Source organism: Rothia sp. (in: high G+C Gram-positive bacteria) (assembly GCF_015265375.1).
Taxonomy (GTDB): Bacteria; Actinomycetota; Actinomycetes; order Actinomycetales; family Micrococcaceae; genus Rothia.
The window spans coordinates 1-40,442 of the sequence record NZ_JABZXW010000013.1 but is presented as its reverse complement, the minus strand read 5'-3'; the positions used below and the strand labels follow the sequence as shown (position 1 = coordinate 40,442).

The 40,442-nt window shown below is 57.1% G+C and carries 26 protein-coding genes, 1 tRNA gene and 1 CRISPR repeat array; of the genes, 15 read left to right on the top strand and 12 right to left on the bottom strand.

From position 1 onward, the window contains the following. Positions 1 to 245 (bottom strand): hypothetical protein (locus HXO69_RS03250; protein ID WP_296545279.1); only part of this gene is annotated, 245 nt, incomplete at its 3' end. Between the two features lie 18 nt (positions 246 to 263). Between HXO69_RS03250 and HXO69_RS03245 the strand changes: the two genes are divergently transcribed. From HXO69_RS03245 to HXO69_RS03230, 4 genes are all read left to right on the top strand, one after another. Further along, positions 264 to 2,207, top strand: a complete 1,944-nt coding sequence (locus tag HXO69_RS03245; RefSeq protein ID WP_296545278.1) for an S-layer homology domain-containing protein — start codon at positions 264 to 266, stop codon at positions 2,205 to 2,207. A gap of 308 nt (positions 2,208 to 2,515) precedes the next feature. Beyond that, positions 2,516 to 4,054: an S-layer homology domain-containing protein gene (locus HXO69_RS03240; RefSeq protein ID WP_296545277.1), complete on the top strand. Its 1,539-nt coding sequence runs from the start codon at positions 2,516 to 2,518 to the stop codon at positions 4,052 to 4,054. Positions 4,055 to 4,422: 368 nt separating this feature from the next. Beyond that, positions 4,423 to 5,988 carry an S-layer homology domain-containing protein gene (locus tag HXO69_RS03235; protein ID WP_296545276.1) on the top strand — a complete coding sequence of 522 codons (1,566 nt, stop codon included), beginning with the start codon at positions 4,423 to 4,425 and terminating at the stop codon, positions 5,986 to 5,988. 275 nt (positions 5,989 to 6,263) lie between these two features. Continuing rightward, positions 6,264 to 7,835: a gluconolactonase gene (locus HXO69_RS03230; RefSeq protein WP_296545275.1), complete on the top strand. Its 1,572-nt coding sequence runs from the start codon at positions 6,264 to 6,266 to the stop codon at positions 7,833 to 7,835. A gap of 198 nt (positions 7,836 to 8,033) precedes the next feature. On the opposite strand, the gene HXO69_RS03225 is transcribed toward HXO69_RS03230, so the two are convergent. Beyond that, entirely contained in the window at positions 8,034 to 8,978 is a 945-nt protein-coding gene (locus HXO69_RS03225; RefSeq protein WP_296545274.1) for a Nif3-like dinuclear metal center hexameric protein, read from the bottom strand. Between the two features lie 98 nt (positions 8,979 to 9,076). On the opposite strand from HXO69_RS03225, the gene msrA reads away from it, so the two are divergent. The 10 genes from msrA (at position 9,077) to HXO69_RS03175 (ending at position 18,217) form a co-directional block, all read left to right on the top strand. Next, positions 9,077 to 9,598, top strand: coding sequence for a peptide-methionine (S)-S-oxide reductase MsrA (msrA, locus tag HXO69_RS03220; RefSeq protein WP_296545273.1), 522 nt, complete (start codon positions 9,077 to 9,079; stop codon positions 9,596 to 9,598). 212 nt (positions 9,599 to 9,810) lie between these two features. Continuing rightward, positions 9,811 to 10,581 (top strand): DUF6318 family protein, encoded by a 771-nt coding sequence (locus HXO69_RS03215; protein WP_296545272.1) that lies wholly within the window; start codon positions 9,811 to 9,813, stop codon positions 10,579 to 10,581. Between the two features lie 142 nt (positions 10,582 to 10,723). After that, positions 10,724 to 11,518 carry a DUF6318 family protein gene (locus HXO69_RS03210; RefSeq protein ID WP_296545270.1) on the top strand — a complete coding sequence of 265 codons (795 nt, stop codon included), beginning with the start codon at positions 10,724 to 10,726 and terminating at the stop codon, positions 11,516 to 11,518. Positions 11,519 to 11,738: 220 nt separating this feature from the next. Further along, a complete protein-coding gene (locus HXO69_RS03205) occupies positions 11,739 to 12,518 on the top strand; it encodes a DUF6318 family protein (RefSeq protein ID WP_296545269.1) in 780 nt (259 codons plus the stop codon). A 270-nt stretch (positions 12,519 to 12,788) separates the two neighbouring features. Then, the gene (locus HXO69_RS03200) at positions 12,789 to 13,553 is read left to right on the top strand and encodes a DUF6318 family protein (RefSeq protein WP_296545267.1); all 765 of its coding nucleotides are present in this window, start codon (positions 12,789 to 12,791) and stop codon (positions 13,551 to 13,553) included. A gap of 261 nt (positions 13,554 to 13,814) precedes the next feature. Beyond that, positions 13,815 to 14,546, top strand: coding sequence for a DUF6318 family protein (locus HXO69_RS03195; protein ID WP_296545266.1), 732 nt, complete (start codon positions 13,815 to 13,817; stop codon positions 14,544 to 14,546). 40 nt (positions 14,547 to 14,586) lie between these two features. Next, positions 14,587 to 15,354 carry a DUF6318 family protein gene (locus HXO69_RS03190; RefSeq protein ID WP_296545264.1) on the top strand — a complete coding sequence of 256 codons (768 nt, stop codon included), beginning with the start codon at positions 14,587 to 14,589 and terminating at the stop codon, positions 15,352 to 15,354. A 206-nt stretch (positions 15,355 to 15,560) separates the two neighbouring features. Continuing rightward, the gene (locus HXO69_RS03185) at positions 15,561 to 16,271 is read left to right on the top strand and encodes a DUF6318 family protein (protein ID WP_296545263.1); all 711 of its coding nucleotides are present in this window, start codon (positions 15,561 to 15,563) and stop codon (positions 16,269 to 16,271) included. A gap of 205 nt (positions 16,272 to 16,476) precedes the next feature. After that, positions 16,477 to 17,187: a DUF6318 family protein gene (locus HXO69_RS03180; RefSeq protein ID WP_296545262.1), complete on the top strand. Its 711-nt coding sequence runs from the start codon at positions 16,477 to 16,479 to the stop codon at positions 17,185 to 17,187. A gap of 163 nt (positions 17,188 to 17,350) precedes the next feature. After that, positions 17,351 to 18,217, top strand: a complete 867-nt coding sequence (locus tag HXO69_RS03175; protein ID WP_296545261.1) for a DUF6318 family protein — start codon at positions 17,351 to 17,353, stop codon at positions 18,215 to 18,217. Between the two features lie 409 nt (positions 18,218 to 18,626). Here the strand turns inward: HXO69_RS03175 and HXO69_RS03170 are convergent. The 4 genes from HXO69_RS03170 to HXO69_RS03155 form a co-directional block, all read right to left on the bottom strand. Next, positions 18,627 to 18,702, bottom strand: a tRNA-Glu gene (locus HXO69_RS03170). A 296-nt stretch (positions 18,703 to 18,998) separates the two neighbouring features. Beyond that, positions 18,999 to 21,191, bottom strand: a complete 2,193-nt coding sequence (locus tag HXO69_RS03165; protein WP_296545260.1) for an LPXTG cell wall anchor domain-containing protein — start codon at positions 21,189 to 21,191, stop codon at positions 18,999 to 19,001. 577 nt (positions 21,192 to 21,768) lie between these two features. Then, positions 21,769 to 24,849, bottom strand: a complete 3,081-nt coding sequence (locus HXO69_RS03160) for an LPXTG cell wall anchor domain-containing protein (RefSeq protein WP_296545259.1) — start codon at positions 24,847 to 24,849, stop codon at positions 21,769 to 21,771. A 345-nt stretch (positions 24,850 to 25,194) separates the two neighbouring features. Next, positions 25,195 to 26,277, bottom strand: coding sequence for an S-layer homology domain-containing protein (locus tag HXO69_RS03155; RefSeq protein WP_296545258.1), 1,083 nt, complete (start codon positions 26,275 to 26,277; stop codon positions 25,195 to 25,197). 491 nt (positions 26,278 to 26,768) lie between these two features. Here HXO69_RS03155 and HXO69_RS03150 point away from each other — a divergent pair, with 491 nt between their 5' ends. Further along, positions 26,769 to 27,521 (top strand): nicotinamide mononucleotide transporter, encoded by a 753-nt coding sequence (locus tag HXO69_RS03150; protein WP_296545257.1) that lies wholly within the window; start codon positions 26,769 to 26,771, stop codon positions 27,519 to 27,521. 167 nt (positions 27,522 to 27,688) lie between these two features. On the opposite strand, the gene HXO69_RS03145 is transcribed toward HXO69_RS03150, so the two are convergent. The 6 genes from HXO69_RS03145 to cas1 form a co-directional block, all read right to left on the bottom strand. Then, positions 27,689 to 28,753, bottom strand: a complete 1,065-nt coding sequence (locus HXO69_RS03145) for an aldehyde dehydrogenase (protein WP_296545256.1) — start codon at positions 28,751 to 28,753, stop codon at positions 27,689 to 27,691. Then, complete coding sequence (cas3u, locus tag HXO69_RS03140; RefSeq protein WP_296545255.1) at positions 28,753 to 31,599, bottom strand: type I-U CRISPR-associated helicase/endonuclease Cas3; 2,847 nt, start codon at positions 31,597 to 31,599, stop codon at positions 28,753 to 28,755. The genes HXO69_RS03145 and cas3u overlap by 1 nt, the downstream gene beginning before the upstream one ends. Next, entirely contained in the window at positions 31,592 to 33,181 is a 1,590-nt protein-coding gene (gene csb2 / locus HXO69_RS03135; RefSeq protein WP_296545254.1) for a type I-U CRISPR-associated protein Csb2, read from the bottom strand. Before csb2 ends, cas3u begins: the two co-directional genes overlap by 8 nt. Before the next feature lies 1 nt (position 33,182). After that, positions 33,183 to 34,403, bottom strand: coding sequence for a type I-U CRISPR-associated RAMP protein Csb1/Cas7u (gene cas7u, locus HXO69_RS03130; RefSeq protein ID WP_070543195.1), 1,221 nt, complete (start codon positions 34,401 to 34,403; stop codon positions 33,183 to 33,185). Between the two features lie 1,856 nt (positions 34,404 to 36,259). Beyond that, positions 36,260 to 36,585: direct repeats of the CRISPR family, unit length 36 nt; unit sequence GCCTCAATGAAAGTCCCCGCCCGAAGGCGGGGAAAT. A gap of 220 nt (positions 36,586 to 36,805) precedes the next feature. Continuing rightward, positions 36,806 to 37,105 carry a CRISPR-associated endonuclease Cas2 gene (gene cas2 / locus HXO69_RS03125; protein ID WP_044141701.1) on the bottom strand — a complete coding sequence of 100 codons (300 nt, stop codon included), beginning with the start codon at positions 37,103 to 37,105 and terminating at the stop codon, positions 36,806 to 36,808. Beyond that, entirely contained in the window at positions 37,105 to 38,715 is a 1,611-nt protein-coding gene (gene cas1 / locus HXO69_RS03120) for a CRISPR-associated endonuclease Cas1 (protein WP_296545249.1), read from the bottom strand. The genes cas2 and cas1 overlap by 1 nt, the downstream gene beginning before the upstream one ends. Positions 38,716 to 40,442: the final 1,727 nt, after the last annotated feature.

The following is a 40,442-nucleotide window of genomic DNA, read 5'->3' as shown; positions in this document are numbered from 1 at the left end:
GGACTGTCTGGGGTTGGAATTGCCGGGGGTTTGGGGCTTTCTGTGCGCGGCATCATGCACGCAGTGAAATATTTCGGCAGGTTCAAGTTTTTCTTGAGCAACGCACTGATTTCTACTTGAAGGTTTGTTAGGGTGAGAGTGTTTCCTGAACCGATGGGGACACTCAACCACTTCTCATTGGGTTGGCGCAGATTCGACGGAGATTTCTCATTCCTATTTAGAACCTGCATCGGCGCAATGGACATGACCGATAAGGAATATTTATGTCCGCTCTTCCGAACTCTAAGTCTTCACTCCTGTATGCAACCCGCAGTTGCAGTGCACTGGCACTAGCGGGTGCGATTATTCTGCCGCTGTCTCCTGCTATTGCTCAGAACGCTACTGCAGATACTCCTGTAGCGGCCGGTTCTCAGTCGGATGATCGTGTCCGTGAGAATCCTGTTGCTACTTCTGATGAGTTCTATCCTCATTTGGGCTACCACTCGTTGAAGAATACTGATGAGGATCAGGTTCTGGAATTCTCGGGATGGGGTTTCGGCGGCGAAATTAACTCCCCGAAGGGTATCCAGATTGTTGTGCGAGAGGTGGGTTTGAACTCCCCGGTTCTGGTGGTTAGCGACATCATTGAATATAACCACGAGAATCTGGCTTTCGCTTACCAGGATGGCTACATCCACGGTACGGTGAAGATTCCGGCAAACACCCTGGATAAGTCAAAGGATTATGTTGTCGAGGTGTGGGGTAACAACGGATACGAGGGCGACGAGTTTATTACCCCCGTCGTGGGTCAGGCACCCGAGAGTCGCGGTACCCTGCTGGCTACCCAGGAGCTGGACTTCGATGGTTCTGACGGCACGACAGCTGCGGATATTCCGGGTAAGACTCCTCAGAAGGCTACGTTCAAGTTTTCGTACGACAACAAGGAACAGCTGGTGTATACCTCCGAGGGCGGCACCATCCACGTGAAGGGTTGGGGCTACACCAAGGAGTGGCGTGAGAAGCACGGCAAGGTAGTGGTTTACATTGTTGCTTCTCAGGGTGTTCCTGACGGCGCTGATGTTCTGCCCGCCAATGATGTTCTGCTCCGTTTTGAAGAGGGTAAGGACTTCACCATTGCTGAAAACGGCACCCTGAATGCTCAGTTGACGGTCAAGCCCGGTGCGTTGCAGAGCTACTACAAGCCTCGCGCTCCTTTCCTCGGCATTCCGCGTTACGAGAAGCGTTACGAGGTGAGTTACGAGATTGGCATGTTTACCGAGAAGCAGGGTGAGCCCCAGCTGACGGTGGAGGACCTGTCGGCTGGTAAGAACGTGCTGTATCGTACCGTGCTGGACACTCAAGCGTTCCGCTCCAGCGCGTTTGCCCCCAAGGTGGAGTACAAGGCTCTGGGTGACACCGCCGCTGATCAGAGCATTTACTTTTTGGGTACCGGCTTCTACGGCAAATTTGCCTCTGCCGGGGGTGTTCAGTATGTGATTCGTGAGAAGGGTTCGAACACCCCGGTCCTGGCGACGAGTGACATCTTTTGGTATAACCGCTATCACCATTTTTCTGAGTTCGAGAACGGCGAGGTACGCGGCGTCGTGAAGGTGCCGGCGAATACTCTGGACCCGGCGAAGAAGTACGTCGTGGAGGTTTGGAGTAACGACGGCTATAAGAACGGCGAGTTTGCTGGCCCTGTGGTGGGCAAGGCGCCTGAGGGTCGCAGTATTCTGCTGGCTTCTCAGGACTTGAAGTTCAAGGGCTCTGACGCTGTTGAGGATAAGAAGCCTAGCTTGACCGATGAGCAGCGCAAGGAGCGCGCTACTCGCGGCGAGCTGACGGCAGCGCTGTACGCTCAGGCTGGTAGCCCCAAGGTGGACCTCCCCGAAACCTCCCCTTGGCCGGATGTGAAGACCACCGACCCGAATTATGCCGCCTACGTGTGGGCTCGTCAGAAGGGCATTACCTTCGGCTGGTCGGACGGTAAGTTCCACGCGGACGCAGGCATTTCGAACGCTACCGTCGCGGCGTTCACCTACCGCGCGGCTGGGTCCCCCACCGTGCAGTACTGGTCCCCGTACACCGATGTGACCCCGGATTCTGCGTTCTTCCGCGAGATTGCGTGGGCTGGGCAGAACAAGGTTGCGCTGAGCACGAGCGGCACGTTCAACCCCAAGCATATGGTGACTCGCGGCGAGCTGGAAGTTCTGATGATGGCTTTCTAGGCTCGCTAAGCATAGCCAGCTGAATAACCCCGTGTTCCCGGGCAGGTTCTCTGTTCGGGAACACGGGGTTCTGTTTGCGGGGTTCAGTTCTTAGTGTCTGGTCAACCTGTGAAAACCCTCAGAACGTTCAAGCTTCTCTTGAGTGTTTCCTGACATCTGTTTGACGCTTTGATAGGGTGAAAATGTCCCCGAAGCCGACGGGGGCATTCGACCACTTCTCATTGGGTTGGCGCAGATTCGACGAAGATTTCTCACACCCCTTTTAGAAACTGCATCGGCGCAATGGGTTCAACCGATAAGGAATGATTATGTCCGCTCTTCCGAATTTCAAGGATTCTTCCTTCTTCCGTGCAGCACGGGGTTGCGGTGCATTGGCGCTGGCTGGCGCGATGGTTTTGCCGATGGCTCCGGCGCTTGCCCAGGATGCGGCACCTGCCGCTAATGCACCGGCGGCAAATGCTGTAACCCCCAAGCCGGCAGCTCAGGACGCTGCCGCGCAGCCGACGTACTCCACCGACTATGACACCATTTTTTACACCGGTGAGGGCGGCACCGTGACTCTGAAGGGTACCGGTTTCACCAAGGAATGGCGTGAGCAGCACGGCACCGTTGTCTTCTACATTGCTGCCACGAAGGATCGCCCCGGTAACGCTGAGCCTTCCACCTCGATGCTCCGCTTTGAAGAGGGTAAGGACTTTACCATTGCCGATGACGGCACTTTTGAGGCAAAGTTGACCATCAAGGCTAACGCTCTGGAGAATTTCTACACTCCCATCGATTATTTCCCGGGTATCACCCTGGATGAGGTGCGTTACGAGACGGGTATCTTGACCGAGGCTAAGGGTCAGCCCCAGTCGAGCATTGAGGATATTTGGGCTCGCAAGAAGGTTATCGCCCACAACCCGATGTACACCCGCGCCTACCATCCGCAGGTCCTGGCACCTAAGTTGAAGTACGATGCTCTGAAGGACACCACGAAGGATCAGGAGCTGCTGATTAAGGGTGAGGGTTTCGTTGGGGAGGAGCTACCCGGCCGTGAGGGTGCCATGTACGTGATTCGCGAGAAGGGCACCGGCACCCCCGTCCTGGCGATGAGCGATATGAAGTCCTACTATGAAGATCCCGATGGCGTAACCCGCCTGGAGGGAGGCACTCTTTACCGCACCATCAAAATCCCCGCAAACACCCTGGATCCGTCTAAGCAGTACGTCATTGAGGCGTGGAGCGACTACGACTACGACCTCACCAAGAAGGACAGGCCCCTCATCACCCCGAGCGTGGGTTTGGCGCCGGAGCACCGCGGTGTTCTTATGGCTCATCAGGATCTGAAGTTTGAGGGTGTTCAGGACTTCACGGATGCTACCGTGCCCAAGGGAGAGTACAAGAGCCTGATTTCGAAGCTCACCTACCAGGAGCAGCAGCAGCGCGCTACTCGCGGCGAGCTGACTGCGGCGCTGTACGCTCAGGCGGGTAGCCCAAAGGTGGACCTCCCGGCAGTCTCCCCCTGGCCGGACGTGAAGACCACCGACCCGAACTACGCCGCCTACGTGTGGGCTCGTCAGAAGGGCATTACTTTCGGCTGGTCGGACGGCAAGTTCCACGCGAATGCCGGCATTTCGAATGCTACGGTTGCGGCATTCACCTACCGTGCGGCAGGTTCCCCGGCTGTTTCCGGTGTTTCTTCGTTCACGGATGTTAATCCGAGTTCCGCCTTCTACCGTGAGATTCTGTGGTCCACTCAGCAGTATGTCATCAATCCGGATTTCGGCGCTTTTAATGCGACGGACCTGGTGAATCGTGGTCAGCTGGAGCAGATGCTGTTCAACTTCCAGAATCGAGCTAAGTAGAACGGTGCCAAGTAGAACCAAGCCAAGTAAGGCGGACTAGCTCTGAGCTGAATACCCCGTGTTCCAGAATGGTTTTTCTATTCGGGAACACGGGGTTTTCTATGCCCGTTTTCTCTGCTTTTTTCTGCATCTATTTTTGGGTGCTCGCGGAATCATTGCGGCACAAAAATTCAAAACTTTCAACTATTCCTTGAGATTTCTCGCGACTTCTCATTAAGGGTTTGATATGCTGAGGCTACCCCCAAAACCGATGGGGATAATCAACGATTTTCTTATTGGATTAGCGCAACTTCGACGGTGAAGATTCGGCCGGAAATCATCCTGCAGGAATTGCAAACATCCAATGGGACGTACCATAAGGATGCTTTATGTCCTCACTTCCGAGTTCTAAGTCTTCATTCCGCCGTGCAACGCAGGGTTGTTGCGCTCTCATGTTGGCTGGCGCTATGGTTCTGCCGATGACTCCGGCGCTGGCTCAGGATACAGCACCGGTCACTAACATTTCTGTCCCTAACGCACCGGTTGCCGATACCGCCTCCCCGGTTTCTCAGGACGTCACGGATGGCCCGTCTTTCACCATTGATTATGGGGAGGGTGCGGCTTTGTACACCGATAAGTACAACGAAATTACGGTGAGGGGCACCGGCCTCACCAAGGAATGGCGTGAGCAGCACGGCAAGGCAGTCCTTTACATTGCCGCTACAGAGTATCATCCCGATAACGTTGAGCCTTCAAGGTCGGTGCGTTTCTTTGAAGAAGGTTGGCGTTTCCCTATTGCCGATGACGGCACTTTTGAGGCAGAGCTGACGATCAGATATGGCGACCTGGAGAGTTTCTACACCCCCGCTTACGGGGTCCCGTATTTCCGCGGGGAGGATGTGCACTATGAGATTGGCATCCTCACCGTGGGCGAGGATCAGCCGTGGCCGACCATTGAGGATATTTGGGCTCGTAAGAACGTGGCTATTCACAAGCCAATATATACCCGTCGCCATCCTGAAATTATCGGGGCCCACTGGAGGTACGATCCACTGAAGGACACCACGAAAGATCAAGAGCTGATGATTAAGGGTGAGGGTTTCAGCGCGTATGAGCTCCCCGGTCGTGAGGGTGTCATGTACACGATTCGAGAGAAGGGCACCGGCACCCCCGTCCTGCTCATGAGCGAGATGGAGCGCTACTACGAACGTAGCGATGGCGTAATGGCGCTGTGGGGAAACGCTGTTTACCGCACCATCAAAATTCCCGCGAACACTCTGGATCCGTCTAAGCAGTATGTCCTTGAAGCATGGAGCGACTATGGCTATGTCAACCAGACGGATAAGACTCTCATCACCCCGATTGTGGGTTTGGCGCCGGAGCACCGCGGTGTCCTTATGGGCCGTCAGGACTTGAAGTTTGAAGGTCTTGAGGAATTCACGAATGTATCTCTACCCAAGCCCAAGTATAAGCATCTCTTCTCAAAGCTTAGCGATGAGGAACAGCAGCAGCGTGCTACTCGCGGTGAGCTAGCTGCGGCATTGTACCTTCAAGCTGGCGCCCCCAAGGTGAACCTCCCGGCGGTCTCCCCGTGGCCGGATGTAAAGACAGACGACCCGAACTACGCTGCGTACATTTGGGTTCGTGAGAAGGGCATCAGCTTCGGCTGGTCTGATGGTAAGTTTCATGCGGATGCAGGTATTTCACGCGCTACTGTTGCGGCGTTCACCTACCGTGCAGCAGGTTCCCCAGCTGTTTCCGGTGTTTCTTCGTTCACGGATGTGAATCCGAGTTCCGCCTTCTACCGTGAGATTTTGTGGTCTGCTCAGCATGGTGTCATTAACCCGCAGAGGGGTATTTTTGAGGCGACCACGATGGTAAATCGTGGTGAGCTGGAGCAGATGATGTTCATTTTTCAGAACCGCACTGACTATGGTGGGTTGCTTCTAGTCTGAGTCATAACCCCGTGCACCCTGAGAGTCTTCTTCTCACCGGGTGCGCGGGGTTCGGTTTTTATCGGCTGATCAACCTGTGAAATACCTCAGAACCTTCAAGTCTCTCTTGAGTGTTCCCTGACATCATTTCGAAGGTTTGATAGGGTGAAAATGTCCCCGAAACCGACGGGGCTTCCACCCACTTTTCTCATAGGGCGCAGCAGATTCAACGGCGAATTCCCTACCCGCCGGTGAACTCGCAGGGCCCTGCGAGAAACAACTTTTAAGGATGTGTTATGTCCTCGCTTCCGAACTCTAAGTCTTCATTCCTCCGCGCAGCTCAGGGTTGCGGCGCGCTGGCGTTGGCTGGTGCCATGGTTCTGCCGATGGCCCCGGCGCTGGCTCAGAATGCGGCTCCTGCCGCTGATGCACCCGTTGCCGCCGCTACCCCGCAGGCTGCTCACCAGGTCGCTGCTGCTACTCCGACCCTGGATGTATCCATCCCTGACGGTTACAAGTACGACGGTGTGAACCCCTTCCTCATCACGACCGAGGGCGGTACCGTCCATGTGAAGGGCGCAGGCTACACCAAGGAGTGGCGCGCTCAGCACGGTACCGTGGCGCTGTACATTGCTCCCGCGAACTACGCACCGTCTGGCTACGAGATTCCGACTTCGAAGATGCTACGCTTCGTGGAGGGTCAGGACTTCACCATTGCCGATGACGGCACTTTTGAGGCTGACCTGAAGGTTGAGGCGTACGATCTTGCCGCCTACTACTTCGTTGATGATGACAACTTCCACGATCCAACCGGCGGCACCAAGTACGATGTCCGCTACGAGATTCACGTGGTTGCTGAGCAGAAGGGTCAGAAGCCGCTGACCGCTCAGGAGCTGTGGACCGGCAAGAACGTGGTGAGCACCCAGGTGCTGAGCACTCTAGGTGAGAAGCCGGCGCCGTTCGCACCGCGCCTGGGCTACAACAGCGTGGCTGACCCCGCCAAATCGCAGAATCTGAACGTTGGCGGTCAGGGGTTCAACGGCGATATCCACTCCGTTAAGGGTGTCCAGTTCGTGGTTCGTGAGAAGGGCTCGAACACCCCGGTTCTGGCAACCAGCGACATTATCGAGTTTGACCACCCCACCCAGGCTTCGGCCTACCGTGACGGCAACCTGAACGGTACCGTGAATCTTCCGGCAAACACCCTGGATACTTCGAAGAAGTACGTGATTGAGGTGTGGGCTAATGATGGTTACAGCGAGACGGGCGAGCTGCTCGCACCGGTCGTGGGCAAGTCCACCGAGGGTCGTGGCACCTTGCTCGCATGGCAGGACCTGGACCTGAACGGCACGAACGGTTACCGGGAGGCGAACCTGCCCAACGCTCAGGACCCCAAGAAGGACGATGATCAGAAGCCTGCTCCTTCCGATGAGAAGCTGAAGACCCCCGCAACTCGCGGTGAGCTCGCAGCTGCCCTGTACATCCAGGCGGGCACCCCCGAGGTGAAGCTCCCCGAGACTTCTCCCTGGCCGGATGTGAAGACTGACGACCCGAACTTCCCCGCCTACGTGTGGGCTCGTCAGAAGGGCATTACTTTTGGCTGGTCGGACGGCAAGTTCCATGCTGATGCCGGAATTTCGAACGCTACCGTTGCGGCATTCGCCTACCGCGCAGCTGGTTCGCCCGCAGTGACGGGCAACTCTCCCTACAGTGATGTGGCTCCGGGTTCGGCGTTCTACCGCGAGATTCTGTGGGCTCAGCAGAACAAGGTGGTGCTGAACGCTAGCGGTGCTTTTGACGCTCAGCATATGGTGACTCATGGTGAGCTGGAGACTCTGATTGAGGCGTTCCAGGCTCGCGCTAAGTAAGGTCATTTAGCCCCCCCCCTGCGCTTGGTACCCCAAGCCCTGCAGAGTATTGCTCCCGCAGAAGTAATGCCCGGTCTGCACGTTCCTGTCAGGATCCTTGATGAGAGGTTCCTGTCGGGCTCGTACAGACCGGGCTTTACTGTGCCTAAATTTTTGAAGACTGCTTCTTGGTAGCTATTCAGTAGCTATTTTCAGCGCTTACTTTTCAGTCAGGCTGGTCCACGCGGGGGCTGCGGCGGTGCTTGCCGAGTGCGCATCCTGACCGGTTGCCACGCCGGTGGAGACGGTGAAGTCCCACGGGTCGGTATTCAGTACGGACAGCTTCGTTTCAATGGTGAAGCCGCGCTCAGCAAGCAGGGCGCGCAGGCGGTCGGCCGCCGAACGCAACCACAGCGATTCGCTGGCGGGATGGGAGCAATCAATCAGCGCGATGTTGCTGCCATCGACTCGTGCGGTTTCACGGAATTCGCTGGCGGGGTGGTGGCGCAGGTCAGCGGTAATGTACACCTGCGCGTCGGTGGCGCGTACCGCCTCGAAGAGGGAGTCACCGGCACCACCGCAGAGGGCGACGCGGCGGATCGGCTGGTCGGCACGTCCGGCGATGCGCAGACCACCTGCGGTTGCGGGTAGTGCCGCGGCGAGGCGTTCAGCGAGTTCCTTGAGGGTGATCTCTTCGGGCAGGGTGCCGAGGCGACCGGTGCCCACCGCGTGCTCCTGCCCGTCGAGTACCTGGGTTTGCGCTTCGGTGAGCGGTTCGCGGTCGATGAGGCCGATAGCGTCACAGAGTGCTTCATTCACCCCTTCGACGGCGGCATCTGCGTTGGTGTGCGCGCCGAGCAGGCCACATCCGCCTTCGATGAGGGTGTGCAGCACGTTGCCCTTGTAGTCGCTGTCGGGGATGAACTTTGCGCCGCGGAGCAGCAGCGGGTGGTGGGTGATGAGCAGCTGCGCGCCTTCGGCTACGGCTTCTTCGGCGGTGGCGGTGAGGGCGTCTACCGCGAAGAGGACGGTGTTCACTTTGGCGGCGGCACGACCGGCAACGAGGCCGGAGGCGTCCCATCCGGCGGCGAGCTGCGGCGGGAAGAGCGTGTGGAAGGCGTCGACGACTTCTGCGAGGGTGGGGGTTTCAAGTTTTTCAGTCATACCTCTATTGTGGCAGGTGGCGCGGCGGTAACTCGGGAATATTATGCGGCTCAGCAGTGTTCTTCAGGTAGTGTGGATTTATAGTTCGAGGAGGAATCATGACTGATGTTGTTCTTGCTGGCGGCTGTTTCTGGTGCCTGGATGCGGTATACCGCCAGTTCCGCGGGGTTGAGGCGAGCGTCTGCGGTTATACGGGTGGTGAGACTCCCGACCCTGATTATCGTTCGGTGTGTTCGGGTACGACCGGTCACCAGGAAGCGCTGAAGCTCAGCTTCGACCCGCAGGTGATTGACCTAGATACGGTGTTGGATATTTTCTTCACGAGCCACGATCCGACCAGCTGGGATCGTCAGGGTGCGGATACCGGTTCGCAGTACCGTTCGGTTCTTTTCTACGCGGATGAGCAGCAGCGTGAGGCGTTTGAGCGTGCGGTGGCGCGTGCTCAGCAGCTGTACTCCTCCCCCATCGTTACGGAGATTAAGCCGCTGGGCGTGTTCCACGAGGCTGAGGATTACCACCAGAACTATTACGCGTTGAACCCGGCGCAGGGTTATTGTGCGTTTGTGGTGAGCCCGAAGGTTGCGAAGGCTCGCCGCAATTTTGCGCATCTGCTCCGCTAAGTTGCACGCCCCTCCAGTTGTTTTGCCCCGCGGCTGTTGTTCTTTCTTCGAAAATATTCGGAATAAGGGCCGCGGGGTTTCTTCATGCGTGCCCAGTTCTCCCAGGCTATTTGCTATTCACATGTGCTTTAGGGTGGCTCTAAGGTGTGCCCGGTATGATGGGGGTGTCGACTCACTCCTCCTCATCTGTTGACCTCTTCGAAAGACTGCTGATGACTAGCTCTTCTTCTAAGTCCATCGCTTTGAGCCGCCGCGCCGTGTTGGGTGTGGGCGGTGTTGGTCTTGCCGCCGTGTTGGGTGCGTGTGCGCGTACGGTGCATCCGCCGGCTGATGTTGCTGAGTCTGGCTCGGCGAGTGCTTCGGCGAGCCCGTCTGCTTCGCCGGCGCTGCCGCCTGCGAATAAGTCGTATAAGGGTAAGGTCACGTTCGATAACTTTGAGAAGAACGGCGAGTATGTGCCTGCCACAGCTGAGAAGAAGGCGCAGAATGTGCCCAAACCGATCATGCCGGAGAAGGTGCAGGAGCTGAGCGTTGACGGTATTTATGCACTGATTGGCTATTGGATTTCTAGTTTTAATTATTTGGCGTTGACGGGTGATATTGAGCCGTTGAAGAAGACGGATCCGAGCAGCGATTACTATAAGGAGCTTGAGCCGATGGTTAAGCTCTACGAGACGGGGCGCGGCTGGATTTATGACACGAGTGAGCCGATGTCTGTGTACCTGTTGACGGATACTCCCACGCAGATTGAGGGTGACCGTATTCGTTATTTCTGGCGTGCTCGTTCCCTGGTTGATCAGAATGCGAAGAGGCATCTGACCGAGGGCGATAACCGCGATAAGTCCCTTGTGGGGGCTGAGGATTCTCAGGGCCAGGCGATGCGGATTGTTGTGGAGTATAAGGAGGGTGCTTGGTTTATGAGCACTCAGAAGGATAAGGATGCTGATAAGAGCTCGGATTCTGCGAGCCCCTCGGCTTCCTAGTGCACTAATTGCAGCTTTTTGGGTTTCTTCTACTCAAAAGTACATGAATAGCAACATTTGATAGTCATTCACGCACTTTAGGGTATTATAAGGGTGTCAACTCACTCTATTTCCTTTGTTGACCTCTTTTGAAAGGCCAATTATGATGAGCCCTTCCCCCATATCTACCCGTGTGAGCCGCCGCGTGGCGTTGGGCGCGACCGGCACCGGTGTGCTGGCTGCACTGACTGCGTGTGCTGGTAGTATCCGCCCGCTGGCTGATGGCTCAGCGTCAAGCCCCGCTTCCGGTTCTGCTAGTGCCTCCCCGAGCGCTTCAGCTAGCGCCTCACCCAGTGCTTCGGCTAGCGCTTCGGCTTCTGCTTCTTCCAGCAAGTCCTATAAGGGCTTCGTAAAGTTTGATAACTTCGAGAAGAAGGGCGAGTACGTTCCGGCGACCGCCGCTCAGAAGGCACAGAACGTGCCCAAGCCTCTCGTTCCGGCGAACATGAACGAGCAGAGCATTGATGGTATTTATGCGTTCATCGGCTATTGGTTGGCGAGCTTCAACTACCTGCTGATGACTGGCGATCCTGAGCCGTTGCAGAAGGCTGAGTCTACGGACATACTGACGGAATACCAGAATTTGACGGCTGCCTATGAAAATAATCTGGGGTGGCTCTACGGTGCGGATACCCCGGTTACTCTTGAGCTGATTTCTAATTTGCCGCAGAAAATTTCCGGTAGCCGAATTCGCTATGACTGGTTGGGATACATGCGGTACAGCACCGACATCAAGGTTCATACTGAGGGCGTGAGTCCGGATGAGCCCTTTATGGAGGATAGCTCGCAGGATCTGACGAAGGTTGGCGTGGAGTACAAGGATGGTAAGTGGATTATGCTCACCGACGAGGATGGCTCTTCTGGGCCTGGTAGCGCCAGCAAGTCTTCTTCTGTCTAAGCCTTCTGGGAGCTTGAGATAGGCTTCTCCCCCGCCCGCGGTAACGCACCGTGGGCGGGGTTTCTTTTTGCCGGAACTCGGTAATGCTTCGCAGCGGCGTGAGGTTGCTATGTCATCGGCACCATATGACGACCGTTAATGGGTATCTGCGTTTTTGCCGGTATGATGGGGGTGTCAACTCACTCAATTTCCTTTGCTGACTTCTTTTGAAAGGCTGATAATGATGAGCCCTTCCCCCGTCTCTGCTGGTGTGAGCCGTCGCGTGGCGTTGGGTGCTACCGGTGCCGGTGTACTGGCGGCATTGACTGCGTGCGCTAGCGATATCCGTCCGCTGGCTGATAGTTCCCCCTCCGGTGAGGCTTCGGCGAGTGCGTCCGAAAGCGCATCCGCGAGCGCCTCAGCATCGGCTTCGTCTTCCTCTTCCGACAAGTCCTATAAGGGCCTTGTGAAGTTCGATAACTTCGAGAAGAAGGGTGAGTACGTTCCTGCCACGGCTGAGAAGAAGGCACAGAATGTGCCCAAGCCTCTCGTTCCGGCGAACATGAACGAGCAGAGTGTTGACGGCATGTATGCGTTCATTGGCTACTGGCTGGCGAGCTTCAACTATGTGCTGATGACCGGTGATGCTGAGCCGATGAAGAAGGCTGACCCTGCAGATGTGTATGCGAAGAGCCTGCAGGAATTTACGTTGATGTACGAGAGTAATCTGGGTTGGATGTACGGTACGGACACCCCGGTTACTATGGAGTTGATTAGTAGTTCACCGCAGAAGGCTTCCGGTAGCAGTACCCGTTACAACTGGCCGGGCTACATGAACTACAGTGCCGATGCAAAGATTCATCGTGAGGGCAAGTCTGACCTACCTTTTAAGACGTCTTCTAGTCCGAACGGCAAGCTGATGAAGGCTGCTGTGGAGTACAAGGACGGTAAGTGGTTTATGCTTACCGGCGATGAGGGCTCTTCTGCATCTGCTTCTTCTGGTAGCTCTTCGTCTGTCTAGGCCATTGTCTTTGACAGCGTGAATAGGCTTCTCCCCCGCCTGCGGTAATGCACCGTGGGCGGGGGTTTCTTTTTGCCGAAACGCTGCCAGAACTCTGCGGAAACCCAGGGAACACCCAGGGGGAAACTCAACAAATGTTCTGAGTTGGCGGAGGGTGCCTCGGGTACGCTTAACGTATATACATTGACGTACTACATGTGGTCTTTGCCTGCAGGTTGTGAGCCCCGTACTGACGGCTTTGTGGGTGAAGAATCCGACGAAGGACTTCTGATGACTACTTTCTTCACTCGACGTACCGCCTTGGGTGTTGCTGTTGCGGGTACGCTCTCTGCGTTGACTGCGTGCGCTAGTGATATTCGCCCGTTGGCTGGTGGTACCGGCTCGGCTTCTCCGTCGGAGGCGGCGACCGCCTCCGAAACTGCGTCTGCTTCTGCAAGTGCTTCGGCTTCTCCTTCTGTTTCAGCGTCTGCGAGTGCTTCTGCTGCTTCGGGTCTTCCGTCTTCAGGTAAGTCCTATAAGGGTCCGATGAAGTTCGATAGCTATGAGAAGACCGGCGAGTATGTTCCGGCGAGTGTTACGCATAAGGCTGAGAATATGCCGAAGCCTGTTCCTCCGGCGAATATGAAGGAGCACAGCGTTGATGGTGCGTATGCTTTCTTGAGTTTCTGGCTTGCTAGCTTGAACTATTTGATGATGACGGGTGACCCTGGACCGATTGAGGTTGTTTACCATGATGGCTACGGCATAGAGAAGTATCCTGGCACGCTGAAACTGTATGCGTCGGGTTTGGGTTGGGTGTACGGTACAGAAACTCCGTATATTGTTGAGCTACTGACGGATGCTCCTCGTGAGGTGCCGGGTAGCGACAATACTCGCTTTATTTGGGAAGGCTATTCCTACATGGACCCGAAGATGATGCGGCATTATGAGGGTCAGCCTGAGAAGGCGACGAGCGCTGATGAGTCGAAGAAGAAGGTGGCGAGGTTCCGTCTGGAGTACAAGGACGGCAAGTGGGAGCTGTCGAGCGCCGCTTAGCTACCGCCTAGTTACCACCTTGCAGAGGGCTCGCTCTCGTAGTGATTTCTTATGCGGTAAGACCCCGCACCTGGTAAAACGCTGGGTGTGGGGTCTTAATTTTCTGAACATTCGAGGCGGTCACGGGGCTATTAGGTGGCTCTCGGGTAACCTTAAAAGTGTATACATTGACGTACTGATAGGTCTTTGCAGGGCGTCTACGCATGCTCTGGTGCACGGCGTCGTGGTTTGCTCTGTATTGGCTCCAACGAAGGGCTTCCGATGACTACCTTCTTCACTCGACGTACTCTCCTGGGCATGGGTGCGACCGGTATTCTTGCTGCGCTGACTTCTTGCGCTAGCGATATTCGCCCGCTGTCGCAGAGTTCGGGCGGTTCCTCTGGCGGTGCTGCTTCTGGTTCGGCTTCCTCGTCTGCGAGCGCCTCTGCGTCTCCTTCTCCTGCTGATGATCACACGCCCGGCTCGTATGTGGGTCCGATTAAGTTCAATAACTACGAGCGGAACGGCACCTACATCCCTGCGACTGCGAATGCGCCGGCACAGAACGTGCCGATGCCTCTTATCCCGGAGAAGATGAAGGAGAACAACCCCGAGGGCGCCTACGCGCTGATGGGCTATTGGCTTGCTTCCCAGAACTATCTGATTCTGACCGGCGATGTTGAGCCGCTGATGAAGGCGGATCCGGCGAAGGCTTTTCTGAGGAACTCTAGAACCATGATTAAGCTCTATGAGTCGGGTCTGGGTTGGATTTACGGTTCGGATCAGCCGTACAAGATTGAGATTGCGGAGAATGAGCTTCAGCCGGTTGCTAATAAGCCGGACCGTTATGAGTGGCTTGTGACCGTCGCGTATGACCCTGCCGCTAAGTACCACATTGAGGGTGAGCCTGATGCGACTATCGTTGAGGAAGAAAAGACGGTTCCGCATACGACCAAGTTCATCATGGAGTACAAAGAGGGCATGTGGCGCATGCTCCTGGATAACAACAGCTAAATTTCCTCATCTTCTGATACGCACTATTTAAGGATTTCTGATGACGACTTTCCTTTCTCGACGTGCCGCACTAGCGGCTGCTACCGGTGCCGGCGCGGCTGCGGCGTTGACTGCTTGCGCTAGCGATATCCGCCCGCTGGCTGATAGCTCTTCTTCCCCTTCCGGTGAGGCTTCGGCGAGTGCCAGCGCTTCTGAGTCTGCAAGCGCATCCGCCTCAGCATCTGCAACTACTTCCGCTAAGAAGTCGTACAAGGGTACCGTAAAGCTCGACAAGTATGAGAAGAACGGCGAGTACGTTCCTGCCACGGCTGAGAAGAAAGCGCAGAACGTGCCGAAGCCTGTTGTTCCGGAGAAGATGAACGAGGCGACCGTTGAGGGCATGTACCAGTTCCTCTGCTACTGGGTGGCAAGCTTCAACTACATGTTCATGACCGGCGATTTCGAGCCGCTCAAGAAGGCTGACCCTGAAGGCCGCTATGCGAACGATCACGCCAATGCTGTTCTTATCTACTCTTCCGGTAAGGGCTGGGTGTATGACACGGATGCGCCGGTTACCATTCAGCTGCTGACTGATGCTCCCAAAAAAGTTGAGGGCGGTCCCAACCGTTACGATTGGCTCGGACGCATTATCTATGATCCCAATGCAAAGGCTCACGTTGAGGGTCATGACCCTGTTCCTCTGGTTGATGGATCGGCCAAGAGCGAGGCAACCAATTTTCCGTTTGACTATAAGGATGGCGCCTGGTTCTTACTCAGTGATGAAGAAGCTGATTCCCCCTCTTCAGAGGCGAGTAGCGCTAGTGCCTAACCCGCGTTCCTAGTCATTTATAGTGATGAGGGAAGCTCTCGAATGCAGTTGAGGCTGCGTGCGGGAGCTTCCCCTTTTTGTTTGCATGGCCTGCGTACGGTCGTGTTGAACTATTCCCCCAGATGAGCATGTGCCGGCTTTGAACGTGTCAACAAATCTGCTCGGGTACGCTTAAAAGCACACGAACAAACTATTGAGGGGTTCCCATGCCTACCTTCGTTACCCGACGCACCGCCCTGGGCGTTGCCGCCACTGCCGCGCTCGCCTCCCTAACCGCCTGCGCCAGCGATATTCGCCCGCTGGAGGACCCGAGCGTGGTTGACCCGATGCGCCCCTACAAGGGCGAGATGAAGTTCAATAGCTACAAGTCCACCGGAACGTACCGCCCCGCAAGCAGCACGAAGAAGGCGGAGAACCCGCCTATGCCCGTTCCTCCCGTGAATATAAAGTCAAAGACGACCTCGGGCATGTATGCGGCGCTGGGCTACTGGGTCGCAGCCCTGAACTACCTGACGGTTACTGGCGACGCTACCCCGTTCAAGGACGTGGACCTGGACGGCATCTACGTGCAGAAGATGAAGGCATACGTAGAGTTGTACGCAAAGAATGAGGGGTGGATGTACGGCACCGAGACGCCGCTCGTGGCTGACCTGACCGAAGAGACCCCGCAGAAGGTTAACGATGAGCAGTACCGCTGGAAGGGTATTGCCCGTAGCCATAAGGATGCCGTTCTCCATTACGTGCCCGAGGACAGGGACATTCGTCTGGCTGAGACGAGCGGTGATTCCAGTAATGATGAGGTCACTTTTGTGTTGAGCTATCGAGACGATGCGTGGAGGGTCACCGTTGAGACGAAGAGTTCCTCGACGACTTCTCCCGGTTCCTCAGGCGGAAGCGGCTCCGGCCTCAACGTTTAGGATGCGGCGGTATAGGAAGATACAGACGCGGGAAACGACTGTATAGGAAGATAATGGCTTTTCCCCTAGTAAACGGTGCTTTTCGTTAGCTAACGTATCTTTTGTAGCATTTTCCAAGGTTTGACAACGAAAAAATCATAAAAATACCCAAATACACTAAGGTACCCTGAAATAGATACACCGATAATCTATTGAAGGGTACCTTATGTCTACCTTCGTGACCCGACGCGCCGCCTTTGGCATCGCCGCCACCGCCGCGCTCGCCTCCTTGACTGCCTGTGCTAGCGATGTCCGCCCGCTCAGCGACCCGAGTGTGCTCGACGCTCAGCGTATCTATAAGGGCGAGCTGAAGTTCAACAACTACGAGTCGCAAGGAACTTACGTTCCGGCAACCCATGAGAAGAAAGCCGAGAATCCGCGCAAACCCGTACGCCCTGCAAACATGAGCAACAAGACAAAGGGCGGCATGTATGCAGCATTGGGATATTGGATGGCTTCTCAGAACTATCTCATGATTTCTGGGGATATTGAGCCTTTAAAGTCTGTAGACGCAACCGTAGACCAATACTGGGAAAAGATGAAGAAGGCGTACGTGAAAATGTATTCAGACGGCAGCGGCTGGCTATACGGCACCGAAACACCTTGTCTATACCAGTTGACAGAGGAATCTCCTCAAAAGATTGACGAAGACCGCTACCATTGGAAAGCTACGACCTACATGCACAGTAGGGCCGTAGTCCACACCACGGCACAGGGCTTGGAGATTTCGCTAGCCTACACAAATAACCCAGACGGTCCCAGCAAAATCATTTTTGAGTTGGTACACCAAAATGGTGCATGGACAGTCGGTCCTGCAGGAGGAAGCAACGCAACGAATTCACCCCAGCCTACAGCAAGCAGTTCTTCTCCGGCGTAGAAGCAACAATATTACTGCCTTAGCGAGAGCCCGTGTTTTTCGTCATCTCCCGCCGCTTTTACGGTCATGGAGGCGCACACGACATTGGGCTGACCGCTCCCCTGCGATATTCTGGAATTAGTTCAATACCGGCACATACTTTATTCACCTCAGAAAGAGCCCCATGTCTACCATGTATACCCGCCGCACCGCCCTGACCGCACTGGGTCTGGGTACCGCCGCGCTTCTTGCCGCATGTTCCTCGAAGTCTTCCGAGTCTTCGGCGACCACGAGCGCATCCGCTACCGAGTCTTCGACCGCGAGCGCTACCGCATCCGTCTCCCCCACCGCGGAGGCAACCACCACCGTTGAGCCCGGCCCCAGCATGAAGGGTGAAGTCGTTCTTGCCGACTACTCCTCCACCGGCACTTTTGAGCCCGGCACCAAGGAGCACAAGGCAGTGAACGTTGCGATTCCCGTGGAGCCCGCGAAGCTGCGCGAGAACAGTGTTGAGGGTCTGCACGCGTTCATTGCGTACTGGCAGGCTACCCTGAACTACCTGCTGCTGACCGGTGACGGTACCCGCTTCACGAACATTGACCACACCGGCGACTACTCGACCGTGGCTGAGTTCTTCCAGAGCATGTACGCTTCGGAGAGCGGCTGGGTTATTGGTTCGGAGCGTCCGATGGTTCTGTCGCTGACCGCTGACCGCCCGACCAAGGACACCCGCACCGGCTACTACACTTGGGCAACCGAGATGGTGATTGATGGTGCTGAGGGTGCTGGCGTGTACAGCAAGACCAACGATCGTGTGCAGCCGCTGACCGAGGTGTTCAAGTACCCGGGTAAGCCGGTGGCTGGTCAGATTGTGGCGCACTACCAGGACGGCACCTGGCGTATGGTGCGTCGTGCTCCGGGTACTGCGTCTGCTTCGCCGGTTCCGTCGCTGAGCCCGAGCGCTTCGACTGCGGGTTCCGCGTCGGCGGAGGCGACCGCTGCAGGTTCGACGGAGGCTACGACTGCTTCTGCTGAGGCGTCGGCACAGTAGATTCCGAGCCCCCTACACCGCTGAGAAGCCACATGTGTTTCGAGAAGCCACCATTATGGTTGCTTTTCGAAACACATGTGGCTTCTCGCTTTTATTCTTTGAGAGGCTCACGGCGGCACCATAGAATCTAGAAGGTCTTCCAACGTATGCAGACATAAACAAAAAAGCCTTGATTCCGAAGAATCAAGGCTTTTTTTCCTAGTGTGACCCCAACCGGATTTGATCTGGTGACGGAGGGGCATGATGCCGAGCGCGCGAGGAAATTCATCATGCCCCGCAGTGCCGCGACGTCAGGAGCGGCGCCGTGAGAGGCTCACGGCGGCACCATAGAATCTAAAAGGTTTTCTGACAGCTGCAGACATAAACAAAGAAGCTCCCCAGTCTTTCGACTGGAGAGCTTCTTTCCTAGTGGTGACCCCAACCGGATTTGAACCGGTGTTGCCGCCGTGAGAGGGCGGAGTACTAGGCCGCTATACGATGGGGCCGTGAGATTTACATCTCTTTTACCAGGTCTCCCTGGCAACACATATAACTATACAGAGGTTCCCGGAAACAACCAAATCAAAAAGTGGTGAAATGAGTCACATATTTTACACTGAGTGCAAGGCGCTCAGCATAGGCTCTTTTCCAGCTATGCCAGGCACTCCCCCGACAGACGTACAGAACCTCCGCCGCGCCCGCATCCGTACCCGCACCTGCCCCATTCAGACACAATGGCACCAAGGCACAAAAATGCGCCCCGCACAGTGTACGGGGCGCATCCGCTCAACAGAGCGAGAAACTATGCCTTACGGCGGCGAAGCACCATCACAGCGGCACCGGCAATCAGCGCGAACGCACCGACAGCTGCCAGGCTCAGAACGTTCTGGGCACCGGTCTTAGCCAGCGAGCCCTTGCTCTGAGGCGCAGATTTGGTAGCCGAAGCACTCACCTGAGCATCAGAGTTAGAACCCTTAGGCTGGGACTCAGACTTCACCGAAGAAGAGTTCTTCAGCGGCGCGGTCTTCGCGGTGGTTCCCAGCTGGTCGTTAGCTTCCTCAGCCTTCGGCTGCTCACCCTTGGGCTGATCAGCCGCCGGTTTCTCTGCAACTGCAGCAGATGCGGAAGGCGATGCCGAGGCGTTGGCGGGGAATGCCGGCTCGTCAGCCTCGTCGCGGTTATCTGCGTTGCCGGCATCCTTCGCATCGTTGACAATCAGCGAAACAGCCGAATCGTAATTGCGGTTGGTAGCCACGTCAGAACCAGCGGTGACGGTACCGAGCATGTAGCCCTGGCTGTACTGCATGGTGTTCGCGGGAACACGCAGGGTTGCGTCGAAGGAGTACTTGCCGGTGCGTGCGTTGTAAACAAACGCGCTCGCCGGAACAATGGTGGACACCTTCTGGATGCTTGCCAGTTCGCTATCGGTCAGCTTGTCGAAACCCATCGACCATTCGCCTTCCTTGACGAGGAACAGGCGAACGCCTTCGGCCGGGGGCTTCTCAAAGTCGTAGCCAGACACGTGGAAGGTGTAGGGGCGGGTGATGTCGACAGTGCCCTCAGCGAAGTTCAGGGTGGGGTCAATCAGCACTGCGGTAGCCTGCTTCGGGTAGCCCTGGAAGGGAACCTTAGCGGGGTTAATGGTCGCAGTGGAGGTGAACTCACCCTCAGAAACCTCGGCGTAGAACTTCACGATGGAGTTCGGAACCAGCTTCTGCTGCGAGGAAGGAACAGCCTTGCCGTTACGGTCCACGGTCGCCTTGGAGGTGTAGGTGTCAGTCATGGAGCCGTCACCGGTCTTCGAGTTCAGCACATAAGGTACCGCCGCGGTGGTGTTAGCAATGTCCTGCTTGTCCACTGCGATGACAGAGCCGTCCGCGGTGATGGTCAGGTCGTTAGCCTTACCGCCGTTCATCTCAACCTCGCCGATCACACGGTCGGCCTTAGCGTCAAAGATAGCGATCTTGCCGGTACCGAAGTCGGTCACGTACACCAGGTCGCGGTTCTCGTCGTTCTCCATGGACAGCGCCTGGGTGCCGAACTTGACGAACTTCTTGAACGCGCCGGTACTCAGGTCGTAGACGGAGATACCGGAGTTCACGCCGTCCACGCCCTGGGAGGAGACGTAAATTTCGTTCTCGGAGTGGTCGATGGTGACGTCAGAGGGGCGGACCTCAACGGAGGAGTTCTCGCCGCGGGTCTGAATAACCTGCTCGGTCTTGAAGGTCTTGGTGTTGATGACGAAGACCTTGCCGCCGGTACGCTCGGGTACGTACAGCTTGTCGCCGTCAATGGTCATGTTCATGCCGACGTAGCGGGTACCGCCGTTGGGGGCACCCTCCAGCTGCAGCTTGGTAACCTCGAAGGTCTTCATGTCGATTGCGGACACATAGTAGCGGCCGGTCACGAACACCTTGCCGGAGTTGTGATCCACCAGCACGGAGCGGGGGTGCTCAATCCAGTTCGGGTCGCTCTCAGCGATACCGTGGTTAGTCCAAATCTGCTCCATGGTGTTCTGGTCGAACACGGACAGGGAGTTGTCGGTGGTGTTAGTAACCCACACGGTGCCGGACACGTCATCAACAGTGATGCCGTACGCGGAAATGTAGCCGAATTCGCCGTTCTTATCCAGCTCGAAGGGAAGCGCTGCTACTTCTTCAATCTGAAGAGTGTCTGCGTTGACACGAGCAATAGTGGAGGCAAGGTCGCCGCGTGCACCCACGCCGACCATCCAAATCTTGTTAGTCGCCTTGGAGTAGGCAACCTGGTACTGGCCGGGCAGACCCTGGGTAATATGCGCGACGGACGCGGAGGTGTCGACAACGCGGCTCAGCGATGCGGTGGAAGGAGCCGATGCGCTGGGGGCCGCGGTCTGGTTTGCGGTGTTAGGTGCTGCGAAGGAGGCAGGAATCATGGCTGCGCCGGAGATTGCGAGCGCGAGGGAGCCGACGGCGAGCCCCTTCAGTGCTTTGCCCGAGGAGGGAGTGAGGTTCAATGTGTGTCCTTCAAATGTGTAACGGAAGTGCTCACATGCCGCATGCGAATGCTAACGAGACACCCGTGAATATGCGGTGACATATTCGACGGCACGAAAAGCAGAAATGCAGGTAACGCATAAATTTACCTACCTTCTAATCCTCAATGTTTTCCCAGGAAAATACAAGCAGCGACGTGGGCGTGTTTTGTGTTTTTATGAGTGATCCCCTAATTCGCCTTCAGTATCACGTGAAGGTTGAGGCGTTTCCCAGGTTTTTCCTTGCGCTTGCGGGCAAAAACCCAGGTCACGAGGGGTGTTGTGATGCTTTTATATTTACACATTAATGTAAATGTTTAGGTGAGGCGCGCCAGCGAGATTCACCACGGGCCACACATTTTTTCGACATTCAAAACCTATATTTTTACAGACAAGTGCACATATATAAATATGCTTTAAAACCACCTACCCAGCATTAGCCCAAGCGGGCACACAAAAGGCGGGTACCCCTCCCCAGATTCGAAGAATCCGAAAGAGAAAATACCCGCCTTTCACGCGTTATATCGAGCATTTAAGCCCGAGATCTAAACGCTACGCTTTATGCCTTGCGGCGGCGCATCACCAGAGCAGCACCCGCAATCAGAGCCACAGAAGCGAAAGCAACCAGCGGCATCACAGCGTCAGCACCGGTGTTCGCCAGAGCGCCACGCGAAGAGCCAGCCTGCGAGGAGCCTGCGTCGCTCTTAGCTACCGAGGAGCCACCGCCCAAAGTATCGGAACCGCCTGCGGAGGAACCGCCGTTCTTCACAGCCGAACCGGACTTATCAGCCTTCACAGCATCCGGAGCAGACTTGGAGTCCTGTGCACCGGTCTTAGCGTCAGACTTCTTATCCTCAGACTTAACGTCCTCAGGCTTCTTATCTTCAGCCTTCTTGTCCTCTACCTTCGGATCTGCAGGCTTCGGATCTGCAGGCTTCGGGTCAGCAGGCTTCTTGTCCTCAGCCTTCGGGTCAGCCGGCTTCGACTCCTCAGCCTTCACACCGGTCACCGTCGGGTAACCCGCAAAGTCCAGCGAAGTCGGGGTGATACCCACCGGAGCTGCGCTCGCGTCGGTGTCCTTCACGCCAACCTTGAACTTCAGAATGGAGTTAGCCTTCAGCTGCTGAACCGATGCGGGAACGTCGTTACCCTGGCGGTCCTTGCCGGGCAGGGTGGTGTACTCGCTGGCGGTGGTAATCTCGCCGGTGGTGCCGTTGAGCACGTAGGGCAGGGTCACCTTCTCGTCGCGGTCCTTCTTGTCGAGGACCAGTACGGAGCCGTCCTTGAGCAGGGTCACGTCGTTCGCGGCTGCGCCGTTCATCTCGACCTCGCCGATGACCTCGTCAGCGCGGCCGTCGAAGACAGCCACCTTGCCGGTGCCGAAGTCGGTTACGTACACCAGGTCGCGGTCCTCATCGTGCTCCAGAGCGAGCGCCTGGGTGCCGAACTTGACGAACTTCTTGAACTCGCCGGTGGTCAGGTCGTACACGGAGATACCGGAGTTGACGCCTTTCACACCCTGGGAAGAAACGTAAATCTCATTCAGCGAGTGGTCCACAGCAACGTCGGAGGGGCGAACCTCAACGGTGGAATCCTCACCCTGAGTCTGGATGGTCTTCTCAACCTTGAAGGTCTTGGTGTCCACGACGAAGAGCTTGCCGCCGGTGCGCTCGGGCACGTACAGCTTGCCGCCGTCGAGGAACAGGTTCATGCTGATGTAGCGGGTGCCGCCGTCGGGTGCGCCTTCGAGCTGAATCTTTTCAACCTGCTTGGTCTTCAGGTCGATAGCGGATACGAAGAAGCGGCCGGTCACGAACGCCTTGCCGGACTCGTGGTCAACCAGAACGGAGCGGGGGTGCTCGATCCAGTTCGGGTCGTCTTCCTTCACGCCCTCGTTGGTCCAGATGAGCTTGAGGGTCTGCTGGTCGTACACTGCTACGGAGTTGTCGGTGGTGTTGGTAACCCAGACGGTGCCGTCCACGTCATCAACGGTCACGCCGTACGCGGAGGTGTAACCGTACTGGCCCTTGTCGTTCTTCTTCACGGGCAGCTCGGCGAATGCCTCGGTCTTGAGGGTGTCTGCATCCACGCGTGCTAGGGAGGAGGCGAGACCGCCGCGTGCACCCACGGTGGGTACGAACAGCTTGTGGTTCTTCTTGGAGTAGCCAACCTGGAACTGGCCGGGCAGACCCTGAATGATGTTCGCAACGCTACCGTTTGCGTCCACGGTGCGGTGTGCCTCGGTGGAGGGGGTGGTGGCGTTGTTGTCAGCTGCCTTGGTCTTGGTGGCGGTTGCCGGGTAGCCCTGGAACTCGCGGGTTTCGGGGGTGACCTGCTTGACCTCGGAGTTGTCGCCTGCGGTTGCGGTGACCTTGAACTTTAGGATGGAGTTCGCCTGAATCTCGGAGGTCTTGGCGGGAACCTCGTTGCCCTGCTTGTCCTTAGAAGGCTTGCTGGTGACCTTATCTGAGGTGCTGACGGTGCCGGTGGTGCCGTCGAGGACGTAGGGCACGGTTGCGGTTGCGTCAGCCTGCTTGTCCACAGCGACAACGGAACCGTTGGGCAGTACGACCAGGTCGTTTGCCTTGCCGCCGTTCATGGCGACCTCGGCAATCAGCTTGTCCGCTGCGCCGCCGTCAATCACGCCCACCTTGCCGGTGCCGAAGTCGGTCACGTACACCAGGTCGTTGGCCTCATCGTTATCGAGCGAGAGCGCCTGGGTGCCGAAGGGAATGAACTTCTTGAACTCGTAGGTGGTCGCATCGTACACGGATACACCGGAGTTCTCGCCCTTCACGCCCTGGGAGGAGACGTAAATTTCGTTCTGCGAGTGGTCAATAGCCACGTCAGAGGGGCGAACCTCGCCGTCCTTATCGCCCTTCACAGAGATGGTCTTCTCGACCTTGAAGGTCTTGGCGTCAATCACGAAGAGTTTGCCGCCGGTGCGTTCGGGCACGTACAGCTTGCCGCCGTCCACCAGAATGTTCATGCTGATGTAGCGGGTACCGCCATCGGGTGCACCCTCAAGCTGAATCTTCTCGACCTTCTTGGTCTTCAGATCGATAGCCGAGACAAAGAAGCGGCCGGTCACGAAAGCCTTACCCGACTCGTGATCGACACGCACCTCGCGGGGGTGCTCAATCCAGTTCGGGTCGTCCTTGCTCAGACCCGCATTGGTCCACAGCTGCTTCATGGTCGCCTGATCGTACACGGCAACGGAGTTATCGCGGGTGCTGGTCACCCACACGGTACCTTCCTCGTCATCGACGGTGATACCGTACGCACCCTCGTAGGAGTAGCCCTTGTCGTTCTTGACGATGGGCAACTCGGCGACAGCCTCAATCTTCAGGGAGTTCGCGTCAATACGAGCAATAGTGGAAACGTGCTCGTCGCGGTCAGCGGTGCCCGCAACCCAAATCTTGTTGGTCTTCTTGGAATATGCGACCTGGAACTGGCCGGGCAGGCCCTGGGTGATCTTAGCCATCGCCTTGTCGGTGATGGTGCGAGCGTCAGTGCTCTGGCTTGCCGCCGGGGTGGATTCTGCCGCGAACGATGCGGGGATGGTGGCAACACCTGAAATTGCCAGTGCCAGCGATCCAACGGCGAGGCCCTTGAATGCCTTGCTCGAAGCGAGGTTCATATGTATGTCCTTTTTCGTGGGTGGTGTGTGGAGGTGCGCCTCTCCCCTGCTTGAGGGGCGGTGAGGCGCCGCGTTTTTCTTGCTCTCTGCTGTGGGTTTCGTGGGCCCACGAGCAAGGAAACTAGTCTTCACACAGTATTAAGTAAGGCAATCATTAATTTACCTTCTAGGTAATACTTACTTAGCGCACAGGATTTTGCAAGATTTCAGGTATATATGACGCAAAATTTCATATGCCAGGCACAACCTGTCACTAAACCCGCACAACAAAACCCCCGCCTCCAGCAAAAGCCAGAAGACGGGGGTTCCACACACCCCAACACACGGTGCCGAGGTGACTAAAAATTAGGAGACATACGAGAAGTCAGTGAACAGCAGGTTCTGCAGCTTGTAACGGCGAATGAAACGAGCCAACTCCGCGCGAGTAGTCGGCGCGGTCGGGTTGAACACACCCGAAGAATCCAGCACGATATCGTTCGCGCCAGCCCACGCAACGTAACGGTGCAGAGTACCGGCACCCAGCACGTCGCGGAAACGAGAACCAGCAGCCTCGTTCATTTCAGTCAGCTGAACCTCCGCGTTGTACTGGAACAGCACAGCCACCAGCTCCTCGTGAGAAACCGGTGCGGTCGGGTCAATCTTGTCGCCGCCAGTGAGCGGCTCAGTGATCTTGCGGTCACGAGCCCAGTGCAGCGCATTCGCGGTCGGGCGGCCAGCCGCATCCGCAAAGGGTGCAACATTAGAGTTTTCACTCACGCCAGCGTGACCAGCAGCGTGGTTCAGCAGAGCAATAAGCTCCTCACGGGTCACAGGGCGGTCCGGCTCAAACGCGCCAGACTGCGGGTTCGGCATCAGCCACTTCTTCTGGTTCGCCATACGGATATCCTCAGCGAACGGGTGGCTACCCGGAACATCCTCGAAAGAAGTCTTCAGGATCTTAGTCTCAGCCACGGGGATGCGCGCAGCAATCTGGTGAGCAATCTCCTGACCCCACGGGTCGGAGCAAATATCCAGCTGCAGGGCGTGATCAACGCCCTCACCCTGCATCAGCTCGATGGGGAACTGGTCGCTACCGCTGAAGCTGTCAGCGTCACCGTCAAATTCGGGGGTGAGCGGCCAGGAGCGCAGAGTTTCGAAAGAGTCGTTACGAACGTAGCCGTGGCGTACGGTCAGAGTGGTGCCTTCGGTGAGGAATTCGCGCAGACCGTGTGCAGTGTAGTTGACGGTCATACCGGTTTCGGTGATGGTGGCGCGCTGAATGACGAGGCGCGGGCCTTTAGTTTCCTCGGTTGCCGGGGCGGCAATGTTGGTGGGTGCTTCGTCTGCCTGAGCGGCCTGTGCCTGCAGGGTCAGTGCGCCTGCAGCGGCGGCGGCGGAAGCACCCTTTACGAAGAATCGTCGTGAGAGTCGATGGGTAAGCAAGGGCATGATTGTCCTATTCAGTTCTTGTTTGAGTTGAGTGAGTTACGGGTGGCAGGACGCGCGGACAGCGGCGTAAACGGTGAGTGAGGCCGATACGTTGGGTTCCCTCCCCCTCTGGCGTGCGTGAGTGAGACGCAGCGTGCGGGGTGCGGGTGTCTGTCGGGCGGATGCGCGGTGAGTGAGACCGGCATGATTCCTGGACCCAGTCATCTAGCGTACCTTAAGGTTTCTGTTAAAGCGAAGATGAACCGGCGGTGATTTTACGCCCATTTTCGGTGTTCGGCGAGGTAGGGGCGTTATCTGGCAAGGTTTGCCGGAAGTTGGTATGGGTTTTTGATGGGGTGACTTCGGGTTGTTGTACGCCGAGGCGTTCCGGGATGTGGAATATGTGGGCTTCTGCGGTTTTATGTGCGACACGCCGTTTCAAACCCTTTTCAAAGAGTTATAGTTATTGGTACCCTATCACTGTTTCTATATCCTCAACAAAGGAGTTACCCATGGAGGCCAAGGAATTCTCTGAGAAGGCCCTCCTCTTTTTCGCCAAGTCCAAGTACGCCGACCTTTTCGGCGTGGCACTGGTTATCACCATCGCAGTCGCATCAGGATACCTGAGCACCCGCCTCGACAAATACGTCGACTGGGGCCCGATCACGGCCTTCATCCCCCTCGGCGTGATCTCCGTGATTAACGTGGGTATTTCAATGATGTCTACCCGCCTGACCGGCCGCCTCTCAAACATCGGCAACGTGCTCGGCATTATTAACACGGCGCTGTCTGGCGCGATTGACTACATTCTGGGCAACAAGGCAGCAATCATCACCTACCCGGTGACGTTCATCGTGTACACCTTCGCGATTCGTAGGTGGCAGAACTCCGAACGCGGCAAGGCAATGGAACCGCCGACCGGCGCTAAGGGTCAGCTGATTATCAGCAGCATTGTGGTGGGCTCGTTCGCGTTCTCCCTGGCTGCGAACTACATTGGCTACGGCGGCAAGACCTCGTTCCTGTTCTGGATCACGACCGTAGTGTTCGGTCTCTCCCTGTCAGCCAATATTTTGAACGCGCTCAAGTTGACGATGCAGTGGCAGTTCTGGTTCGTGTACAACACCGTGCAGTGCGTGAAGGCGCTGACCCAGGGCAACTTCGCGAACGTCGGCAAGTACATTTTCTACATCATCAACAGCGTGGCAGCGCTCCTGCTGTGGACCCGAAGCGGCACCGCAGCCAAGGGCACCGTGGCGGTGGCGTAAGGGGTGGTTCCCTAGCGCACTAGCTACCGCATATCCGCTCAGCGATATGTAGACACTCAACGATACAGACAGGAGGGGCCCTCCGGTAAATCACCGGAGGGCCCCTCCCTCTGCATTGTGCGGGCATATTTGCTGGCGTTATTTACCGGTATCGGTAAGCGGCTAGGTTAGCCCAGCGGAATCGCGTTACCCTTCAGAACCTGACGTTCAGGTGCCGAATCGCTACCCACCTTCGCGATGGGGAAAGCAACAAAGGCCTGAACGCCCTTCTCGCGAAGAATCGCCTTCTCATCCGCCAGCTCGGACACGAAAATGTCAGTACTCAAAGAACCGCGGTCCATCGCCTTACCGACCTCGTCAACCACCCTGCGGTAGGGGTGGCTGCGCAACACGGTTCGCAACCGGGCGGGCGTAACCCTTCCGGAGGGTACCGGAAGCACCATGAGCCGCGGGTGCAAAGCGTTGTACGGGTAGGCACCGGGGGTCACGCCGATTCGGTGGATCTGGTGAATCACCGGGAAGTTGGCGACACCCACCAGGGCACAGAAGGCGAGCGCAGTATCCGTCGGTTGCGGGACGGTGAAACCGGTTCCGGTTCGGGAATCCGGCTTCTTATCCAGCGAGTCATGCAGGGTCTGCCCGATAATACCGCTGAGCATTGCGGAAGGTTCCCAGGTTGCCAGGTCCGCGCACATCAAACGCAGGCGGTCTTTGACGAATTCCTGGCCCTTGTTGCGAGTTTTCATCTCCCAACGGGACGCTCCATGGTCGGGGCGAGGCGCCTTGACTTCAAAACGCCAGTATGCCGGTTCACCCAGGCCAGCAATCCACAGAAGGGACAGCAGGTCGTCACGTTCCATCAGCGCATCCAGATGAGCCTGTCGGGTCTTCTGGTGAGAAGCCCAGTCGTCCGGATACTTCTCCGCGTCGATTCCTCGAATACGCGGGGAGAACGGGGAGAAAACAGCGGTTTCCTTACCCGCACCGTAGGACTGGTCAACGTTCACCCAGCTGTCTTCAGCGGCCAGGGAAGAAACGTAGGAGTGCACGCACTCGGCAATTTCTTCTTCTGACACGCCTTCAGCATGCATCTGGGCGCGCGGCTGGCCTTCCTGAGACCAACCGACAGTGACGGTTCCGGGGTGCTTCTGCTCAACCATCAGGGACAGCCCGTAGAGGGCAAAATGGGTCAGCGCCGAGGTGTAGTCACCGGCAATAGTCAACGTTGCCATTAGTGTCCCTCCCGTGAAATCTGGGCATCTGCTGCGCGTTCGACGGCCTCAAGGTAGGCAGTAGCGTACGGGCCGTAGGTGCGACTCGTCTGCTCCATGAGGTTATCCCAGTAGCCGACGTTGAAGAGTCGGGTCGCCTGTTCCTTGAGCGCCTCGTAGTCCGTTCCCTCGGGCAGGTAGCCTTCCTTGAGCAGGAAGTCTGCGTCGTGGGCGAAGGAGAACCGGCCGTGGCCGTGACTGCAACCGATGATGCGCAGTACCAGGTCGCGGTGCTCCCCCACCTTTTCGGGCGAGGCGGCAACCATGAGCGCGGACAGCTGCTCGTGACGCCAGCCCTTAGGCAGTGCGCTGCGGCTACGGGCGCGGTACGCCTCAGCCACGGAACGGTGGCCGCTCTTTGCGAGCGCGCCCGTCTCCGGGTCTGCACCTAGCATCTGCTGGAAGCGCAGGTCACGCTTACCCTCGTCGTGGTACTTTGCCGCCAGTTCTAGTGCCTCAGAGAATTCCGGCGCCAGGCCGAGGTTCTCGGCAAGCTGGCGGGTACGCTCGGCAACATCGTTCTGGTGGTCGTCCAGAAGAACGGGACCAGCCAGCACCAGTTCCTGAGCAATATCGGAACCTTCAACAGACTTTTTCTCGGTCGCATTGGTCACTTTGGCGTACCAGGAGATAACTTCCTGACCGTCCTCAGCCTCGGTAGTAAGTTCAGAAGCAATCATCTTCTGACCGTCCGAAGCTTGGCTATCGAGCAGTTCTGCTGCCTCTTCGGGTGAGAGGCCCAGGTATTTCCTGAAGTGTTTCTTACGGTCCGCGCACTTTTCGTACACGTAGAGCTCGGCGCCATCGGGGAAGGGCACAGCCTCCACCTTGTCCTTCGTGGAGGGAAGCTCACGCTGAGTCACGGCAATGCCCTGGTTCGTGAACGGAATACTACCCGTATCAAGAATCAGAACGTCACCGGGAGCCAACGCCTGGTTGCTCTCATCGCCATGCTCAACGTCCTGCCACAGGGAAATTTCACCCTGACGGTAAAGGAACTTACGCGGTTTCACGCCGCGCTCGTCCTGGTAGTCCAGAATCTCCTGGAGAATCTTCAGATTCGCGGGGAAGGTTTCCTCGTCGCGCGGTGCGAAGTAGCCGGTCTTGAGAATCTCCATGGCGGCAGAAGTGTTGCTCGGCAGGTTATCGCGCACAATAACACCGCCCATCGCCGTTTCTGCATCCAGGGAATCGTGCAACCACAGGTCAAGGTCCGGCTCATCGTAGGGGTTCTCGTCGGTACGCGAGAATTCCAGCAGGTCAGGCCATTCCGGGCGCTGGTAGAGCAGACGCTCCGGGGAAGACTGTACCGGCGGGTTCTTCACCATTGCGGCGGGGTTCACCGACGGGTTCTCAGTATCGTTGAGCGCTTCGAGCCATGCATACGCATTGCTCAGGTCGACCGCCTTGTAGGGAGGCGCGTCCTTCTTTACCGAGTCACCGCTGGCAGGCCTAATAACGACGACCTTGGAATCCGTACGGTGGCCCAGACGGTTAACACGGCCGAAGCGCTGTGCCAAGGAGGAAGCCGGCGCTAGCTCGGTCACCAGGTCAGCAAAGTCAACGTCAATACCGACTTCGAGGGTCTGGGTGGCCACAACAACCTTCACGGACTTATCGCCTTCGGTAGTGAAGAGGTCGGGGTGCAACTTTTGCAGGTCGTACGGGCGCATGCGTCCTACGAGAAGCTCAACCTCATCCTTTCCAAGCACCTTGTCCTTGGTGAGTTTCTCCTTGATAGAGATAGCCGTCCGCACGTGGTTGACGATACAACCGACAGTGTGGGCTTTCTTGGAGTCTTCACCCGCCTCGCGATGGGCAAGGAACCCCTTAATGGTGTCCACAGCAGCATTCACGGTCGCAGGGTTACCGGGCTTGCCATCCCACTTATCGATGGGGTGGAGCATCAGCTCCTTATGCGAGTAGACACGATTGCGCAGCTCTTCATCATTCGGGCTATCGAGAGCCTCAATATCCACGCCCAAGGTGGTCGAATCGCTGTCCTCAGTGGAGGGGGTAGCGGTCGTCTCAACCACCTGCAGGGTGGGAACACCCAGGTTGACCTCGCGCTTCTGCAACTCGGCAATACGCTGAGTGGTGTGCAACAGCTGACGGTTCATGTGTGCCTCATCGAGCACCATGACGGTGTCCATGGTCAGCAGGGCAGTCTCACGCGGGCGGGCAGCCTTGGTGCTGCCGTAGCCGCGGAAAAGCGCTCGCGAACCGTACATATCCGGGGTTGCGGCGATGATTGCGCAAGCCGAAATGTCGGTGACCGGCAGGTTGCGGTTCGAGAGTTCGCCACGGATGTGACCAGTCTCGAAGGGGTTACTCTCCTTCTCGTCGTTGCGGGTCTGGAAGCTCTGGAGAGCTTCAGCAACCCTACGCAGAATATCGGGCTCACTGGATCCGTCAGTGAGCGCCTTCTTCATGCAGCCGAGAATATTGTCGGCGCGGGTTGCCTGGCTGTCGACCAGCGCGCGGCGTCCCACGGTCACGCAGAGGCGACGGGGAACGCGCGGTGCGGCGCCAACCGCGGCGAGCGCATTCGCGAAGAGGTGGATATCAACCACGGAGGACTTACCGGAGCCGGTCGGCGCGTTAATACGTTCCGGCCATACGCCGTGCTCGCAAATGTGGTCGAGCACTTCCTCCTGCCAGCTGAAGGGGTAGCGCTTTTGCTTTTCCTTGGGTGCTTCGTTAGGTGCGTTGTTAAGTGCGGCATCAAGCGTAGCATCAAGCGCGGCAAAGAACTCACCGAACTCTTCACGGGTGATGGAGGGCAGCTTGGTAGCGGGGCTAGTCATCCTTTTCCTCCTTCTCGTGGCGGTCGTATTCTTCGGTGGGCACGTCGAACGGAACCAGCAGGCCGCCGCCCATGTGGCGGGACTGGCCGATGGCTACGAGGGTCGTGTCCGTTGCCAGGTTGCCGAGGTCTACAACGCCGCGCCACGGCTCTGCGGGCAGAGTGCGGGGCAGCTTGTAGGCGTAGGCAGCGGGGTTCTGGGTTACACGGTGGGCTTCCAGAACCTTGGCTTCAGCCGTTTCCTCGACCTGGTCCCTCAAGCTGCGAATTCGTTCGCGTGAGGTTTCAGCATCGGGCGCTTCGAAGCTGTCACGCCACACGTAAGCCATGGAAAGCAGAGCGGTGTCAGCGAAGGTCCAGGCCTTCGTCTCTGCCTTCTTCGGGCGGTTGAACACACGCGATTCGGGCACGGCCGCGCTGAGGGTACGCCACAGACGCTTGTACCCGGTCTTGGGAGCATCCCAGAAACTTTGTGCGGGCAGGCGCTTCTGGCGAAGCTTCACGGTCAGTCGGGGGAAGTCCTGAGCGTAGAGGGTTTCTACACTCCTGAGTGCGATACCGAGTTCTACTGCTTCATCGGTCGGGGCGCTTGCCGGGACCAAGACGAGCAGGACTCCCTTAGACTTCACCTCACGACGCAGATAGTCGGGCAGGTAGCGGGCAGGCAGGTACTGCAGCGCCAGGCTGTTGGCCGGCTTGTGACCCTTGGGGTACCTGCCGGTGATGAGGCTGGGTGCGCCGAATCCTGCGGCAGCTACGAGAGCCTTGTGCAGCAGGGAGCTTGCCTTGACGTACTGTTCGGGCTTCAGCTCTTCACCGTCTACTTCGAGGAGCCACAAGTATTCCCATGGGCTGATGGAGGTTTCAGCCTCCACAGGCTGGTACTTGATGGATCCCAGGCCTGCGGTGGGTACCGGGGAGGGGCGCATCGTGTCGCTCGTAGCGGTCTTGTCGCCTGCCTTGGTGGGTACCTTGGCGGGGTACGCTTCTGCATGGGCACGCATGAGCGCGTTGATTCGACCGGGTACGGGCACACGGATGGGCATGCCGCCTGCTTCGAAGGGGCCCGATTTAGTGTCGATGGTGTGGGTGGGTTCCACGTCTCCGGTGTAGAGGGCGGTGAAGCTGCTGGCTTCTCCGAGGGAGGGTACTTCTCCGCAGAGCTGGGTGATGGTTTCCGCGATGTCTGCGGGTACCTTATCGTACTGCCAGCCGATGGTGTCGGATACTGCCCAGCCGTCGGATACGGCGCGACGTTCGGTCTGCCGCCCATCCTTGGTGGAACGTGCTACCTCGCGGTACATGAATCGGCTCATCTTGTTGGGTGAGCGGTACACGGGGCACATGTCGGGAAGCTGCAACCCAATCGGAGGGTTCTCCTCAAGCCATTTGAGAGCCTTGAGAGATTCTTCCGAAGGGGCAAGCTGCCCGTTTTCGATAATTGCGTGAGGTCCCTGCGCGGCCGCGCTGAGGAGCGCGGCCTGCAAGCGGGCAGGGTCGGGGAAGGCGTCGGGGCTTCCGTCTGCCTTGTGGCCCTGGTATACGCCGAGCGGGAACCTCGCGAGAATTCCGAGGTTCGTCATATTATTCAGCGTCCTCCGCGGTGGCGTTCTTGATGATGATGGGGTTGCCGTCAACGTTGAAAGTCTGGCCGTTCCAGTCAGCCACACCCACCTTCTTGGCGTTCTCGATAGCTTCGAGGAGAAGCTGGTCGGTGTGTTCAACGGTCAGGGGTGCGAAGGTCCTCTTCTCACCGAAACGCTGGTCGAGGGTGACAACGGGTGCGGAGGATTCAATCAGGTCGCAGTTAGCACGGATGTAGAGTTCACGCTCCGCACGGGCAATAGCATTGAGGCCGAGTGCGGCAAGGAGTGCACGGGCAGCAACGTTCTTGGTCTCGTCCTGACCGAAGCGCAGCTGGCGCAGGGTGGCGAGGCTCAGAACCCAGGAGCGAATGATACGGCGGCATGCAACGGCACCGGTTTCTTCGAGCGAGGGCGGGATGCTACCCAGGCCGAGAGTGGAAGCGGAGATGCGAGCATCAGCCTTGGCGGTCTTTACTTCCTTGCGGCGTGCGGCAACATTCTTGGCGCTCAGTTCAGCTTCCTGGTCATCGACGAGAGAGTTAAGTTCCTTGGCGCCAAGCTTTACGCTGGCGGCTACGGCGTCGACGCGGGCGCCGCCACGGCGTGCCTGTCGGTGTTCAGCGCCAGGATCCTGGTCTGCGAGGACGCCGATAATTTCACCGACGAGGGCGCTACGCAGGCGGACCTGGTTGCTCTTGCGGGTGGAGTCCCATGCGCCGAAGAGGAGCGCTGCAGGGGCGGTGTTGAGCAGTGCGCTCATGTCTGCGGGGGTGCAGTTGCGCAGTGCACGGTACTGGTCGTTTTCGGTGATGGGCTTACCGTCGACGTAACCGGCGCGGAAGTGGCCGTCGAAGACGCGGTGGGAGAGTTCCATGTCGGTGTATTCGACGGGGCCGTTTTCGGTCTGGTAGGTGACGACGGCGCGGGGAATCTTTACAGCCGCTTCGTCGCCGTACTGGCAGCCCTGTTCGATGGCGGCTTCTGCGCGATTGAGTTCGGACTGCTTGCTGTCGATGAGGACTACCTTCTGAGCGTCGTCCTCGATGTAGCGATTCTCGTAGGCGAAGACAGACTTGGAGCCGTCGACAAACTTGGCGGGTGCCACGGATGCGTGGGGGCCTGCTGCGGGTTCGAGTTCGGTGATGGAGGTGAGGACGGAGCCGCCGCCGAGCTCGACGTTTTCGAGGAGGTCGGCGAGGGTGATGGTGTTCTGGGACATGGTTGTCTCCTTATATGTTGGGTGCACGTTTGCTTCGATGCGTTGGACATGCACGTTTGCTTGTATAGCTCTAAGCTACATCGGTTTTCCGAATGGTGCGCGTGTTTTCGTCACGCTGCTGATTCGGCATGCCGCTTCCTTCTCCCCTGTGCTGTCACGCCCAGTATTTTGGGTAGTGACAGCACAGGTATGGAAGGTAGGCATATGGCCACACAAGCGGTCAGCATGCAGACAGATTGGGAGGCCCCTCCGTACTGCCGGTATACTGATTAGGTTATGTCTGCGGCAACAGGCATAACCGCCGCTTGATGCGGTAAATACTTATATAAACAAAAGCCGCCCGTTGCGCCTCGCGTAGCGGGCGGCTTTTATTTCTTGTGAGTAGCCGGAACATATCCTTCACCTCCAAGGTCGGGGCTAGAGCCACTTCGGCAGGTTGCTGAAGTAATCTCTAAACCGGTTGATGCCTCAACTCTAGCATTAAGTATTCAACTAAACAACCCTCAAAACTCCCGCTAAATAACTTTGATATATAACTTTTTGGCCCTCCTGCATAAATCGTACTTGCAAGAGGGCCAAAATTCAGAGAAAGCTCCCGCAACAATGTCAGTTGCAGGAGAGGCGCCAGCGACCGAAACTTCCGCTATATAACGTTGATCCCTCAATGAAGGCTCAGACCGTGCGAGGCACGGCAGGAGATTTAAATTGGATAAACAGAAGAATGCCAAAGGTGTTAGGCGTTCTCCTATTATCGCTGTCTCTCCCCTGTGGTGCAATCGATTCTCTTCTCGGCTCATGGCTTCACCATAGCGCTGTTACAGATTACGCGCATCCGATTTGGTCATTTCAGACTCAGCTAGCTGGCAAGAGGAATCTGTAGCAGGTGACGCATCAGCCCATATTCATGTTTTAAAGAGAAGAGCCCCGTTCTAAAAACCAGAGTAGGTTCCAGAACGGGGCTACGTAACCCGCGTGAGACTTCCCGATTCGCGTTCAGAACCGCAACGAAGATCCTCACCCGAAGGCAGGGAAATTGTGCGACTGGAAACCCTGGCCTCGCTGCTTCACCCAGCCTCAATGAAAGTCCCCACCCAGAGGTGGAGAAATAGCTAGCTAAAAACTAGCATGTGATGGCGTAGCAGAGACTGCTATGGCATGAGATTCTCGCAGATTACGTATCCAAAGTGTACATCACGCAGTATCTGTGTCTACCGCAGCATCGTCACCCGAAGGCGGGGAAAGCGTCGTTCTGAACCTTGCCGGTACTCGCGACCTTGTTGCCTCAATGAAGGTCCCCGCCCGAAGGCGGAGAAATGGTTGCCCAGTTTACGCCGATTACTTCGGCTGGATTACCTCAATGAAAGTCCCCACCCAAAGGCGGGGAAATCCGGCAGGTTCCGGACCGTTGCACCTGCGACTGACGGCCCTCAATGAAAGTCCCCGACCGAAAGCGGGGAAATGTGGAGACGCTACGACCTGTCTCCGAAGCGCTGGGCAACCCTCAATGAAAGTCCCCGCCCTAATGCGGGGAAATTCTGTGGTTGGAGAACGTGCCCGGCGACGTGCGGCGCCCCTCAATGAAAGTCCTCGCCCTAATGCGGGGAAATTCGCAAGGCGCGGGGCATTACTCCTGCGCAGTGGCGGCACCTCAATGAAAGTCCCCGCCCGAAGGCGGAGAAATGGATACTGCAACACCGAAGTGCAATCCTGCGTGTCGCCTCAATGAAAGTCTCCGCCCGAAGGCGGAGAAATGCCGGAACATTGCCCAGCGGCTCAGCGGTTTTATCGCCTCAATGAAAGCCCCTCCACCAGGAGAGAGCATCTCATAATATGCACCTGACTTATTGAATGTATGAGTCCTCAATGAAAGTCCCCGCCCGAAGGCGGGGAAATCACGGAGCGCGCGCCAGAGCTCATCAAGAACAACAAAGCCTCAATGAAAGTCCCCGCCCGAAGGCGGGGAAATCTCCAGGGACTGCCTTTTTCTCCAAAGTCTCTTTGCCTCAATGAAAGTCCCCGCCCGAAGGCGGGGAAATGGTCGTAGAATTCCTGGCTGAGGACGACAACGGAGCGGCCTCAATGAAAGGCCCCGTCCAAAGGCGGGGAAATCCGCCGACACCGAGGTAGACTCCCCGGCACTTGGCTAGCCTCAATGAAAGTCCCCGCCCGAATGCAGGAAAATAAAAGTATACCCAAGCAGCCGTTTAAGCATTCAAACACTATTGACAAGCCAAAACATCACGCGAGCGACACGCCAAGATTACACATCACGTGCCAGGTTCTCGCGGAGACAGACAAAGCCTCCAAAGGTCATTATCCCCACCTCCACTACCAGTCCGCAATCGAACTCGTCATTCCTCCGCTCCCCCGCCGCGCGTCGCTAGCGAATGAGCAGCACGCGGCTAGAGAATGAGCGCATCCGATTCGGTCACCTCACGCGCTCGGCCAATGTAGCTGAAGGTCGGCTCGTCAAGCCGGGCCAGCAGCCCCAGGTCGCAGAAGAGCACTGAGTCCTCGTCTGGATCGATGAGTTCCTGAACTTCATCTTTGATGCGTCGCACCTTGGCGGGGGCCGCATCCACAATGAAGACGCTGTACTGAATACGGTCCCCATAACTGAGAATGAGCTTGGCCAGCTTGGCGCGCCGCCGGTCGCTGGGCACATCGTAGGCGATGAGTGTTCGTCGAGCGTCGTCACGCATTATCGTACGGTCACCCCTGTGTACTCGCGGGTGGTTCCGTTGATAACGCCCAGGAGCATGCGGGCCTGCACCTCAATAGCGCGGCGCCACGTCACCGAGTACCCGTAGGTGGGATGGGTAATCTCCGTGGCCATGCGCTTCTCGAAAGTGGCGATGACGGTTTTCCGTCCTTCGGGTGTGAGCCGGTAGCTTCCGCCAACCGTGGTGAAGTGTGCCGCTTTGATCTGCTTCCTGTTAATAAGGGACACCACCACGGAGTCCGCGATGACTGCGCGGAATTCTTCCATGAGGTCAAGCGCGAGCGCAGGCTTGTTCCGTGAGCTGCTGTGCAGGAACCCGGCGTGCGGGTCGAGCCCGCAGGTGAGGATAGCGCGAATGCACTCTGAGCTGAGCAACCCGTAGGCGTAGTTCAGCAGAATATTGATGGGGTCGTTGGCGCCTCTCCCCTGCCGCCCGGCCCAGGCCCAGCCGAGTTCGGCGAGTACGTCTTCTTTGAGCATGGTCGTGAAACTACCGAAGTAGAGCGAGGCGGCTTCACCTTCGATGCCGAGCAGTTCCGGGATTGAGGTAGCCTGCGGCGTGTGCTTCTGGATGTCTCGCATGGTGCGGCATATATCTGCGGCGTGGCCGTTGCGGCGCAGCAGGGTCGCTTGGTTTGCGATTTTGCTGGCAATCATGGCGGCCGCTATGGGCAAGTGCCCCTGCGCTGAGAGGACATGCTGTTGCACGCGGGCCAGTCCATTCGGTCCGGTGCCAGGTTGCGACCAGCCGTAGACTCGGCCGGTGCTGGAGCACCAGATGATGGTGCAGTTGCGCCACATGAGTTCTCGTAGAAGCGCGGAGGAAACGTCGATATTTCCGTGGACAACGAGGCTGTGCACACGTTCGAGGGGTACGCTGCTGATTGTTTCACCGAGGTGCTGCACGATGAGGCGCCCTTGTTGGACGGTCGCTCTTGATCCTTGCGTGGTGAGGTGCGCTACTTGGCTGTCGGGGTTGCTGGCGACGACGCGTGTAATGTTTTCTTTTCCGCGGGATTCGTCGGGTAGACACACGGAGATGTGGGAGCACCAGCTGCAGCGGGGTGAGTCTTCGAGGGGTTGCGGTGCTGTCGGGTTGTCGATGAGTGCGCGGGTGGTGTGTACGTATTCTTCTGCGGTGCGGATGTCTTCATCTGAGATGTCGACGGGCACGGTTTTGTTGTGGTTGGTGAAGTGCACCGCGCATTCGCTGACGGTTTCGCCGGCTTCTTCGAGGCAGATTTTCTGAAGGGCGAGCTGCACCCTGTGGGCGGGTGTGACGGATGCGTTGCGGCGTACGGGGGTTGCTTTGTATTCGATGATGCGGGTAGAACCGTCTTCTTGCGGTTCGATAGCATCGCATCGTCCGGTGAGCCCGAGGCGTGTTGATGAGATGGTGACTGCGCGCTGTTGCGTGCCGCGGGATGTTTTGGGGTCGTCGACTCGTTTGTGGGCGGATTGTCCCTCTTGCATTTGCGAGGTGTCGGTCTTTTCGCCATTGGATTCGATCCATGCGCGGCGGGGGCAGTACACGGTGTGCATGACGAGTGAGATAGGAAGTTCGTCGCCTGCACTGTAGGGGGTAGACATCGGTGTCTCCTTGGTGTGAGCGAATATGGTGGGCAGTCAGCTTTGGCTGCTTGGTTTTGAGGGTAGCACTGCGGCGGAGTGTTTTGGCTTATCAGCGAGTTTATGACGCAGGGTCGGCGTGTTGAGTTTTCTGCTTGGATGTGTGGAGGAGGCGGGTAGTAACTGGTGGGTGAGGCTTGCTGCTGGTGTTTTGGCCTCGTTTCGTAGCAAAAAAGCTCCGTTCCTGGACTGTGATGGATCCAGGAACGGAGCAGGAATAGGTTAGGGAAAGTCCCTACGAAACCGTAGGGAAGGTTGAGGTGTTTCCTGCGCAAGCTGGGATGAGCCCGCCTCAATGAAGGTCCTTCCAAAAGGAAGGGAAATCCTCGTCGCCCCGCAGGTCGGGGCACTCGCTAGGACACCTCAATGAAAGTCTCCGTTGAGAAACGGAGAAATATCCAGGAACATCTCCTCAACACCGTCACCGAACAGGCCTCAATGAAAGCCCTTCCGAAAAGGAAGGGAAATCCAGAATCAACGACCAGCACCGTACCGGCAGCAGCCGCGCCTCAATGAAAGTCCTTCCCCAAAAGGAAGGGAAATGTTCAACTTCCACGCCACGTAGCTGGTGCATTCGCCGCCTCAATGAAGGTCCCTACGGAGAGTAGGGAAATGATGACCTGACCGCCCCTTGCCTGAACCTCGTCCACGCCTCAATGAAAGTCCCTCCCAAAAGGAAGGGAAATGGTTTAGTAGCGCAACCCCTATTTTTGGGGGGTTTAGCCTCAATGAAAGTCCCTACAAAGCTGTAGGGAAATACCCGAACCTGAGACACAACCGTTCGGCACTATGGCGCCTCAATGAAAGCCCCTGCAAAGCTATAGGGAAATTGGGCTCCGTTTGGTCTGGATTAGATTTGCGATATTCAGCCTCAATGAAGGTCCCTACAAAACTATAGGGAAATTTTACGCCCTCCCAGATGGGCTTCACAATTGATTCACCTTAATGAAAGCCCTTCCCAAAAGGAAGGGAAATTTGTCACACCTCATGCACTGAGTGAGTCAGGTTTGCCTCAATGAAAGCCCCTCCAAAAAGGAAGGGAAATCCTGACGGCGTACCCACATGAACGCTGAGGTGCTGCGGCCTCAATGAAAGCCTCTCCAACCAGGAAGGGAAATGTTGGCGGTATTCGTCTTCTGACGCATCACGTCAAAGCCTCAATGAAAGCCCTTCCAAATAGGAAGGGAAATCTCGGTATTCGAGGGTTTGCCAGATGGTGCGTTTCTCGCCTCAATGAAAGTCCCTCCCAAAAGGAAGGGAAATATAAAATTTTTGGCACGAATTTGTGAGAAAAGGGCGCCTCAATGAAAGCCCTCCAAAAAGGAAAGGAAATACCGGACCCACCCCAGCCAGGGTGGGTTTTTCGCTCTGCCTCAATGAAAGTCTACATCTCCAGGTACTGAACAAACCGGTCCCCTGGTCATCCTGGGGGATATTGATCTGGGTTATTGATAGTCCCCACGAATCAGTGAGGAAAATGCGGCTATTCCAGCAGCCCAGGACCTTGGCAATACCCGTCAATGAAAGGCATTGCAAAAAGGTAGGGAAATTGTTCGTGCTCGTCTTTCACACACGCCCGGCGGGCCTCAATGAAAGTCCCTCCCAATAGGAAGGGAAATGCTCAGCACCGCTACGAGCGGTCTACCATTTTTCAGCCTTAATGAAAGCCCCTCCAAAAGGGAAGGGAA

Excerpts from the sequence above, each read along its gene's own strand:
- HXO69_RS03145 (WP_296545256.1), bottom strand. The coding sequence starts at position 28,753 with ATGGCAACGTTGACTATTGCCGGTGACTACACCTCGGCGCTGACCCAT.
- HXO69_RS03160 (WP_296545259.1), bottom strand. The coding sequence starts at position 24,849 with ATGAACCTCGCTTCGAGCAAGGCATTCAAGGGCCTCGCCGTTGGATCG.
- cas1 (WP_296545249.1), bottom strand. The coding sequence starts at position 38,715 with ATGTCTACCCCCTACAGTGCAGGCGACGAACTTCCTATCTCACTCGTC.
- HXO69_RS03240 (WP_296545277.1), top strand. The coding sequence starts at position 2,516 with ATGTCCGCTCTTCCGAATTTCAAGGATTCTTCCTTCTTCCGTGCAGCA.
- csb2 (WP_296545254.1), bottom strand. The coding sequence starts at position 33,181 with ATGACGAACCTCGGAATTCTCGCGAGGTTCCCGCTCGGCGTATACCAG.
- HXO69_RS03195 (WP_296545266.1), top strand. The coding sequence starts at position 13,815 with ATGACTACCTTCTTCACTCGACGTACTCTCCTGGGCATGGGTGCGACC.
- HXO69_RS03215 (WP_296545272.1), top strand. The coding sequence starts at position 9,811 with ATGACTAGCTCTTCTTCTAAGTCCATCGCTTTGAGCCGCCGCGCCGTG.
- HXO69_RS03200 (WP_296545267.1), top strand. The coding sequence starts at position 12,789 with ATGACTACTTTCTTCACTCGACGTACCGCCTTGGGTGTTGCTGTTGCG.
- HXO69_RS03180 (WP_296545262.1), top strand. The coding sequence starts at position 16,477 with ATGTCTACCTTCGTGACCCGACGCGCCGCCTTTGGCATCGCCGCCACC.
- msrA (WP_296545273.1), top strand. The coding sequence starts at position 9,077 with ATGACTGATGTTGTTCTTGCTGGCGGCTGTTTCTGGTGCCTGGATGCG.
- HXO69_RS03230 (WP_296545275.1), top strand. The coding sequence starts at position 6,264 with ATGTCCTCGCTTCCGAACTCTAAGTCTTCATTCCTCCGCGCAGCTCAG.
- HXO69_RS03155 (WP_296545258.1), bottom strand. The coding sequence starts at position 26,277 with ATGCCCTTGCTTACCCATCGACTCTCACGACGATTCTTCGTAAAGGGT.
- cas7u (WP_070543195.1), bottom strand. The coding sequence starts at position 34,403 with ATGTCCCAGAACACCATCACCCTCGCCGACCTCCTCGAAAACGTCGAG.
- cas3u (WP_296545255.1), bottom strand. The coding sequence starts at position 31,599 with ATGACTAGCCCCGCTACCAAGCTGCCCTCCATCACCCGTGAAGAGTTC.
- HXO69_RS03225 (WP_296545274.1), bottom strand. The coding sequence starts at position 8,978 with ATGACTGAAAAACTTGAAACCCCCACCCTCGCAGAAGTCGTCGACGCC.
- HXO69_RS03185 (WP_296545263.1), top strand. The coding sequence starts at position 15,561 with ATGCCTACCTTCGTTACCCGACGCACCGCCCTGGGCGTTGCCGCCACT.
- HXO69_RS03245 (WP_296545278.1), top strand. The coding sequence starts at position 264 with ATGTCCGCTCTTCCGAACTCTAAGTCTTCACTCCTGTATGCAACCCGC.
- HXO69_RS03205 (WP_296545269.1), top strand. The coding sequence starts at position 11,739 with ATGATGAGCCCTTCCCCCGTCTCTGCTGGTGTGAGCCGTCGCGTGGCG.
- HXO69_RS03150 (WP_296545257.1), top strand. The coding sequence starts at position 26,769 with ATGGAGGCCAAGGAATTCTCTGAGAAGGCCCTCCTCTTTTTCGCCAAG.
- cas2 (WP_044141701.1), bottom strand. The coding sequence starts at position 37,105 with ATGCGTGACGACGCTCGACGAACACTCATCGCCTACGATGTGCCCAGC.
- HXO69_RS03210 (WP_296545270.1), top strand. The coding sequence starts at position 10,724 with ATGATGAGCCCTTCCCCCATATCTACCCGTGTGAGCCGCCGCGTGGCG.
- HXO69_RS03175 (WP_296545261.1), top strand. The coding sequence starts at position 17,351 with ATGTCTACCATGTATACCCGCCGCACCGCCCTGACCGCACTGGGTCTG.
- HXO69_RS03235 (WP_296545276.1), top strand. The coding sequence starts at position 4,423 with ATGTCCTCACTTCCGAGTTCTAAGTCTTCATTCCGCCGTGCAACGCAG.
- HXO69_RS03190 (WP_296545264.1), top strand. The coding sequence starts at position 14,587 with ATGACGACTTTCCTTTCTCGACGTGCCGCACTAGCGGCTGCTACCGGT.